The organism is Streptosporangium sp. NPDC048047, from assembly GCF_040653115.1.
In the GTDB taxonomy this organism is placed as follows: domain Bacteria; phylum Actinomycetota; class Actinomycetes; order Streptosporangiales; family Streptosporangiaceae; genus Streptosporangium.
In genome coordinates, this window is record NZ_JBEZNH010000009.1 from 1 (window position 1) to 42,337 (window position 42,337).

Consider the following 42,337-nt stretch of genomic DNA (forward strand, 5'->3'; position numbering starts at 1 on the left):
CAGCCACTACCGCCGACGAGGAGATCCGCTCCCTCAAAATCTACGAATGTAGTACCTGTTCCGGCGGCGATACCGCGACACGGTTTGCACAAACCAGCGGCCGTCATCCCCCGCCATCTCCGGTTACGCCCACCAGCCATTTCATCGCCTGCCGCGAGGGCAATCTAAGCACACGCATTCCCCTTCCGGCAGGAAGGACGGGAAAGCGGATGAGCCCCCTTCGGACAGGAGAGAAATCAGCGATGCCCCATCAGGAAAACAGCATTTCCCATTCCTCTCCCGGCCCCTCGAACGCCCCGGGCCCCGCCGCCGTGGAGCAGCAGACCCGGTTCATCCACCTGGTACGGCTCGGCTGGGACCTGCGTGTCATCGGGGTCCGCACCTCGCTGGTCCTGCCGGTGGCCGGGGATCCCGTACTGGAGGTCCACGCGGCGGCCGGGGTCCTCGCCCGGATCACGGCCGTACGGCGTCGCCGCGGCTGGGTCTTCACCTGGCGGCCCTGGTGGGCGCGTCTGTGGCGCCGGGGCGAATGGGTGTGGGCGGAGGCCGACAACGCGGCCGACATCGTCATGGCCGAGGTCGCCGGGGTGGCCGCGTGAGACCGGACGGGCGGGCCGTACGGTCCCGCGTGTGGAGGCGGGAGTTCCCCGGCCGGGCGTCCTCCGTGCCGGCCGCCCGCGCCTGGGCCCGCGACCTGCTGGCCGTACGGCTCGCCCCCGGCGTCCTCGACGACGTCCTGCTGCTGCTCAGCGAGGTCGTCACCAACGCCGTCACCCACTCCGACTCCGGCCATACGGCCGGCGGCCGGGTGACCGTCCACCTGTCCCACGGCTCCGAGGGCGTCCACGTCGAGGTCACCGACGACGGCTCGGCCACCAGCGCGCCCGCCGTACATGTGCCGCGGACCGACGACGACGGCGGACGGGGGATGTGGCTGGTCGCCCTCCTCGCCACCACCTGGGGCGCCTCCGGGAACGACGACGAGGCGGGCAGATCCGTCTGGTTCGAGATGCTCCGCGATCCGTCCCCGGGGCCGTGAGATCTTCGCGGCGCTGGAAGCGGTGCTTGGGAGACGGCGGCGCTTCGGAGACGGCGGCGCTTTGGAAGAGGAGCTCGACCTCCCGCTCCCTCGAACCCTACAGGTTACGGAAATCCGGGTCCCCGTCACAGGATGTCCCTGCACCAGAAGAACACACGAAGGGGATGACGCGCCGGAACCCGCCGGCGCGGAACGACGGGAGGAAGAGCTTGGACGGCAGACGACGAATCGGTGCGGTGCTGACGGCCCTGGCCGTCAGCGGCGGTCTGTTCACCGCGGCCGGACCGGCCGCGAACGCGCAGGCCCGCTACTACTACAACACGTGGAAGAACGCGTCGGGCTGGGCGGCGCCCACCCCCCACGACGACCTTCCCATCGGCACGCTCTACGCGGGGCGCAACTACTTCTTCTGCCAGAGGCAGAACGCCGTGCACCCCTGGACCGAGGGGAAGTACAAGAACAACTGGTATCTGTACACCGACCTGGACACCCCCAGGGGCGCCAAGGGGTGGATCTCCGCGGTCTACGTGACCGTCGGCGGCAACTGGGAGCCGATCCCCGGCCTGCCGCGCTGCTGAGGGTCGCGGCCGGGCCGTACGGTCCCACCGGACGGGGGCATCGTACGGCCCGGCCGTAAATCGCCGGTTACTCATCCCATTCGCCCGCCTTTTCGAGGAAAGATCAATTTCTTCCTCACGGACCGGGGCCGTCCGACATAATCGAGGAATGGAGCCGGCTGGCTGGGCGGTACGGGTTCCGACGGGATACACGCTGGGGGTGTGGAAGGTCTGCTCCGGCATCGCGACCGGGGGCTGGAGCAGCGTCTACGAGGCGCGGCGGACGGCTCAGGGGCGAGATGACGTCCCGGACCGCGTGGCGCTCAAGTTCATCCCGACCGGAACGCTGAACCGGCGTCAGCTGGGTCATCTCGCGGACATGGCGCACCGCGAGATGAGGCTGTACGAGCGTCTGGAACATCCCCGGCTCATCAGACTCTTCGACACCCTGACCGTCGACGATCCGGCCCATCCCGAGCTGGACGGCGCCGCGGTCCTGGTGATGGAGCTGGCTTCGGGCTCGCTCGCCGACCTGCGCCGCGAACACGACGCGGGACCGGTCCCCGACGCCCCGCGGCTGCTCGCGGAGGTCTGCGAGGGGATCGCGCACCTGCACGCCGAGGGGTGGGTGCACGGCGACCTCAAGCCGAGCAACATCCTGATCATGGCCGACGGCTCCGTACGGCTCGCGGACTTCGGGCTGGCCGCCGAACTGGAGGGCACCCACGGTTACCTCCCGCCCCTCGGCTCGTCCGACTACGTGCCCCCGGAGCGCTGGACCGAGCCCCTCGGACAGCGAGGCATGCCGGTCCGCACGACCGCCGACATCTGGGCCTTCGGCGTCATCGCCCATCAGATGCTCACCGGCTCCTTCCCGTTCGCCGGGACCACCGCGCGCGGCCGGGCCGCCGCGGCGGCGGAGTACGCCGGGGGGAAGGCGACGCCGGCGCTCGACCCCTCGCTTCCGGCGGGGTGGCGGGAGGTGATCGCCGACTGCCTGACGCCGCGGCACGCCGACCGGCGGGAGCACAGCGCCGAACGGTTGCTGGCACGGGTGCGGGAGCTCGCCGCGGACCGGCCCGCCGCGGCGAGCCGTACACCGGCGCCGTCACGGCCGCGCGCGCTCGCCAGGCTCGTCGTTCCCGTGGTGGCGGCCGGTATCGTCCTCCTGCCCGCCCACGGGGACGGCGCGGGCATCCCGCGGCGGGAGCGCCAGGCGTTCACCCACCAGGGGGAACGCCCGGCGTCCGCGTACTCGAAGTGGTTCCGGACCGACGCCGACATCCCCCGGCGGTACTACGACCTGATCGTCCAGGCCGGCACCATGTGCCACGAGGCGGGCGTGTACCCGGCCTCCGTGGCGGCCATCCTCAAGGCGGAGAGCGGCTTCGACGTCCGGCTCAGCGACCCCGTCAAGAACGAGTACGGCATCGCGCGCTGGTCACCGGAGGTGCTGCAGCTCTACCTGCCCCCGGGCAGACGCAGCGTCGTCCCGAAGCCGCCGTTCACCCCGGAGGACTCCATCCCCGCCCTGGGCCGCTACCTCTGCCGCTTCGCCCCGGCCCTGGAGGCGGTGCCGGGCGATCCCGCGCTGAACCTCGCGGCCTCCTACCGGACCGCCGACTACGTCGTACGCCAGGAGAACGGCATCCCCGCGCGGCTGCGGCCCTACACCGAACGCGTCCTGCGGGCCCTGTCCCGCTACCGGCCCGCGGCGCCGTCACCCGTCGCCTCCGCCGGGGAGCGACCCACGGACTGACCGGGCCTCCCCTCCGCGGGGCGCGGTCAGGGCAGGAGGGCGAGGTGCTCCTCACGCACCAGGTCGAACCGGAGGGCCAGCGACACCAGCGCCGCCCGCTGCCAGTCGGCCTTGGCCGGCGCCCCTCCCTCCGACGGCTCCTTGACCCGCAGCTTCGTACGGGCCAGGTAGTCGATGTGGAAGTTCACCGCGGAACGGGTGAGGTCCGGGCACTGGGGAAGCCCGTGGAGGCGCTCCAGGATCTCCGGCACCGTGGGGATCACCACGGTCGAGCTGTCCCGCAGCCGGGGTTCGCAGAGGGCCACGAGGATGAGGAAGTACTTCGTCGTCTCGTCGAGCGAGAACGCGGCCGTGGTGGCCTCGCCGTGACCGGGTTCCGGGATCCCGGGATCGGCGTAGGCGTGCTGCGACGCGAAGACCATGAACGACGCCGAACCCTGCGTCCCCGGAACCACGACGCGGGCGAACTCGAACGGCACCGGCATGTCCAGCCGTCGCGGCGCCACCTTGACGAACTCCCCGCCGCCCTCGGGGTTCTCGACCACGTACGTGGCGGTGGCGCTCAGATTGCTGATCGTCCAGTGGTCCTCGACCGCGCGCACGCGCCCCGCCAGCCGTGACACACCCGGGTTCGGCAGCCGGATGTCCACCGGGTATCCGTCCGCCCCGCGGCCGAAGGTGGCGTCCTGCCCGACGGCGAGCTCGTGGAGCTCCGGGACATCGGCGCCTCGTGGCGCGGGGAGCTGAACGATGACACCTCTCATACGTGCCGCACCGCCTCTTCCACGCGGTGGCTCCCGAACGCGCCACCCGACACAGGCGACATCATGACAAAAAACGGTCGCGGATGTCATGGACGAGTGACTTCGCATACCGCCGGGCCGTCGGCCGTACCCGTGCCGGGCGACGACGGCGGCGCCGGGGCGGGGAACCGGTCGCCCCGGCGGAACCGGTCGCCCGGCGGGCTCGGCGTGGTCAGGGCGCCGAGCCCGCCGGGCGGGGTGTCACGGCCTCACGAGCCGGACGGGGGTCGTGCCGTACGGGCTAGCCGAAGGTCACGTTGAGGCGGCCGTCCGAGGCGAAGGACCAGTGCATGGCGCCCGCGTAGGAGGAGCACCGGGAGCCGTTCGAGCCCGACCAGAACTGGTTGGAGCCGTCGACGTTGCCGACGGTCTTGTCGTTGCTCCCGCTGCCGCTGCGGCAGGAGGTGTTGTTGCGGAACACCGAGGTGCCGGCGTCGAAGGAGAAGTTGCGCTCGGTGTTGTCGATGCTGACGTTGTCCGAGATCGTCATCGAGCCGGGGTTGCTGTTGTAGGTGAACCCGTGCTTGCCGTTCTTGTAGGCGATGCTGCGCCGGACGACGTGGTTGACCGCGATCTTGTCGCCGCCGAGCTTGTAGCCGTTGCGGTCGCCGTTGCCGGCCTGGCCGCCGTTGCTGAGGGTGCCGTTGCTGTAGGCCAGGGAGTCCTCGATGGTGACCGTGCCGATGGGGCCCGTCTCCGTCTTGGTGTAGAGGTCCCAGCCGTCGTCGATGTTGTTGTGCGACACCGCGTAGCGGAAGACGTTGCCGGAGCCGACGGTGAGCTTCGCGGCGAAGCCGTCGGCGTCCTCGCCGTCGGAGTCGGCGTTGTCGTGCGACTCCGCGCTGAGGACGAGGTTGTTGGACGGCCACTGGTCGCGCGGGGTGTCGGAGGCCATCCGCGAGATCTGCAGCCCGGTGTCGCGGTTGAAGCGCGTCACCGTGCGCTCGAAGACGTTGTTGCTGCCGCCGACGAAGATCCCGTTGTCCCCGGCGCGCTCGACGACGATGCCGTAGACGCGCCAGTACGACCCGTTCACCGCGAGGCCGCGGTTGGCCGGGTCCTCGCTCTGGGCCGAGAAGTTCAGGACGGGGGTCTCACCCGGGTAGGCCGACAGGGTCTTGCGGGCGCCGGAGGTGCCGTTGTTGCCCGCCGCGATGGTGACGGTCTGCGAGAAGTCGTACCTCCCGCCGCGCATGTAGATCGTCCCGCCGGAGGCGACACGGGTGAGCGCCGAGGTGAGCGTCGTCGGGTCCGACTGCGTCCCGGCCGCGCCGTCCCTGCCGCCGGGCGCCACGTACAGCGTGCCGCTCGACGGGGGCGGGGTGGTGGGGGTCGACGTGGGAGTCGAGGTCGGAGTGGACGTGGGAGTGGAGGTCGGGGTGGACGTCGGGGTAGCGGTGGGGCCGCCCGCGGGGCGCAGGGTCCACTGCTTGCTGGTCACCGAGTCGCAGGAGTTCTGCTGCAGGAGGGCGCCGGAGGCGGTGGAGCTGTCCTTGACGTTGAGGCACTTGCCGCCGTTGGAGTTGACCAGGCGGTAGTCGGCCCCGGCCGCGGTGAGGTTCCAGATCTGCGAGGCGGAGCCGGTGCACGCCTCCTGCTGCACGGCCTTGCCCGCGCTGGTGGAGGCGTCGCGGACGCCGACGCACTTGCCGCTGTGCGAGGCCCTGATCTGGTAGCCGGAGCCCGAGGCGGTGAGCGTGAAGGTCTGTCCGGCGGACTGGTCGCACCCGTTCTGCACGAGCTGCACGCCGTCGCCGGTGCTCTGTCCGGGAACCGCGGCGCACAGCCCGCTCCCGGCGTTGACCAGCGTGTAGTTTCCGTTCGACGGGGCCGCCGCGGCCGGTGCGCTGAGCGCGGCCAGCAGTCCGCCGGTCGCGACGACGCCTGCGGTCAGCACGACCGCCGTTTTCTTTCCGAGGGGTTCGTTCCTGCGCACGTCCGGCTCCATTCGTACAGGGGGTGACTGAGGATGGGTCGTTTCAGGGCATGGCGAAGCAAGCCGTGGGGCGGGGTGGACCGGCCCGGACCGTCCGTCGCGCGGAGCGTCGTGGCGGGGCTCCGCCGGCGACCGGACGATGAGCGGGCCGTAGGGGGATGGGAGGACGGGGATGACTACGGGTTCGCTGTCACGCGCGCTTCACCTTCTGTGCAACCGACGGCAACCGGTTGTAGGAAACAGTGACGTTACACGGTGGAAACGTCAACAGGTCAGAGTAAACCTGCAAACGCCGCAGGGCGTCCTGCCTGGTTGAGACCGCTATTTCTGCAACAACCGTTTGCAATAACGGTGATCGGACGGCTTCGTGCGGAGCCCCGACGGATCCGATGACGCCACCCTCGGCCGCCCGTGCCGTACCTCGTGCCGCGACGCCCGCCCATCGGCCAACGGTCGCGGTGAAGAGGCCTCGTCGTGTCGCGCGGAGACCGGCGTCCGGGCCCGAGAGCACCGATCAGGATGTCATGGCCGCCGAACCTCACGGGTGGCGGCCATGACGCCCTGATCGACGGCTCAGGGTGGCGCGGGACCGGCGCGGGCGGGCGGTCGATGTACGGACGGTCTGCACCGGCGGCCGGTTCGTCCGGCGGTCAATCCGTCCGGCGGTCAGTTCATCTCATCCGGCGCAGGACCCGGGCGGCGGTGCGGGCGAGCAGTTCCACCTGCCGGTCGTCGTAGTCCGCCCGCGGACCGGTCAGGATCCAGCGGGTCACCAGGCGCGGCTTGAGGAGCGTGATCCCCTCGGCGGTGACCGTACGGCGCAGCCTGCCGCCGTGCACCGCGAGCAGCGGCTCGATCGTCACCTCGATGCCCGACTCGCGAGTGAGCACCCCGGCCAGGGCGTCGGAGACGTCGACGAGCGCCTTCGCCACCTTCGTGCCGTACTTCTCCCCCAGGAACAGGCGGTCGCCGTAGCGGGCGATCTCGGTGTCGGGGTCCCACGCCTCGTTGTCGACGACCCAGACGCCACCGGGGCCGATGACGAGGTGGTCGATGGACGCCTGCCCGGGGACGGCCCGGCCGTCGAGGACGTGGTAGCCGCGCTTGCGGAGCCTGCGGCGCAGCAGCCTGCCGGTGATGGTCTCGCCCCGTCTCCTGCCCCGCCAGACGGCGGTGGAGTTGTAGGAGTACCAGGCCCAGGCGGCGTCGGCGGCGGCGACCAGCAGGGCGGTCACCACCCCGGCGAGCGGGAGGTTGATGCCGAAGCGGTAACCGAGCAGCAGACCCGCGAACAGGCCGCCGACGGCCTTGACCGCCCGTGCCTTCCGGCGCTCGCCCGCCTCCTTGATCCAGAACTGCTCGTACATGACCTGAGGGGACAGGCCGTGAACCTGGTCCTCTGGCGTCACGTAGATTGATCCGCCGGGCACAGCGAACCCCCGGGAGTCGAGAGCCGACAAGGAACGGATCTGCCACGCTGAAGATCCCTGTGCCAGAAAATACCCAACCGGGGGCTCCAGGCAGCCGAAGGTGACGCAAATAACACACCTACGCCATACACCGGCGCTTTAACCGACCAGTCGGTATGCTGAGCCGGCACACCGCGACGGCCGGATCATCCGGGGCCGGACGACCGGGAGCGGGCGGCGGGGGCCGGACGGCGGGGAGGGGCCAGATGACACGCGACAGGGAGTCCGTACGGCAGCGCCTGCTGGGCGAGGCCACGCGCCTGTTCGCCGAGCAGGGCTTCGAGAGCACCTCGGTGCAGGAGGTGGTCTCGGCGGCCGGCGTCACCAAGGGCGCCATGTACCACTACTTCGACTCCAAGGACGACCTGCTCCACGAGATCTACGGGCGCGTGCTGCGCATGCAGATGGAGCGGCTCACCGCCATCGCCGACGGCCCCGGCACGGTGGGCGAGCGCCTGCACGCCGCCGCCGCGGACGTCGTGCGGACCACGGTCGAGAACCTGGACGACTCCAAGATCTTCTTCCGTTCGATGCACCTGCTGGCCCCAGACACCCGCAGGAGCGTGCGCGCCGAGCGCCGCCGCTACCACGAGCGCTTCCGCGACCTGGTGACCGAGGGGCAGCGCGAGGGCGTCTTCAGCACCGCTTCCCCCGCCGAACTCGTGGTGGACTTCTTCTTCGGCTCGGTCCACCACCTGGGCACCTGGTACAGCGCCGAGGGGCCGCTGTCGGGCGCCGAGGTCGGCGGCCACTTCGCCGACCTCCTCCTGGCCTCCCTGCGCCCCTGACCCGGTCCCCCGCCGTACTTCGTGCGTCTCCCGCCGCGGACCCGACCTCACCGCGCCGCGCCGCGACCCCGCCCGCCGAACTTCGTGCGTCTCCCGCCGCGGACCGTCGGCTCCGCGCTCCGCCCCCGCTCGCCCCGTGGCGGAAGAGCCGCCTATCGCGGAAGGAAGCATTCCGCGATGGGCGGCACAATCGGGGGATGCTGGAAACCTCGGCGCGGCTGCTGCGCCTGCTCTCCCTCCTGCAGACCCATCGTGACTGGACCGGCCCCCAGCTCGCCGAACGGCTCAAGGTGACCACCAGGACCATCCGCAACGACGTCGAACGGCTGCGCGAGCTCGGCTACCCCGTGCACGCCACCCCCGGCGTCGCGGGCGGCTACCGCCTCGGCGCGGGCGCGCAGATGCCGCCGCTGCTCCTCGACGACGAGGAGGCCGTCGCGGTCGCCGTGGGACTGCGCACCGCCGCGACCGGCTCCATCTCCGGCATCGAGGAGATCTCGCTACGGGCGCTGGCCAAGCTGGAGCAGGTGCTGCCGTCCCGGCTGCGCCACCGGGTCACCGCCCTGCACACCGCGACGGTGGCGGTCCCGGACCGCTCTCCCACCACCGTGGACGCCGCCGTGCTCAGCGCCATCGCGAGCGCCTGCCGGGACCACGAGCGGCTGCGCTTCGACTACCTCAACCACGACGGCGGAGAGAGCGTCCGGGAGGTGGAGCCGCACCGGCTCGTGCACACCAGGCGGCGGTGGTACCTCGCGGCGTGGGACACCGCGCGGCAGGACTGGCGCAGCTTCCGCGTCGACCGGATCCGGCTGCGCACCCCGAACGGCGGGCGGTTCGTCCCCCGCGAGGCGCCCGGCGGCGACATCGCGGCCTACGTCACCCGGGGCGTGACCTCCGCGATGATCCGGCAGCGGGCCACCGTACGGTTCCACGCGCCGGCCGAGGCGGTCGCCGAGCGGATCTGGCCCGACTGGGGGGAGCTGAAGGCGTCGGACGAGCGGAGCTGCCTGTTCCACGCCGGGGCCTCGTCCCTGGAGGCCCTGGCGATCCATCTCGGGATGACCGGCCTCGACTTCGAGGTCGTCGATCCGCCGGAGCTTGCCGCGCACCTGCGCGAGATCGGCGCCCGCTACACCCGCGCGGCGGGAGGCCGGTCCGGGGACGGGGACGTCCGCACCGGCGCGGCGGGGACGAAGGAGTCCGGCGGCCTTCCCCTCGGCGCTCAACGCGACCGCACCGGCGCGGCGGGAACGGAGGGGCGAACCGGCGATGAGTTTCCTCCCCGCGGTCCGTCATCACCGTCATGACGACTTTCGCATTCATTCACGGCGGCGGCGGGAGCGCCTTCGACTGGCACCTGCTCGAAGCCGAGCTTCGCGGCCGTGGGCATGACACGGTCGCGGTGGACCTGCCCGTGTCCGATCCGCAGGCGGGACTGTGGGACTACGCGGACGCCGTCGTCCGGGCGGTCGGCGAGCGCCGGGACCTCGTCGTGGTGGCCCACTCGGGGGGCGGCTTCGTCGCCCCGCTCGTCTGCGCGCGCACCGGGGCCGCCGCGCTCGTGCTGCTGACCGCGATGATCCCGAGTCCCGGCGAGACTCCGAACGAGTGGTGGGAACGCAGCGGTTACTCCTCGTCCGGCATCGACGACGAGTACGAGCTCTACATGCACGACGTTCCGCGCGAGCTGGCCGAGCGGGTGATGGCCCACGACGGAGCGCTCGCCGCGAACATGAACATGGACCGGGCGAGCCGCGAGCCCTGGCCGCTGGACGCCTGGCCGGACGTCCCGACGAGGTATCTGCTCTGCCGCGACGACCGCTGCTTCGTCCCCGACTTCGTGCGCCGCCACGTGAAGGAACGGCTCGGCATCGTCCTCGACGAGATGCCCGGCGGCCACATGGCGATGCTGTCGCGGCCGGGCGAGCTGGCCGACCGCCTGGTCCGGATCCTGCCCTGACGATCCGCCGGATCCCCCGGGCCGCGGGAGCCGCGCGAAGCGGGCACGGGGGCGTCCCGCGGCGGTGACGTCGGGTGCGTCACGATGACAGCCGTGCGAAACAGGCACGGGTGCGTCCCGCGGCCCGGTCCCGGTGACCGCGCCCATCACCGGCGGGCTTTTCCCGGAGTCCCGCGTTTCCGGGCCGATGCGGAATCATCCTTTCCGCATTGGCTCGTAACGTTCCTCCCGTCCCCCGAAAGACGGCTCTGGAGGAGCGATGACCACTCTCGACACCCGATCGGCCGAGGCGCCGGAGGCCGCCGGGCCCGCGCCGTACCCGCGGCGCCGGCCCGCGCTCTTCGTGATCCTCGCCGGGTCGGTGATGGAGCTCCTCGACGCGACCGTCACCAACATCGCCGGGCCGGCGATGCGGGCCGACCTGGGCGGCGGCACCTCGATGATCCAGTGGCTCGGCGCGGCCTACACCCTCGCCATGACGGCCGGGCTGCTCACCGGCGGCCGGCTGGGCGACATCGTCGGGCGCAGGCGGATGTTCCTCATCGGCGCGACCGGGTTCGTCGTGGGCTCGCTGCTGTGCGCGGTGTCCTTCTCGCCGGAGACCGTCATCGCCGCCCGGATCGTCCAGGGGCTCTTCGGAGCCGCGATGGTCCCCCAGGGTCTCGGCATGATGCGGGAGATGTTCCCGCCCACGGAACTGCGTGCGGCCCTCGGCATGTTCGGCCCGGTCATGGGCCTGTCGGCGATCGGCGGGCCGGTCCTGGCGGGCTGGCTGGTCGACGCCGACCTCCTCGGCACCGGCTGGCGCATGATCTTCCTGATCAACCTGCCGATCGGGCTGGCCACCCTGGCCGCCGCACTGCGCTTCCTGCCCGCCTCCCGCCCGTCGCGGTCGCTCACCCTCGACCTGCCCGGCGCCGCCCTGGCCTCCCTCGGCTCGCTGCTGGTCGTCTTCCCGCTGGTCCAGGGTCGTGAGTACGGCTGGCCGGCCTGGACGTTCGCGATGATGGCCGCCTCGGCGGCGGTGTTCACGCTGTTCGGCCGGTACGAGTCACGCCGTGCCGGCCGGGGCCGCGACCCGCTGGTCGCGCCCAGCCTGTTCCGCAAGCGCTCGTTCGTGGGCGGCATGTTCACCGGCACGGTCTACTTCGCGGCCTTCACCGGCTTCGGCCTGGTCTTCAACCTCTACACCCAGCTCGGCCTCGGCTACAGCCCGCTGAAGGCCGGCCTCGCCGGGATCCCGCTGTCCGCGGGCATGATCGTCGGCATGGGCCTGGTGCAGGCGCTCCGCGCGCACGGCCGCCGGTTGCTGCACACCGGAGCCCTGATCATGACGGCCGGGGTCGTCGCCCTCCTGCTGCTCCTGGGCGCGGAGGCGGGCCCCTGGCAGTTCGCCCCGGCGCTGCTCGTCACCGGCGTCGGCTCGGGCCTGATCATGGGCCCGTACTTCGAGATCGCGCTGGCCGGCGTCGAACCGCACGAGACGGGGTCGGCCTCCGGCACGCTCACCGCCCTGCAGCAGGTCGGCGCGGCGCTCGGTGTGGCGCTGCTCGGCACGGTCTTCTTCGGCGCGACGGGCGGCGACCCCACCGCCGCCGCCCGTCAGACGTTCTGGGTGGTCGCCGGGATGGTCGTCCTGACCTTCCTCGCCGGCTTCCTCCTCCCCCGCCGGGCCGGCGAGACCGCCGAGGCCGTCCACTGACCCGTCGCCGCGGGTACGGCCGGCGCCCAGGCGCCGGCCGTACCCACGCGGGCGGGCTCGTCGGGGTGGTCAGATCTGGTTGAGACCGCCGTCGACGAACAGCTCGCTGCCCGTGACGAAGCTGCTCTGGTCCGAGGCGAGGAAGAGGGCGGCCGCCGCCGCCTCCTCGGGGCGGCCCATCCGGCCGAGGGGCACCGTGCTCGCGAGGAAGTCCTTGAGCTGCGCGGCCGACTCCTGATCGGAGGCCAGTCCGGCGATCCCAGGGGTGTCGATGGGGCCGGGCACGAGGGTGTTCACCCTGATCCCACGGCCTCTGAGCTCGTTGGCCCAGGTGCGGGCGAGGGAGCGGATGGCGGCCTTGGAGGCGGCGTATACGCCGAATGCCTCGGCGCCGCTGGTGGCGGCGGTCGAACCGGTGAAGATCACCGAGGCGTCGTCGTTGAGCAGCGGCAGCGCCTTCTGCACGGTGAACAGCGTCCCCTTGACGTTGCTGCCGAAGGTCTGGTCGAAGTGCCGCTCGGTGACCTGCTCCAATGGGGAGAACTCACCGCCTCCGGCGTTGGCGAACAGCACGTCGATGCGGCGGCCCTGCTCGGCGATGACGGCATAGAGCCGGTCCAGGTCGGCGAGGTCGGAGACGTCTACGCGGACGCCGGTGACGTTCGCGCCGATCTCGGCGACCGCCGCGTCGAGCGCCTCCTGGCGGCGGCCGGTGATGAACACGTACGCGCCCTCGGCCGCGAACCGGCGGGCGGAGGCCAGGCCGATCCCGCTGTTGGCCCCGGTGACGACCGCCGTCTTCCCGTCAAGCTGTCCCACGGTCTTCTCCTGTTCATGATCACTGGCTGAAGAAACAATTTTTGTTACAGCCAAGTCGGCGACTCGACCTTGAGCACGCCTCGACGGCGGCCTCCAGCCACTGAATAATGTAACCATAGTAGTTACATAGGGAAGGCCGGACACCCCCTCTCCAAGGTCAAAAATGTAATATCAGTGGTTACAGCCCGGGAGGGGAGACGGATGAGCGCGAACAGCAGGATGAGCGTCTTCGTGCACGTGCTGACGTGGATGGCCCTCGACCGGCGCGACAACCCGGAGGGCGCCACCTCACAGCGGATCGCCGGCAGCGTCAACACCAACCCCGTGGTGATCCGCCGCTGCCTGGGGGATCTCCGCAAGGCCGGCCTCGTCCAGGCCAGGCGTGGTGCGGGACTCGGGTGGAGCCTCACACGCGAGCCCGAGGCGATCACCCTGCTGGACGTCTACGGCGCGATCGAGGACGAGACCGTGTTCGCGATGCACCACACCCCGCCGAACACCTCCTGCCCCGTGGGCTTCGGCATCCGCCCGACCCTGCGCCGCGTCTACGGCCGGCTGGACGACGTGATGCGGCAGGAGCTCGCCACGACCACGATCGCCGACGTGCTGCGCGACGTCCTGGCGGAGCAACGCTCCCCCTGACCGGACGTCTCCGGCACCGGGCCGACGGCACCGGCACGGCGCCGGTCAGATCGGGCCGGCCAGATCGGACCGGTCAGATCGGGCCGGGGAGGTCGGCGAGGGCGGACAGGGCGTCGCGGTGGGCTCCGGGGGTGCCGAGCACCGTCTCCGACGTCTTGGCCCGCTTGAGGTACAGGTGCAGCGGATGCTCCCAGGTCATCCCGGTGCCGCCGTGGAGCTGGACGCCCTCCTCGGCGACGCGCACCGCCACCTCCGAACACCACGACTTCGCCACCGCCGTCGCGGCCCCGGCCTCCAGGGCGGCCTCGGTGCCCGGCGCCGGGCGGGCGGCCAGCAGGTTCGCGGCGTTCCTGGCCGCCGCGCGGGCCCGCGCCACGTCCAGCCACAGGTCCGCCATCCGGTGCTTGATCGCCTGGAAGGAGCCGATCGGCCGGGCGAACTGGTGACGCTCCCTGATGTGGGCGAGCGTCGTCTCAAAGCACCACTCGGCGACCCCGAGCTGTTCGGAGGCGAGCAGCCCGGCCCCGGACGCCAGCACCCGCCGCGCGTCGAAGGCCCCGACCCGCTCGCCGGGCGCGCCGGAGAGCGTGACGACGGCGATCGGCCGGGTCAGGTCCAGCGAGGGCACGACGTCGATCCGGGCGTCCCCCGCCCGCACCAGGTAGAGCGCCGTGCCGACCGGGACGAGCAGCACGTCGGCCGCGTCCGCCCCGGCCACCGCCCGGACCTCGCCGTCGAGCGTTCCGGCGTCGTTCAGCGTGACCGCCGGCGGCAACGGCCGGTACGGCGAGGCCGCCAGCGAGACGGCCAGCGCCGCCGTGGTCTCGCCCGCGGCCAGCTCGGCGAGCAGGTCGCGCCCGCCCGCGGAGAGCCCCTCACCGGATCCCGCCGGAGTCTCCTCCTGGAGTCCCGCCGGGATTCCCTCCCGGAGCCCCGCCGGGGTTCCTCCCGAGGGGCTCGCCGGGTTCCCCGCACCGGGTCCCGCCGCGGCCCCCTCCCGGAGCGCCGGGGTCCCCGCCTGGACCAGGGCCTCGGTCGCGAGCACCGCGCTGGTCAGGAACGGCACCGGCGCCACGGCCCGTCCCAGCTCCTCCAGCACCACCGCGGCCTCGCGGGCCGACGCGCCGGCCCCGCCGTACTCCTCGGGCACCAGCAGGCCCGCCACCCCGATGTCCCGCGCCAGGGTCCTCCACAGGCCGGCGAGCTCCGCGTCGTACGGCGAGGCCGACTCGGCGCGCCTCAGCACGGCGTCGGGCCGGCAGCGGTCGGCCAGCAGGTCGCGGACGGAGGCGCGCAGCTCCTCCTCGACCTCGGTGTACAGCAGCGTCATCGGTTCCTCACCACTCCTCGCCCGCCGCCCGCCGCGACGCCGCACGGGCCGTACGGGCCGCTCATCGGGGCAGGTCCTTCCAGGGCACGTCCTTGTCCACGCGGGGCTCCGGCGGCAGGCCCAGCACGCGTTCGGCGACGATGTTGCGCAGGATCTCCGAGGTGCCGCCCTCGATCGAGTTGCCCTTGGCCCGCAGGTAGCGGTAGCCGGGGCCGCGGCCGAAGAAGTCGACGCTCTCGGAGCGGCGGAAGGTCCAGTCGTCGTACTCCAGGCCCTCCTCGCCGCGCAGCTCCACGTCCAGCGCGCTGAGCGCCTGGTTGAGGGAGGCGAACGAGAGCTTCATGGCCGAGCCCTCCGGGCCGGGCTGGCCCGCCGCGAGCTGTTCGCGCAGTCGTGCCCCGGCCAGCCGGGTGACCTCCGCCTCCACCCACAGTGCGAGCAGCCGCCGGTGCAGGTCGTGGGTGCGCAGCTCGGGGCGGGACCGCCAGGTGTCGGCGACCAGGCCGATCATGCCGCCGCCCCGCCGTACCGGGCCGCCGCCGATCGCCACCCGCTCGTTCATGAGCGTGGTGGTCGCGACCCGCCAGCCGTCGCCGACGGCGCCGAGCCGCAGGGAGTCGGGGAGCCGCACACCGGTCAGGAAGACCTCGTTGAACTCCGCCTCGCCGGTGATCTGCCGCAGCGGCCTGACCTCGACGCCGGGGGCGTGCATGTCGCAGACGAAGTAGGTGAGCCCGCGGTGTTTGGGAACGTGGGGGTCGGTCCGGGCGACGAGGATCGCCCACCGGGAGTGGTGCGCCCCGGAGGTCCACACCTTCTGGCCGTCCACGACCCACTCGTCGCCGTCGCGGACCGCCCGCGTGGCGAGCGTCGCCAGGTCGGAGCCAGCGCCGGGTTCGCTGAACAGCTGGCACCAGATCTCCTCGCCCGTCCACAGCGGACGCAGGAACCGCTCCTGCTGCTCGCGGGTGCCGAACGCCAGGATCGTCGGCGCCGCCATGCCCAGACCGATGGCCTGCGTGCCCGGGTCGGGCTGCGGGGTGCCGGCGAGCTCCCGATCGACGACGTTCTGCAGCTCCCGGGACGCGCCGAGCCCGCCGAGCCCCTCGGGGAAGTGGACCCACGCCAGCCCGGCGTCGAACCGCGCCCGCAGGAACCGCTTGCGGTCCCCGGGGTCGTGCCCCCCGGCCAGGAACGCGACGGCGCGTTCCCTGACCGCCTCCTCGTCCATCGTCACGACGCTCCCTTCGCAGTCACGCGATCACTCGGCCATGCGATCGTCCGGCCCGCTCACGACGCCCCGGAGCCCTGCCCCGGCCCGGGGCGGCCCCGCGGTGACCCGGTGCCGGGGGGCGCCTCCGGCACCGGGTCAGTTCATGTGCTTCTTCAGCTCGCGGTAGGCCAGCGAGCGCTTGTGGACCTCGTCCGGGCCGTCGGCCAGGCGCAGCGACCGGGCGCCCGCCCACAGCCCGGCCAGCGGGAAGTCCTGGCTGACGCCGCCGGCGCCGTGGGCCTGGATGGCCTTGTCCAGGATCCACTCGACCTCGCGCGGGGTGGCGATCTTGATGGCCTGGATCTCGGTGTGCGCGCCGCGGTTGCCGACGGTGTCCATCAGCCAGGCCGTCTTGAGCACCAGCAGGCGGAGCTGCTCGATCTTGACCCGCGACTCGGCGATCCAGTCCTGGACGACCCCCTGCTGGGCGATCGGCTTGCCGAACGCCGTACGCGACAGGGTCCGCCGGCACATCAGCTCGACCGCGCGCTCGGCCATCCCGATCAGCCGCATGCAGTGGTGGATGCGGCCCGGCCCGAGGCGGGCCTGGGCGATGGCGAAGCCGCCGCCCTCCTCGCCGATGAGGTTCTCCACCGGCACCCTGACGTCGGTGAAGTCGATCTCGGCGTGCCCGCCGTGGTCGGCGTCGGAGTAGCCGAACACGTGCATGCCGCGCCTGATCTCAAGGCCCGGGGTGTCGCGCGGCACCAGGACCATCGACTGCTGACGGTGGGTGTCGGCCTCCGGGTCGGTCTTGCCCATCACGATGAGGATCCGGCAGTTCGGGTTCATCGCGCCGGAGGCGAACCACTTGCGGCCGTTGATGACGTACTCGGAGCCGTCGCGGACGATGGACAGCGAGATGTTCGTGGCGTCGGAGGAGGCGGTGTCCGGTTCGGTCATGGCGAACGCCGACCGGATCTCCCCGCGCAGCAGCGGCTCCAGCCACTCCTCGCGCTGCCGCTCGTCGCCGAACATCGACAGCACTTCCATGTTGCCGGTGTCGGGGGCGGCGCAGTTGGTGGCGGTGGGGGCGATCCTCGGCGAGCGGCCCATGATCTCCGCCAGCGGGGCGTACTGGAGGTTGGTCAGACCGGCGCCGTGCTCGCCGGGCAGGAACAGGTTCCACAGGCCGCGTTTGCGCGCCTCCTGCTTGAGGTCCTCCATCAGCGGCGGGCTTGACCACCCGCTCTCGGCGGCCTGGGCCTCGAACGCCTCCTCGGCGGGGTGGACGCACTCGTCCATGAAGGCGAGCAGCCTCTCCCGAAGCTCCTCGGTCCTGGCGTCGAACGCGAAATCCATGGCCCTCCTCACGGTCTCCCCGGAGGGTACCGACCGGACGGTATGACTGTCGACAGGGGACGCCGGGGTGTCGGCCGTCCGGCCTCCGGAGCGGCCGCCCGATCACGAGGTCCCCCGGTCGCCGGAACGGTCACCGATCGAAAGACCCCGGTCGCAAGGTCCCGGTCGCAAGGTCCCGGTCGCAAGGTCCCGGTCGCCGAAGTGGTCGCCCGGCAACCGCGCCGAGTGGACCTTCCGGGCCGCGCGCCGACGGCCGTAGGGTCGCCGCCATGACCGCGAAGATGCCCGACCCGCTCGTCCTCGAAGGCTCCGCCGTACGGCTGGAGCCGCTGACCGCCGGCCACGTCCCGGACCTGTTCGTGGCGGGTGGCGGCGACGAGGAGGTGTGGCGCTGGCTCCCGGTCGCCGCGCCGCACACCGAGGCCGAGCTGGCCCGCGTCGCGGACACGGTGGCCCGCGATCCGAAGCACGTGCCGTTCGCGGTGATCAGCCGGGAGACCGGCCGCGCGGTCGGCTGGACCTGCTACGCCGACGTCCCCGGCTTCGACTCCAGCATCGAGATCGGCTGGACCTGGTACGGCAGGTCCGTGTGGCGCTCGGCGGTGAACACCTCCTGCAAGATCCTGCTGATCGACCACGCCTTCGACCATCTCGGCGTGAACCGCGTCCTGCTCAAGACCGACATCATGAACACCCGCTCCCAGGACGCGATCAGGCGCATCGGCGGCGTGCCCGAGGGCGTCCTGCGGCGCCACCGCCGCCGGCCGGACGGCACCTGGCGCGACACCGCCTACTTCGGCATCCTCGACGACGAGTGGCCCGCCCACCGCGCCCGCCTGCTGGCACGCTGAGCCCCGGACCGCCCGGACCGGCGTGCGGGCCCGGGGTGGTTCATCGGCCTCCACCCGTCGATCCGGCCGAGTTCAACCGCCCACCCGTGCGTCATGGCTTCGGCCGCGGGCGGCGTGAGGACGAAACGGCATGCAGCACAACGAGGAGCCCGATCACAACGGCCCGAGCGTGAGAACGCATTCGCAGGTGGTCACGGGGATGTGACCCCTCGTGGAGCGGAGGTCGGCTGCTCGGGACGCGGGCCGCCCTTGGGCCAGAAGCCGGAGCCCGGCTTGCGGGCCTCGCGGCGGATCCTCGACACCCCGAGTCTGCAGGTCGCCTCCTTGATAGCCGCGGCCATGCGCCCCGCGACGTAGAGATTCACCGCGGTGTCGTCTTTGCGGGAGAGCTGTCGTATGCCGCCCCGGCGGCCGAGGCTGACGCACGACCCCGTGAAGGCCTGGTCGATCACCGCCGGTTCGGTTCCCGCGATGCGGCTCAGCACGGTGTCGGCGGCCTGTGCTCCAAGCGGTTGCGCGGCCTGGCAGCTCATCCGCAACGGCCGGCCCGAGGGCGCGGCGGCGTCGCCTGCCGCGATGACGCGATCGTCGTCGAGGCTGGTCAGCGTCTCGTCGGTGAGCAGCCGGCCGAGCCGATCGGTGCGCAGCCCGCTCGCGGCCGCGAGTTCCGGTACGCCGAAACCGGCCGCCCAGATGGTGAGAGCGCTCGCACGCACCGCAGCGCCGGCGAAGACTACCGCGTGCGGCCGGACCTCGGTCACCACCTCGGCCTCAAGCACCGCGACACCGTGCCGGGACAGCCACGTGGCCACGGATCGGCGAGCGGGAGCACTCAGTGACGGTGCGAGGGTCCGGCCGCACACCAGTGTGACCGTACGTCCCTGTTCGGCCAGTTCGGCGGCCGTCTCGATGCCGGTCAATCCGCCGCCGACCACGGTGATCGGGGCATCGAACGGCAATTTCCCCAGCGATCACGTGTTCCGCCGCGGGTGCTCGACGACGACCCGCGTACCTGCCGGGGGCGGTTTCCCGCGTGCTCGATGGTGTCCCGCTGGTTCGACAACGCGGCACTGTGGAATGTGAGGCGACGCGTCGACCTCACAGTTCGCCACGCTGTCTTGTCGAACCGGTGAGAGCGGACCCGAACCGAAGGAGTCGGTGCACGATGGCCAGGACACCATGACCACCCCGTCCGAGCCGGGAGGCGGCCGGCTCGATCCGGGCCTGGCCGTGATCACGCGCGAGCGGCGCCAACTGATCAATCTCGCGTACCGGCTCCTCGGCTCCCTGGCCGACGCCGAGGATGTCGTCCAGGAGGCCTGCGCCCGCTGGTGCGCCATGTCCCGGGAGCAGCGGGACGCCATCGCATCCCCCGGCGCCTGGCTGACCACGGTCGTCGGCCGTCTCTGTCTCAACGTGCTCTCCTCGGCACGGGCCCGGCGCGAGACCTACGTGGGCGAGTGGATCCCCGAGCCGCTGCCCGGACCCGCGGAGTGGATCAGTGGGCGGCCGGACGGCATCGCCGTGGATCCGGCCGATCGGGTCACCCTGGACGAATCGGTCAACATGGCCTTCCTCGTCGTGCTCGAGTCGATGACCCCCGCCGAACGCGTCGCGTTCGTCCTGCACGATGTCTTCCGGTACCCCTTCGCCGAAGTGGCCGAGATCGTCGGCCGCACCCCGGGGGCCTGTCGCCAGCTGGCCTCCTCGGCCCGCCGCCGCATCCGTGCCGCGCAGGCGCCCACGACTCCGGCGGCCCGGCAGGCCCGGATCGTCAGGGACTTCAAGCAGGCTTGGGAGGCCATGGACATCGACGCCCTCATCGCCCTGCTCGACCCCGACGCCACGGCGATCGCCGACGGCGGCGGCGTCGTCGGCGCCGTGCTCCGCCCGGTCGAGGGCGTTGAGCAGATCGTGCGTTCACTGCTCAGTCTCGATGGCAGGCTCCGCGGCCTGACGTTCCTGGAGAATACGGTCAACGGCCGGCCCGGCCTGATCGCCCAGCAGGACGGCGTCACCGTGTCGGTGTACGCGTTCGACATCGCAGGCGACCGGATCAAGCACATCTGGGCGGTACGTAACCCCGACAAGCTCCGGCCGTGGACGGCGGGACGCGGCGCCTCGAACGCGCCGCCGGTGACCCGGTGAGCGGACCGTCGCCCGCCCGACAGCCCTTCCACCCCTCGGACGCCGTTACTGAACGGGGATCCGCAGGTCGCGGAACGGGCCGATCTCGACCTTGAGGGCGCCGGCGGTGCCGGGCAGGGCGAAGAGGTTCCAGAACTCGCGGGTCTGGCCCGGTGCGAACTTCTCTGTGCCGATGCGGACGCCGGAGACGTCCGTGCATGCGCAGTAGGAGTCCACGCCGTCATCGGTGGGTACCTCCAGGCGGCCGGGCAGGTACCGGCGGCCGGCGGCGACGTCGGTCACGCGGACGTTGCTCGCGGCCCGGTACTTGTACGCCTCCCAGTCCTGGGCGCGGTGAAGGTCGGTGAACCAGGTCTCCTCCGAACCCTCGTTGGTGATCTTGTAGGTGAGCAGGCCGAGGCCGCCGGGCAGCCGGCGGAGACCCGTGACCTCCATGGTGATGGGCCGGCTGCCCGCCTTGGCGGCGCCGGTCAGGCCGGTCTCGCCGGGGGATGTCGTGGCCACCGGCTCCCGGGCGACGGGCCGGGGTTTGGGGAAGGTCACGGTGACGCGGCGGTTACGGCGCCTGCCCTCGTCGCTGTCGTTGTCGTACAGCGGGCGGCGCGAGCCGTACCCCTCGGCCTGAAAGCGGATCCCGTCCCGGGACAGCAGCGCCGACAGGGTGCGCCGCACCGCCTGGGCGCGGCGCAGTGACAGTGGGTCGTTGATGGCGTCGTCTCCGGAGGAGTCCGCGTGGCCCGCCACCGTCACCACCGTGGCGGGGGAGGCGTCGATGAGCTTGGCCGTGCGAGCCATGATCGACTTGGCATCGGGGGTGAGAGTGGCCTCGTCCACGGCGAACAGCACGTCGGAGGAGAGGTTGACCTGCAACTCCTTGCCGTCGTCGGCGGTCTCCTCTGATTCGTCCAGGGACTCGGACGTGAGGACGAGGCGGCGGGCGACCGGCGTGACAGGCTCGGCGTCGGGGTCGGGAAAGTCGCCGGCCGGAGCCTCGTCACTGATGGGCACGTCGAGCATCGGCGGGCCCACGGGGGTGACGACGGTGGTCGTCGCGGGGTTGCCCGACGGTGCGGGCAGCACCGCGTAGACGGTGATCGATCGGCCGGGGCCGATGAAGCGGCTGAGGCCGTCGCGGTCCAGGTCGCTGCACAGACACGGGGAGCCCGCGGGTTCGTACGGAAGGATCCAGGCGCGGGCCCGCGTGTCGAGGACGCCGATTCCGGAGGCCCACCTGATCGCGCCGAGGGGGCGGGTACGGTCGGCCATCTCGCCGGGCCAGGGCAGGTGCCTGTCAGTGCCGGTGTTGGACAGGCGGATCTGAGCGATGAGGTGCTTGCCTTTGACGCGGTTGAGGCCCACGACCTCGACTTTGAGGTTCTCGGTCATGGTGCTGCGGGTTGCGGCCAGGGCCGGTCGGAAGGCTTGATCCGATGCCGCGGGCGTGGCGGGCGGAGTGCCGGTGGCCGGGGCACTCGCCGTCGGCGCGGTGGCGGCGGGCGCGGGCTCCTTCATCGGCGGCACCCCGCACCCGGCCGTGGCGAGCGTGAGTACGGCGGTCAGGGCCAGGATCCGATGAGACGTGAGGCAGGATGCATCGGTTCCGGAACGAGCGAAGCCTGCGACGACTCCTGCGGCCCGTGGTTTTCTTTGCATGAGAGACCCTTTTCAGATGGCCTTGGGCAATACGTGCACACCGAGGACAAGATCGCCCATACCGGTTCCGGCAAGGTCGGGCCGCCCTTAAGAACGTACCATACGGTATAGTATGGAAACTGATTCGCAGCGATCGATCCACTGACCGAGGACTTCGGCCGAAACCTCTCTGAATTCCGTCCTGAATCGAGGGATGACATGACCGACGTAGAGGTGCTCATCGTCGGAGGCGGACCGACCGGGCTGACGCTGGCCTGCGAACTGGCCCGGCGCGGCGTCACCTTCCGAGTGATCGATAAATCTCCCCGATTCCACCGTCAGTCCCGGGGCAAGGGCATACAGCCACGCAGTCTGGAGGTGTTCGACGATCTCGGTGTGGTCCAGGACTTCCTGGACGCGGGGACGTCCGAGATGCCGGCGCGGATTCACATGGACCGCCGGTTCGTCGCGGAGCTGCACCTCCTGGCCGATGTCCGCCCGCGACCGGATGTGCCGTACCCGACGCTCGTCCTGCTGCCGCAGTGGCGCACCGAGCAGATACTCCGCGCCCGCCTGGCCGAGCTGGGCGGGCACGTGGAGTGCGGCCTGCGACTGACCGGCCTCAAACAGTCCGGCAGCCAGGTCGTCGCGCACCTCGCCACGGGCGAGGTGATCCACGCCTCCTACCTCGTGGGCTGCGACGGCGGTGGTAGCGCCGTGCGCGAAGCCGCCGGGATCGCCTTCCCCGGGCTGGTGTCGGAGACCGAGCACTACCTGCTCGGTGACGTGGAGGTGGACGGCCTGCCCCGCGACGGCTCCTATGTCTGGTACTCAGCGGATGAGTCCTCCGTCGGCCTCGCGCTGCTGCCCGGTACGCGGTCGTGGCAGTTCGGCCTCACCGTACGCCCCGGTGAGGAGGGTGCCGGCCAGGAGCCCTCACTCGAGCTTTTCCAGCGTCTGTTCGCGCAGCGCACCGGCCGGACGGATGTGCGCCTGCACAATGCGACCTGGCTGTCACGCTTCAGCTACAAGGTACGGCTCGCCGACCGCTACCGGTCCGGCCGCGTCTTCCTCGCCGGAGACGCCGCCCACGTCCACCCGATCGCGGGCGGTCTCGGCATGAACACCGGCATCCAGGACGCCTACAACCTGGGCTGGAAGCTGGCCCTCGCGGTACGCGGTCAGGCCTCCGACAGCCTGCTCGACACGTATGAGCGAGAGCGCCGCCCGGTGGCCGAATCCGTGCTCAAGACCAGCGGCGCCGGCATGACCGCGCTGTTCTCCACCAGGCCTCTGATGACCTTCTTACGCGACCGGATCATCCTGCCGCTGATGCGCAGCACCGCGGTGACCAAGGCGATCATCAGCAGGACCTCCCAGCTCAACGTGAACTACCGAGACTCCGAGTTGTCGGTCGGCGACAAGGGCAAGGTCCGCCCCGGCGACCGGGCGCCCGATTCGCCGTGCCGGCACCCGGTGACCGGCGAGCAGTCGCGGCTGTTCGACCTCTTCCGCGGTCCTCACTTCACGCTGCTCCGGTTCGGCGCGGTGGTGCCGGGTCTGGCCGAGCGCCTGGACGCGCTCTGCGGTGACGACATCCGTGTCCACCATCTGGAGCCAGGGCCCCCGAGCAAGCGCTATGGCGCCGGCGAGGGCACGTTCGTCCTCGTCCGGCCGGACGGCTATGTGGCCGTCCGGACCCGGTCAGGCGACGCGGTGGTCGACTACCTGAGGACGTTCTCGGTCGCCTGAGTCACAGAGCGCCATCGACCGGCCCATCACTCTCACGGACAAGGAACCATCGTGTTCGTCGCCTACCTCGTGATCACCCTCCTCGCCTCGGCCGTCGTCGGCCTGGCCGCCGTCGCCAACCTCATCGGCCATGAATACCCCAGGAAGCAGGCGGACCAGCTTCGTGTGCCCCGTTCCTGGATGCTGCCGCTGGGCGTGATGCTGGCGGCGGGCTCGCTGGGACTGCTGGCCGGGTTCGCCGTTCCGGTGCTGGGCCTGCTCGCCGCCGCCGGCCTCGTGTCGTACTTCCTCGGCGCGTTCTGCGTTCACCTGCGGGCCCGTGACCACCACTTCGGCGCGTGGTCCGCGTTCTTCACGCTGGCGGCGGCCGCCCTGGCCGTGAACGTGGCCTACCACTGAGTTCGAGGACGAGTCCGCCCATCGCGCCCACCTGCCGGCACGCCGAGACCAGGGGCGCGCCGGGTCAGGGGCGGGTGAATTCGGCATCGGCCGGGGCGGAGCCCAGCATGCCCGCCAGCACCTCCCCGACGCCCAGACGCAGGTCGTCGAGGGTGGGTTCGGCTCCCGCGCCGGCGATGGCGTCGAAGATCACTCCTTCGCCGTAGGCGACCATCTGGCGGCCGTGCCGTACCGGGTCGGGGGATCCGGCCGCGGTGAGGACCGCGACGGCCAGCGTGCGGAAGCGAGCCCCCGCCGCGTCGTAGATCCTGCGCAACTCGGGGCGGCGGGTGGCCTCCAGCGCCAACTCGTAGCGGGCGACCGTACGGCGGCGGTCGACGGTGAGCTGCGCCCACAGGGCCTGCGCGGTCATCTCGGCGAGCGCACCGGGGGTGACCGGCCCGAGGCTCTCTTCGTGCCCCGACTCCGGCTCTGAATCCGGCCCCCGGTCGGGCACCGGGCCCGGGGCGATGTGCCCGCCGGGCGGCGCGTGCTCCGGGCCCGGGGCGGCGTGCCCGCCGGGCGGCGCATGTCCCGCGGTCCCGGGCCCCGGACCCGGGGCGACGGGTTCGACCCCGGTCGCGGCGCGTTCGGTGGTGCCGAGGAGCGGCTCGAAGACCGCGCCCTCGATCTCGGCCAGCCGTTCCAGGGCCAGCTCCAGCAGAGCAGAGCGGGTCCGGGCGAGGTTGGAGGTCGAGCCGGGCGGCAGCCCCGCCTCCTCGTCCACCGCCCGGTGGGTCAGGCCGCGCATGCCCCGCTCGGCCAGCAGGGTGATGGCGGCCTCCGCGACGACCAGGGCGCGTTCCGACTTCATGCGTCGAGACTACACCTGTAGTGAATCCGCGCTCACCTACCGTGAGTCCCGCGACCAGGTCATGAGCGTATCGGCGCCGGGCGCACCTCGTTCACGCCGCCGGGGCCAGGCCAAGGCTGGGGCCGGAGCCGGGGCCGGGGTCGCAGCCGGAGCCGGAGCCGAGGCCGGGCTCAGGGCCGGGCTCAGGGCCGGGCTCAGGGCCGGAGCCGGAGGACGGCGGGCCTCGGCACACCGTGGTGCGCCGGGGCCCGCCGCCGTCTCAGACGGTCACTCCCCGTTCCTCAGGCCGGCCGTGACCGGCTGTCCCAGCCGGTCTCCCACCGTTCCTCGGGTCGGCCGGGATCAGCCACCGCCGAACACGCGGATGAGGTGGACGAGGAGACTGTCCAGCTCACCCTGGTCGATGAACCGGGTCGTCCTGAACACCGTCTCGGCGGTGATGCCCTTCCCCGTCAACGGCGGCTCCAGCTCCGCCGGTTTGTAGTCCTGCCGGAGGTTCTGCCCCGACCCCGAGGGCCGTCCCAGGCCCGCCGGCGGCTGTCCTTCCGGATACAGCTTCCCGTTGCGGTAGACGCTGACGGATTTGGTCGGTTGCCTGCTCCCGGAGATGTCGTAGGTATGGCTGTCCCTGACGGGCGCGCGGCGCGCCTTGGGCGGGGACTGCCGTTGGACCGCCCGGCGACTGGTCGGCCGGTGGGCGGGCCGGTGCCGCGCGGCCTTGGCGGGGGCCCTGCTCACCCGCCTGCTCCGCGCCCTGGCCGCGGCCTCCTTGGCCCGCCTGGCCGCCGCCCGGCGCGCGGCCGCCGCCGCTCTCCTCTTGGCCGCCGCGGCGGCCGCCTTCCTGGCCTTCTCGGCCGCTCGTTTCTTCGCCGCCTGCGCGGCCTTCTTCCTGGCCAGCTGCGCGGCCTTCTTCCTCGCCGCCTCCAACGCCTTCTTCCTGGCCAGGGCGGCGGCCCGCCGCTTGGCCAGCGCGATGGCCGCCCGCCGGGCCGCCGCCTGAGCCGCCCGCCTGGCGGCCGCCTGGGCGAGCCTCCTGGCCAGGGCCCGCGCCGCGATCCTGGCCGCGATGCCGACGACGATCCAGACGAGCTGCCCGTCGGGGTCGCTCATCGTGACGGGGCTGTTGTTGGCGTAGGCGTAGGCGTTGAGCTGCTGCGGATCCTCCTCGTCGATGACGGGGTCGACGGACAGGAACCGGCCGTTCCTCGGGTCGTACTCGCGGGCGCCGAGCTCGACGAGCCCGGTCGACGTGTCGCGCACGCCTCCCACGAATCCCCGCTGGCCTGGCCACCACGCCGGTTGCGGGCCGCGGTCCTCGCCGAACGGGGTCGTCCGGCGGACGGCCACGTCCCCCGTGCCGCCGTTGACCGCCGCCTGCGCGGTGCCCTGGTGGTCGGACGCCAGGAAGTACACCCTGTTGTCCGGGGTCCGTACGGCGATCGTCTCGTCGCCGATGGTGTAGTAGCGGGTGCACTCGACGACGTCCTTGGCGATGTCGAGCCGCAGCTCCATGTCGTCGATGTAGAGCGTCGCGTCGGTGGGCGTCCTGCGGAGCAGCCGCTCACCGTCGGCGTCGTAGACGTACGAGGTGGTCCTGCCCGCCTCGGTCACCGATTCGAGGTTGCCCTCGGCGTCCCAGACCAGGGTCTGGTCGGCCGCCCCGACCTTGCGCCGGGTGGTGTTGCCGGTCTCGTCGTAGGCGAAGACGTCCGTTCCCGCCGTCAGCGCGGCGTGCGGACGCGCCGCGCCCGCGGCGGGGTAGGTGTAGGAGCGGGCGGACTCCGTGCGCCCGCCGAACGCGTGCTGCGTCTCCTTCGTCCTGTTGCCGGTGGAGTCGTAGGCGTAGCTGGTCGCGTACGGCGCCGCACCGCCGATCACGTCCGCCCGCGGGCTGCCGCTCGCGCAGTCGTCGGTGGCCGTCCACGCCGAGGTCAGGCGGCGCAGGTGGTCGTAGGTGAAGCACTGGGTGTCCTTCGACCGGCCGCCGTCCATGTCAGCGATCTTGGTGATGTTCCCGGCCGGGTCGTAGGTGTAGTTGAGGTCCAGGTCGGGAGCCGAGGCCGACTCGCGGTCCAGCCGGGTCCGGGCCAGCCGCCGGGTGCCCTCGTCGTGGGTGTAGGTGAGCCAGCTCTTCTTCCCGCCGCTGTTCAGCTCGTACTGCAGGGTCTCGCCCAGCTTGGAGTAGCGGGTGGCCGTGACGTACGACGACAGACCGGTCACGGTGACCGGCTGGCTGAGCCCGTCGTAGGTGTAGACGACCGACTCCTCCGCCAGCCCGCCCGCGGCGGGGAAGCTGACGGACTGCACCTGGTCGTCGAGGGTGTAGCGGCTGTTCAGCACGTACGAACCGGCCAGTTTCCCTTCCCTGGCGGGCACGGTGACGGTCTGCCGCAGGGTGCGGTAGTCGGAGTCGATCGCGTTGATCTCCGCCTTGTACGCCTGGCCGCCGAGGTAGCGGACACTGGCGTTCAGGTGTCCCTTGGCCAGCGCGTCGTACTTCCACTCCGCGAGCAGCGGGCCGGTCGTGGAGCCCTCGTGCAGCTCGCGCTTGCGCCCCAGCTCGTCGTAGACGTACGCCAGGGTCTTCCCCCGGGCGTCGGTGGAGGTGACGACCTCGTCGGCGTCGTTGTAGGTGAACGTCGTGACGCCCTTGTCGGGGTCCTCGGTCCTGGTCTCCCTGCCGCGCAGGTCGTAGACGTGCTTCCACACGTTGCCCGCGTGGTCGGTCACGGTGAGCAGCCGGTCGGAGGCGTCGTAGGTGTACTTGGTCGACTCGTAGTCGCCGGTGGGCGTGGCTCCCTTGTACTGCCGCAGTTCGACGAGCCGGCCCTCGGTGTCGCCGATACGGGTGACGGCGTGGCCTCCGGCGGGGGCGGTGATGTGCATCCGGTCGCCGTGGTGGGTGGCGGTGGCCCGCCACTTCTCCACGCCCTTGACCCGGAACGCCTGGGCGGCCACCTCTCCGGCGCCGTCGTAGGAGGTGGTGATCTGGCTGGGAACGGCCGTGTCGGCCACCCCCAGCAGCTCGGTGGACGGCTCTCCGGGGCTGAAGTAACCGCCGTTGGACTTGGACACCTCGCCGAGCGAGTTGTGGAAGGTGTCGGTGACCGTGCGCCCGTCACGCAGCGCGGGATCCTTCGCCTGGTCGTCCCGGGGCGCCGGCTCCTGGGTCTGCCGGGGGCGCAGCAACCCGTCGAGCAGCTCGTGGCTGACGGTGTAGCCGCCGTCCGCCCGCAGGGTCTTCGTGGTGACGACGCTGGGGCCGTCGTTGCGCATCAGGTAGGAGTACTCGGTGCTGGGCGACTGGCCTGCCGCCTTGCTGCGGTCGCCCTGCCACACCTTGACGAGGCGGCCGAGCGCGTCGTGCTCCATGTCGACGCGCCGGTTGTTGGCGTCGATCTCGGTGACGGCCTCGCCCCAGGCCGGTTCCATGAGGGTGCGTTCCACGTGGCCTAGCGGGTTGGTCTCGATGACCTCGGTCGCCGGGGCTCCCGAGGCCGGCGCGTAGGTGGTGGTCAGCTTCGTGCCGGCCGCGTCGGTCTCGCTGGTCATGCGTCCGTAGGCGTCGTAGGTCTTGACGGAGTCGGTGACGGCCGAGCCGTCGCCGGCCACGGTCTGGACGGCGGTGATGTCGCCCTTGACGGGCGCCTGGCCGTACGGCCCGCCGTCGAACTGCATCCGCTCGTCGGAGATCACCTCGTCGGCGGCGAGTTTCGCGACGCCGGCGCCGCAGCCCGCGGCGACCTTGTGGATCCTGCTGGTGTAGTCCAGCAGCCACGCCGTGGTGTTGCGGGCGTAGGTGTAGCGGGTGCACTGGTCGTCGTCACCGGTGGCCAGGTCGCCCTTCTCGTCGACCTGGGTGAGCATGCCCTGGGTGTCGTAGGAGCGCTCCTCCCCGGTCCGCCGCCACGTGCCGTTCTCCAGCAGGGTGCGGGTGGCCATGGATTTCGGCTCGACGATGTGGGCGAGCTTGGTGACGCCGCCCTGGGAGGACTCGGCGGTCTTCAGCGACCACGGCTCCTCCAGCGTGGAGGTCGTGATCTTCCCGCCGTCGCCGTCGTAGAGGGTCTCCTCACGTTCGAACCCGGCGTACTGGTCGAGGTCGTCCAGCTTGCCGCCCTCGGAGTCGGCGACCTGGGCCCGGCGCTTGGAGCCGTCGGACTGGCGGTCGCCGTCCATGCCGCGGAAGTACCGGAACTCGGTGAGCGTGCGCTCGGTGTCCTGCCCGTCGCCGCCGCGGACCCGGACCCTGCCGAACCCGCGCCAGTCCGACCAGGTGCGGTGCTCGGGCTTGACGAGGATGTTGTCGGCGTAGTGCCAGGCGGCGCCGTCGAGGTACTCGTAGTCGGTGACGACCGGAGGCGACTGGGCGACCCGGTCGATCTCCAGCGTCTGCGCCACGACGTACTTGTGGAACCAGTCGGTGACCTCGCCCTCGTTCGGCGGAGCCCACCGCTGGGGGAAGCAGAGCCTGGCGTTGCGGTCGGCGGTCGGCACGTCCCCGGGCTTGCAGTCGGCCGGGGCGTAGCCGACCCGGAGCTCCCCACCGCTCTCGTTGTTCACCGTCTGGACGCGCCACTTGACGAGCGGGGCGCGTCCCTCGTTCGCGTCGACCCTGTTGGGCAGCTGGGTACCGCCGAAGGTGATCTTCGGCAGGGTGATGGTGCCGCCCACGTGGCCGCTCTGCTGGATGGAGGCCAGCCACAGCGACGGGCTGAGGCCGTCACCCGTCGCGGGGAAGGAGTGCGTCAGCGTCCAGGAGTCGACGTCGCAGTACGGCCGGCCCGAGCACTTCGCCGTGTCGGTGTTGAGCACCTGAGTGGTGACCTTCGCCAGGCGCAGCCGGGTGAAGAACGTCGGCGACAGCCGGTCGGTGCACTTCTCCCCCGAGCCGCAGATCTGGTCGAAGGGGATGTCGGGCCAGTGGCTCGCCGTCTCCTTCTTGAGCTGGTCGGCGGCGCAGGTGACCGTTCCGCCCGGCACGCACCGCTCGGCGACGTCGAAGACGACGCGGGACGCGGGCGACCTGGTGAACAGCTCGTTCCGCAGGTAGCCGTAGTCGATCCGCTTGAGGTATCCGCCGCGCACGTACTCGGTGCCCTGCTCGGGCTTCATGTTCCGCCCGTAGAAGTTCTTCTCGGCCCCGTACCAGTAGGTGGTGGCGTTGCCGTGCGTGTCGACGGCGAGGTCGAGGTTCCAGCGGTACGCCTGCCGGCACCAGGAGGACGCCGCGTCGCTCGTGTGGCAGGGCTCGCCGCTGTTGTTGCCGAACACCGGAACCGTCCACGCCGACCCGGTCTCCGGCTTGCCCGACGCCCAGCCGGGCAGGCGGTTCAGGCCGAAGGTGTACTGGGTGCCGTCGTCGGTGGTGACGCGCCAGTACTCGCCGTTGTCGTCGCCGTTGACGGCGCCGGTGAGGTGCTCGACGCGGGTGCCGTCGTCGCGCCTGGGCCGCCACTGCTTGGTCGTGGCGTCCTTGACCAGCTCGACGGAGGAGTCGCCGAGCGACATGACGGCGTTCTCCTGGTCCCAGCACAGGTCCCCGGTCTTCTTGCCGTCGATCATGCACGACTTGTAGCGGCGTTCGATGTAGCCGCTGGGGTTGAGCTCGAAGCCCTCTCCTGCCCACGACGGCTGGTTGTTCGTCGAGACGGTACGGCCGTCCACGCTCTGCGAGGAGTAGGCGAGGGACATCTCCGGCTCGTCGCCGCCCAGCGCGGGGGGTGCCCGCAGATCGTAGCCCCAGCTGAAGTCACCCGACTGGGTGCCGACGCTCCACTCGGCAGAGGGGGCGAGCGAGGTGGCCGTGTGGTCGCCCGACGGTCCGGACGGCGCGGCCTGCAGCGCGTACAGCGCCGGCATGTCGACGTCGGCGGACAGCGTGCCGTTCTTCGCGTCGTTGTCGGACGGCATCGGTTCGGGCTGCGGGCAGGCGGTCACGGCTGCGGGCGCGGCCGCCGGGGCCGCGGCGGTCAGGGCGCACTCGCCCAGTTTCACCAGTCGCAGCCTGGCGCCGTAGTCGCCGCCGAAGGCGTACCGGAAGCCGGAGTAGTCGATCTCCAGCCGGGTCCTCCCCTTCGCGGCCGCCAGACTCTGGCCCTGGCTCTGCCCCGCCGTCACCCGCAGGGCGAGGCCGAGCAGCCCGGACGACGCGGTGTCGAGCAGTTCGACGCGGACCTTGTCGGGGGTCGCCGCCGCGACCTCCTCACCCGCCTTGCCGTCCTCGGCCTTGGCGGTCTCCGTCGTCTTGGTCTCCGCCGCCTTGGCGGATTCCGCCGCCTTGGCGGGCTCCGCGGCCTTTGCGGGCTTCTTCGGTGGGACGATCCGTACCGGGAAGTCGGCGGACAGGGTGCGCGCGCCGGTGCCGCCGGTCGCGTCCAGCTCTACCGCCTGCGGTTTCGGCCAGACGACGCCCGGTGGCGTCTTCCACGCCTGTCTCTCCGCCGGATCGGCCGTCCTGGGCAGTACGGGGACCCGTTTCCCGAGGACCGGGGTCTCCCGCTGGACGGCGGGGGCGGAGCGGGGCGCGGCGCTCGCGGGCATCGCGTGCACCAGCGGCGCCACCACGACGACGGCCAGCGTGGCCGCCAGCCGCCGGGGCCACGGCGACCGGCGTACGGGATGCGTCAGACGGTTCCAGTAGGACTCCGGAGGATCCGGATCATGTGCCAGGTTCACTGACTTCACCCAATCTGTGGGGGGGGTCGAACAGGGGTGACGGGTTGGACGAGGCGGGTCGAGGCGGACCGGGCCAGGCCGGGTCGAGGCGGGTCGGGGAGGTGGACGGCCGGTCCGGAGGCATGGGAGAGAACCGGCCGGTGGACGGTCGGAAGCCGAGGAAACGGTCGGAAGCCGGGGAAACGGTCGAAGAGCCGGTGGGTCAACCGGTGGGTCGGTGGGTCAGCCGGTGGGTCGGTGGGTCAGCCGGTGGGTCGGCGGGTCGGAAGCCCGGGGCCGGGGCCGCCCGGTGGAGCGCCGGGCGGCCGGGAGATCCGTTCGGTGGGTCGCTCCGGTGGGTTACTGGGCGGCCAGCTGGGCGATCTGTTCGGCGCTCAGCACGCCGTCATAGGCACGGACGTCGTCCACGATCCCCGGCCAGTGGCCGGTGAAGACGCCCGCGGACTTGGCGCGGCCCAGTTGCAGCGGGCCGGTGGCGTTCCACGCGCTCACGTGGGCGGTGACCGTGCTCACGGACAGCCGGCCGTTCACGTAGACGCGCAGCTCGCCCTGGAGGGGGTCGTAGACCCCCGCCACGTGGGTCCACTCGAACGGGGCGGGCACGTCGTCGGAGCGCGTCCGCACCACCGCGGCGGTGTCGGTGTCGGCGGCGGCCATGCCGAGGGTCCAGCGTCCCTTCTCCTTGTCATAGCCGAGCTGGAACCCGCTGGCCCTGTTCCCGGCCTGGGAGACGACGGCCGCGTCGCGGGTGGGCAGGTAGTCGAGCTGGGTCCAGGCGGCGACGGTGAACCCCGACGCGGTGTTGACGGCCGGACGGGCGGTCTGCGCGTGGCCGGCCGTACCGTCGAGGGCGAGCGCGCCGTCCAGCCAGCCCTCGGACCATGACGCGCCGCCGCCCAGCGTCGCCGCCGACGCCCGGCCGGAGGAGTCGGCGGCGACGCCGCCGGTCCCCTCGTCCAGCTTCCAGTGCCCGACCAGCGTCGCGGCGCTGTTCACCAGGTCGGCGATCTCGTCGCCGAACATGGCGCGCCCGTGGACGCGGACCTCGTCGACGTCGCCCGGCCAGAACTCCGTCTCCGCCCCGCCGGCCTTCGCCCTGCCGATCGTCAGGGGTCCGGTCGCGTCCCACGGCCGGGTGAACGGGACCGTCGACTCCAGGCGGCCGTTGACGTAGAGGGACAGCTCCCCCACCGCCGTGTCGTAGACGCCGGTCAGGTGGGTCCACTCGCCGGGTCTCGGCGCGGACGCCGACAGCGCCCGCACGACCGCCGCCCCGTCGGTGTCGGCGACGGTACGGCTCAGCGCCCACCGGTCGTCGGCCTTCGAGTAGCCCAGGGAGAAGCCTCCGTTCCGCGTGCCGTCCTGGCCGACCGCGGTCGCGGCGGCGCCGGTGCCGGTCAGCCGCACCCACGCGGCGACCGTGAAGTTGCCCAGGGTGGGCACGACGGGGCCGGTGGTCCGCGCGTGGCCGCCGGCACCGTCGAACCGCAGCCCCGTGCCCGTCCTGCCGGAGGTCCAGGCGGCCGAGCCGTACAGGGTGGCCGGGTGGGCTCCGGCGCGGTCGGCGGCCACCCCGCCCTGCCCGTCGTCCAGGGTCCAGTGCCCGTCGGGGCCGGCGCCCGGGTCGACGTTGAACACGTAGGTGCGGATCGGGCTCTGGTGTCCCGCGCGGTCCTTGCTGCGCACCGCGAGCACGTTGGGGCCGTCGTGGCGGGGGGTGAGCCGGATCGTCGCCGGCCCGCCCGTCTGGCCGGCCGCGACCTCCGTCTTGGGAGCGGTGTCCAGCCCGTAGACGTAGGCGACGACGTCGGTGACGTCCGCCGGGGTGAACGTGAAGGAGCCGGTCCGGCCGACGCCGTCGCTCCAGCCGGTCTCGGGGTAGTCCTGCGAGGTCACCCCCGGCTCCCGGCCGGGCGCGGAGGCGTCGACGGCCATCTCGCACCAGGGGCTCCACGCGCTGTCGATCCTGCCGTCCTCCGCGCGGACCCGCCAGCGGATCACGGCGCCGTCACCGAAGGCGCCCTGCGGGACGGTCGCGGAGAAGGCGCTGCCCGTTCCCTGCGAGTCGGTGAGCCGCTCCCCGACCTTCGTGCCGGAGTCGGTCCACCACTCGAACCGTCCCCTGACCGCGTTGTCGGCGTCCCGCAGCTTGGCCCACAGCTTCGGCGTGGTGGTGCCGATCATCGGCCGCCCGTCGCCGGTGACGCAGTCGCCTCCCGGGTCCGACCAGGTGTCGGCGGCCACGGGCGCGGCGGGCGGCGAGTTGTACTCGATCACCAGGCTGGGGTTGTTCTTGAACTTCTTCCAGGCGTAGACGTCCGTCTCGCTCGTGGCCCTGATCCCGATGGTGATGTTGGGCCAGCTCTTCGCCGCGGCGTCGGCGGCCTGGCCGGTGACGTCGAACTCGACGCCGCCGGGCAGGCAGGACGGTCCCCAGCCCTTCGCGACGTTCACGGTGTCGAGGAGCTTCACCCAGGCGGGCTGCTTGCTCCAGGTGGTGCTCTTGCTGATCGTGTTCGTGGCCCAGGCCTCGACCTTCCGCGCCCCGCACGAGTAGGACCAGGTCTCGTACGTGCGCAGCGTCGCCTTGATGATCTGCTTGCCGTGGATGGCCGTACCGGTGTTCATCTGGAAGAACGACCTGTTGGTCTGCCCGGAGACGTGTCCCGCCCTGGCGACGTCGCTCGCGTTCAGGAAGTTGGACGAGGGGTGGTTGCTCCAGACGGCCGTCCAGGCCCCGCGGGCCGCGGAGAAGAACGGGTCGAGGTAGACGGGGAACCTGGTCCCCGGGTCCTCGATCATGCCGCGGTGCGGTCTGAGCACCAGCTTCCCGCCGGTGAGTTCGAGGCCCATCACCTCCTGCCGGGCACCCGGGGGGACGCCCTCCCTCGCCGCCGCCGCGGTCTCCGCTGCTCCCTCCCCCGCCGCACGCGCGGCCTCCGCCTCCGGCTCGCCCGTGGCCGCGGGTCCCGAGGAGTCCCACATCAGCGGCGGCGAGGCCGTGAAGACCGATCCGCCGTTCCCGTCGACCGCCTCCAGGTTGCCGCCCCCGATGGATCTCAGCGACAGCCCGTCGGCCGAGATCGGGAAGTTCAGCTCGGCGAGGGCCTTGTTCCGGGCGGCGGCCCGCGACTTGACCACGAGAAGGTGGGAGAAGCCGTCGACGTCCGCCCTGACCTGGAGGTCCACCCCGGGGAGCACCTCGGGATAGGTCGCGGTGTCGTCCTTCAGCACGGGCTTCGGCAGCGTGCCGGGCCAGCCCAGCTTCAGTGTCCTGTCACCGCGCGCCATCCGGGCGAGCGGCGCGTCGCCCCCGCCCGAGAACGTCAGGCCGACCGCCGTGGCGACGGGGGCGATCGTGCCGTCGGGACGGGCCCGGAGCGTCGGGTCCACGTCCACCCACCGGCCGTCCTGCCGCACCCGCACCGGGCGCGCGTACTGCTCCAGGGTGAAGGCGCCGTTGGGCCTGGCGAAGACCTGCCGCGTCTCCGTGCGCATCGCGGTGACCTCGACCGGCTTCCCCGTCCGGCGGGCGAGCGCCGCCGCCGGTTCCTCCCCCGGCTGTCCCGTCCGGCGGGCGAGCGGCCCGGCCGGTTCCTCGCCCGGCTGTCCCGTACGGCCGGCGAGCGCCCCTGCCGGTTTCTCCGCAGGACCCTCGTCCCGCTGCCCCGCGACGGCGTCCGTGGGCTGTCTCCACGCGCCGGCGACGGCCTCCGAAAGGTTGAGAGGCGTCGCGGCCACGCCCGCCAACATCACCACGACCAGTCCACGAGCTAAGCGCATCGGCCCTCGCCGTCGTCGAGCTGGGACGTCGCGCGGCCGATGGCCGCCCGGCGTCTCCATGATCTTCAATTGCCAAGCGGATTGTCACCCGCGCGAAGGGGGCCGTCCAGATCTTGTGACACATTTCTTCAGAATCTTCTTCTTCCTGAAGAAAACTGCCATCGAGCGGCCCGGCCCGCCCGCCGTGACCCCTCTCCCCTGGAACTACATTTGTAGTAAAACTACAGACGTAGTACCGTCACTACATCCGTAGTGACGAAGGAGGAACCGTGGCGCACGCGGTGGTGGTCGGAGCGGGGATCGGCGGGCTGACGGCGGCGGTGGCGCTGCGGCGACGCGGCTGGGAGGTCACGGTGTTCGAGCGGACGCCGTCCCTGGAACCGGTCGGCTCGGGGCTGGCCATCGCCGCCAACGCGCTCCGGGCCCTCGACACGATCGGGGCCGGAGACGACGTCCGGCGGCTGTCGGCGGTCCAGGGCGAGGCCGGCGTCCGGCGCGCGGACGGCCGGTGGCTGATGCGGACCACCGAGGAGGCCACCTCCGCCCGGCACGGCGACTCCATCGTGCTGCTGCGCCGCGCGGAGCTGGCCGACGCGATCGCGGCCCGGCTGGAGCCCGGCGTGATCAGGCTGAACTCCACGGTCACGGCGGTGGACCCGTACACCGGCCGGGTGACCGTCCGGACCGGCGACGGCGAGGTGACCGAGGTGACGGCCGACCTCGTCGTGGCGGCCGACGGCATCCGCTCCCCGATCCGGGCCGCGCTGTTCCCCGGCCACCCCGGCCCGGTCTACTCCGGGGTGACGAGCTGGCGGCTGCTCGTCCCCGGCGGGGGCAGGCCCGGCCGGACGTTCGAGAGCTGGGGCGAGGGCAAGGTCTTCGGCGTCATGCCGCTGGCCGGCGGCACGGCCTACTGCTACGCCACCGACACCGTCCCGGCGGGCGGGGACCCCGGGGACGGCGAGAGCCGCCGGGCCGAGCTGCTCCGCCTGTTCGGCGGGTGGCACGACCCGATCCCGGCGCTGCTGGAGGCGGCCCCGCCGGAGCTCGTCCTGCGCAACGACGTCCACCACCTGGCCACCCCGCTGCCCGCGATGCACCTCGGCAGGGTGGCGCTGCTGGGCGACGCGGCCCACGCCATGACGCCCAACATGGGCCAGGGCGCATGCCAGGCGATCGAGGACGCGGTGGTCCTCGCCCACGTCGCGGGCGACGGCGACGGCCCGGCCCGCACGGCGGGCGCGGCAGGCACGGCGGACGGAGCGGGGACGGCGGGCGCGGCGGGCGTGGACCTGGCCCCGTACACCGCCGCCCGGCTGGAGCGGACCACCCGGGTCACCGCCAGGTCGGCGTCGATCTGCCGGACGACGCGGATCCGCAACCCGCTGGCCGTACGGCTGCGCGACACGATGATGGCGCTCGCCTGGCGTCTCGGCGGTGAGCGGATGACCGCCGCGATGGACGAGGTGCTCGGCTGGACCCCGCCCGAGCCCGCCGGAGCGCGAAACGGGTCCTGAGATCGGCCGGCCTTCCGGTTCCGCCCGTACGGCGCCCCGCCATGCAACAGTTTCCGCGCCTGGTCTCTCTCGGAAATGAGGGAACGACGAAAGGCAAGGACAAGGACTGTTGGAACCTGACCCCCGTTTCGCGGAGTTCGTCACCGAACGTGGTGACGCGTTACTGCGCTACGGCTACATGCTGACCGGTAACCCGCATGACGCGGCCGACCTTGTCCAGGAGGCGCTGCTGAAGCTGCGCGGCGCCTGGCATCGGCTGCGTCTGAAGGAGAACCCGGAGAGTTACGCGCGCACCACGATGGCCAGGCTGCACATCGCCGCCTGGCGGTTGCGCAGACGCGAGCAACTCGCCTGGGATCCGCCGGACCGCGAGCACCACGATCCGCTGCCCAGCGGAGACGAGCGAAGGATGTGGCAGGCGCTGGCCGGCCTGCCGCGCTGGTCGCGGGCGGGGCCTTCGTCGTCACCGAGCCCGGGGGCGACATCATGACGGCGATGACCGCTTCGGAGACACGCTCCGCGACCCCGGCCGAGCACGTGGAGAAGGTCTGGCCGGAGGCGGTGCGGAAGGTCCCGGCGAAGGGACCCGACGGGGCGTCGTGGCGACCGGAGACGTTCGTCGACGACCGCACGCTGCTCGTGACGGCTCCGGCGGGGCTCGACCAGCCGACCGCCGTCTACGCCTACGGTCTCGACGACGGATCACGGCGTAAGATCGCCGATCTGCCGTCGTCCGCGGACGCGGCGGGTGGCGCCAATGGTTTCGCCGTGGGCGACGGACACGTGGTGTGGTGGACCGCGACGAAGGATCGCATCGCGCACCTGTGGGCCGTTCCGGTGAGCGGCGGGACGGCGAAGCGCGTCGCCGACCAGAGCATCGAGGAGGGTGACGGCAGCGGGATCGACGCCGTCACCGTGGCCGACGGAAAGATCGTCTTCTCGCTCTACGTCGGCGGGGTCTTCACCGTTCCCCTTGAGGGCGGCGCGGTGGAACCGGTCGAGGGAGGCACCGGGATGCACCTGCTGGCCTGGCCGTGGATCGGCACGCCGGGGCGGGGAGGCGAGCCCCACGGCACCGTGTTCGCCCGGATCCTGAACGTGCGGACCGGTGAGACCAGAAGCGTCGTCACCCACCCCGGCGAGACGATCCGTTCCTGCGGCGTGACGATCTGCCTGGGAAGCACCTCGAACTTCCAGACCTTCTTCCGGCACCGGGACGGTTCCTCGCAGAAGACGGTGCCCTCCGGGGTGTCCGGTGCGGTGCCGCCGACTCAGGATCGCTTCTACGTCTCGGCCTACGGTGAAAAGAAGCTTGAGGGCGTGGGGCTGTACGACTTGAAAACCGGCAAATCCGGATATCTAGGCATTAAAAAGGACGCAGGCTCCCAAGGAATGGGTTCCTTCATCCTCATGCCGTCCGAGGACTCCACCGGCAGGCTCCTCAGCTACACGCTCGGGGACGACCTCTACCTGATCGATCTGGCCGGGATCCGGTGATCCGGCGCCCCGGGGAACGCCCGAGGGGCACCCGGGGGGCGCTGCCGGGTCCCGGCGCTAAGCCGCCCTTGAGGGCGACGGAGAGGTGACCGGCGCGACCTCGGGGACAGGGGTGCGGCCGTGGTCCGGGGAGAGCCGTCCCAGGGTCACGGTCCCCCAGATCAGCAGCGCCGAAGCCAGCAGGGCGGGGATCGCGTCGGCGGCCCCGCTCGGCAGCGCCTCGTCGAGCAGCAGCGCCCCGGCGAGGACCGAGGTGATGGGGTCGACCACCTGGACCGCCGCGTAGGCGATCCCGAAATAGCCCATCGCGTAGGACTTCTGCAGCAGCACCACCGCGCAGACCAGCAGCACCGGGATGGCGAGCGTGAACCAGGTCAGCAGCCTGCTCAGGTCGCCCTGGAGGTCGCCGCCCACCACCCGGACGAAGGTGGACACGCTGGCCGTCACCGCGCCCGCGCCGACGGACATCAGCAGCGCCTTCGCCGGGCCGCGCGCCCTGCGGGCGGCGAGGTGGGAGATCAGCACGACCACCCCGACGCAGCCCAGGAAGCCCAGTGCCTCGGTGTTCGTCATGTGCGGGACGCTGGAGTGGACCGGGACCAGCAGCATCAGCCCCAGCAGGCCGACGGCCACCGCGATCGACCCCAGGATCTCCGCCCGGTGCGGCCGCCTGCCGTGCAGCATCGCCGCCAGCGGCACGGCGAACACCAGGGTCGCCACACTGATCGGCTGCACGATGACCAGGGGGGCGAGGCTCAGCGCGACGGCGTGGAGGCTGGCCCCAGTGAACCCGATGACGCCGCCGATCCACCAGCGGGGGCGCCGCATCAGTTTGAGCGAGGCGCCCTCGGAGACCGCCTCGAACTGCTGGAGGGCGGCGCCGAGCGCGTAACCCAGCGCGCCGACCAGGGCGATCGACACGCCGACCCAGATCATCGCCACTCCCCGAGGCCGAGCGGGACGGGGGAAGGCGATGGCAATCGGGTCATTACTTCAGCTTAGGGGGCCCGGCGGGGAAGTAAGCGCCAGGTCATGTCCCGACAGATACCTCTTGGCGGTGGAAACCTCCTCGTCCCCCGGGCCCCCGCACCGCGGGACGTCCCTCCGCCCGGCGGCGCGGCCCTGCCCGCCCTCCGGGATCGTGTCCGGCCTTTCAGGGTCATGCCGGGCCGGCCGGGGTCGTGCCGGCCCCGCCGGGCGGCGTGAGGGTCAGTCCCGCTGCGGGCAGACGCAGAAGAGGTGCCCCTCGGGGTCCGCAAGGACGACCCACTGACCCTCACCGGGCTGGAAGTCCGGCTTGGAGGCGCCGAGCTTCAGGTAGTCCTCGACCGCCTGCGCCACATCCGGAACCCGGACGTCCAGGTGGAACTGCTTGCCGGGCCCCGGCCACGCGGCCGGCCTGCGGTCGAGGTTCTGCTGGAAGTAGATGGTCATCGTGCCGTCGCCGATCCCGGCGTAGGTGTCGTCGGCGTACTGCACCTCGTAGCCGAAGACCTTCGAGTAGAACCCGGCGAGCCCACGGGGATCGGCGCAGTCGATGTTCACGGCGAGGAATTTCGCGGTCATGGTCATGTGTCTCATCGTGCCGCCCGTACCTGCCATGTGCTGTCAGGTACGGGAAAGGGCCGGGCCTTCCTGACCGCCGTGGCCGCGACGCGACGTCCGGAACCCGCCGGAAGCGGAGGCCGGACCGGCGTTATACAGGGAAAAGGACGTGTTCCGCCGCCCGTGCGCCCCGGTCCCGAACCGGGTGCTCCGGTGCTCACCGACCCGACACCGAGGAGTGACCATGCCGACACCGATGACGACCACCCCGTACGACCGCGTGGCGGGCCCCGGCCGGGCCGGCCCGGCCGGGGCGACGGACGCCTGCGGCCGGTACCGCCGTTTCGACGGCCCGCGGCACACCCTCGGCCTGGTCTTCCATGGCGCGGCCTGACCTCCTCCCCCGCCGCCCGCGACGGACCGGCCGACCGGCCCACGCGGGAACCGGGGGGCGGCACGCCCTGGGAACGGCCTCGCCGCTGCTTCACGGGATGCGGGCCACCGAGACGATCACGCCTCCGCACACGGCCGCCGAACTGGCCGCGCTGCTCGGCCTGCTGCGTGCCCGGCGCCCCGGGATCGGGACCGTCACGGTCGGCCACAGCCGTGACGCCGTCTCGACGGCCGCCGCGGCGGCGTTCGCCGACGCCTGGGACGGGGAGGTCCTCGCGGTGGTCGACTGGCCGGAGGAGGCCGCCTCCTGGCTGCGCCCGGCCCGGCGTTTCACCGAGGGCGCCCCGGACGCCTGGGTGGTGGCCGGCATCCCCCTCGGCTGGGCCCAGATGAGCCGCCGCCTGCGGCACAGCACCGACTGGCGGCCGGAACGGACCTTCGGCTTCGCCTCCGTCACGCGAAGCGCGGCGCTCGCCGGTCCCGGAACGCTGCGGGGCCTGCGCGGTGCCGCGTTCGACGGCGGCACCTGGGAGATCGGTCTCGGCCTGATCACCTTCTTCCCTCCGGAGACCGCGCGGTGACCGTGACACGACGGCCGCGCGGTCACCGTCACACGACACCCACTCGGTGACCGTGACACGGCACCCGCGCGGTGACCGTCGTACGGACCGCGCGGTGACCGGTTCCACGGCGCCGGAGCCATAAATGCCCGGGTTCCCGGCCAGGGACGGCGTTAGGATCCTTCCGTGCGCATGCTGATCGTTTCTCCGCCGACCGCCCGCTGACGCGGGCGGTTCCCTCTCCTGACGACTGGATCCGAGTGATCCGGTGGGTGGCTGCCGCCCGCACACGTGCGGCCTGACGACCACCTTTCTCATTGGAGAGAACTCCATGACGCACGTCTCCGTACGGCGGGGCCTGCTGTACGTCTCCATCGCGGCGACCGCCTGGGGCACCGGCGGTGCGGCCGGTGCGCTGCTCCGCCTCTCGGGCGGGCTCGACCCCGTATCGATCTCTTTCTGGCGGTTCGCCGCCGGGGCGGCGACGCTCCTTCCGATCCTCCGTCTCCTCGGCCGGGACCGAAACCGGGATCAGGGCCGGGACCAGATCCGGGACCGAATCCGAAGCCGGAGCCGCAGCCGCAGCCGCAGCCGGGATCGCGGGGCCCGGCGGTACGGCCGGATCGCGGCCACCGGCGTGGCGATGGCCGTCTGTCAGACGGCCTACTTCGCGGCCGTCGCCTCCACCGGCCTGGCCGTCGCCACCGTGGTGACGATAGGCGCGACCCCGGTGTTCGTGGCCGCCGCCGCGCGGCTGCTGCTGGGCGAACGGCTGGGCGTGGCCGGGCTGGGCTCCGCCGTGGTCGCCCTGGCGGGCCTGGTCATGCTGGTCCTCGACGGCGGCCCGGCGGCCTTCTCGGTGGCGGGCACCGGCTGGGCGCTGCTGTCCGCGGCCGCCTACGCGGCGGTGACCCTGCTCAACCGGGCCTTCTCCGCCGAGCCGTACGCCGCGACCTTCGGCGGCTTCGCCGTCGGCGGCCTGTGCCTGCTGCCCCTGGCGCTGTACGGCGGGCTGCTCCCGGCCGGTGACCCGCTCGTCTTCTGGGCGGCCGTCGCCTACCTGGGCGTCGTCCCGACGGCCCTGGCCTACGTCCTGTTCTTCACCGGACTGGGATCCGTGCGGGCCACGACGGCCTCGGTGATCTCGCTCGTGGAGCCGGTCGGGGCGGCGGCCCTCGGGATCCTCGTGTTCGGCGAACGGTTCACCGCGCAGGGCGTGGCGGGCGCGGCCCTGCTGCTCGCCGCGGTGGCCCTCCTCGCCCTGCGGGAGAGGAGGGAGTCGGCGCCGGTGACCGGCTGATCCCCGGCGCGGTCCGGCGCCCGCCGCCCGGCGGGGCGCCGGACCGC

32 protein-coding genes and 1 pseudogene are annotated in these 42,337 nt (G+C 72.1%); 19 read left to right on the plus strand and 14 right to left on the minus strand.

All coding sequences use genetic code 11. From position 1 onward, the window contains the following. Positions 1-242: 242 nt before the first annotated feature. From AB0D67_RS10435 to AB0D67_RS10450, 4 genes are all read left to right on the plus strand, one after another. Positions 243-599, plus strand: coding sequence for a hypothetical protein (locus AB0D67_RS10435; protein ID WP_362932137.1), 357 nt, complete (start codon positions 243-245; stop codon positions 597-599). Next, positions 596-1,039 carry an ATP-binding protein gene (locus tag AB0D67_RS10440; RefSeq protein WP_362932139.1) on the plus strand — a complete coding sequence of 148 codons (444 nt, stop codon included), beginning with the start codon at positions 596-598 and terminating at the stop codon, positions 1,037-1,039. The genes AB0D67_RS10435 and AB0D67_RS10440 overlap by 4 nt, the downstream gene beginning before the upstream one ends. A gap of 209 nt (positions 1,040-1,248) precedes the next feature. Continuing rightward, positions 1,249-1,617 (plus strand): hypothetical protein, encoded by a 369-nt coding sequence (locus AB0D67_RS10445; protein WP_362932141.1) that lies wholly within the window; start codon positions 1,249-1,251, stop codon positions 1,615-1,617. A 148-nt stretch (positions 1,618-1,765) separates the two neighbouring features. Beyond that, a complete protein-coding gene (locus AB0D67_RS10450) occupies positions 1,766-3,355 on the plus strand; it encodes a serine/threonine-protein kinase (protein ID WP_362932143.1) in 1,590 nt (529 codons plus the stop codon). A gap of 26 nt (positions 3,356-3,381) precedes the next feature. Here the strand turns inward: AB0D67_RS10450 and AB0D67_RS10455 are convergent, their stop codons facing one another. The 3 genes from AB0D67_RS10455 to AB0D67_RS10465 all read right to left on the minus strand — a co-directional run bounded on the left by AB0D67_RS10455 (position 3,382) and on the right by AB0D67_RS10465 (position 7,461). Continuing rightward, positions 3,382-4,119, minus strand: a complete 738-nt coding sequence (locus AB0D67_RS10455) for an FHA domain-containing protein (RefSeq protein WP_362932145.1) — start codon at positions 4,117-4,119, stop codon at positions 3,382-3,384. 280 nt (positions 4,120-4,399) lie between these two features. Further along, the gene (locus AB0D67_RS10460; protein ID WP_362932147.1) at positions 4,400-6,094 is read right to left on the minus strand and encodes an RICIN domain-containing protein; all 1,695 of its coding nucleotides are present in this window, start codon (positions 6,092-6,094) and stop codon (positions 4,400-4,402) included. A 671-nt stretch (positions 6,095-6,765) separates the two neighbouring features. Further along, positions 6,766-7,461: a nuclease-related domain-containing protein gene (locus tag AB0D67_RS10465; protein WP_362932149.1), complete on the minus strand. Its 696-nt coding sequence runs from the start codon at positions 7,459-7,461 to the stop codon at positions 6,766-6,768. Between the two features lie 308 nt (positions 7,462-7,769). Between AB0D67_RS10465 and AB0D67_RS10470 the strand changes: the two genes are divergently transcribed. The 4 genes and pseudogenes from AB0D67_RS10470 to AB0D67_RS10485 all read left to right on the plus strand — a co-directional run bounded on the left by AB0D67_RS10470 (position 7,770) and on the right by AB0D67_RS10485 (position 12,016). Next, positions 7,770-8,351 carry a TetR/AcrR family transcriptional regulator gene (locus AB0D67_RS10470; RefSeq protein WP_362932151.1) on the plus strand — a complete coding sequence of 194 codons (582 nt, stop codon included), beginning with the start codon at positions 7,770-7,772 and terminating at the stop codon, positions 8,349-8,351. 197 nt (positions 8,352-8,548) lie between these two features. Next, positions 8,549-9,487: pseudogene (locus AB0D67_RS10475) on the plus strand (YafY family protein); the annotation flags it as partial. Positions 9,488-9,657: 170 nt separating this feature from the next. Further along, entirely contained in the window at positions 9,658-10,314 is a 657-nt protein-coding gene (locus AB0D67_RS10480; RefSeq protein ID WP_362932153.1) for an alpha/beta hydrolase, read from the plus strand. A 259-nt stretch (positions 10,315-10,573) separates the two neighbouring features. Further along, complete coding sequence (locus AB0D67_RS10485) at positions 10,574-12,016, plus strand: MFS transporter (RefSeq protein WP_362932155.1); 1,443 nt, start codon at positions 10,574-10,576, stop codon at positions 12,014-12,016. Between the two features lie 69 nt (positions 12,017-12,085). Here the strand turns inward: AB0D67_RS10485 and AB0D67_RS10490 are convergent, their stop codons facing one another. After that, complete coding sequence (locus AB0D67_RS10490; RefSeq protein WP_362932157.1) at positions 12,086-12,835, minus strand: SDR family oxidoreductase; 750 nt, start codon at positions 12,833-12,835, stop codon at positions 12,086-12,088. Between the two features lie 201 nt (positions 12,836-13,036). On the opposite strand from AB0D67_RS10490, the gene AB0D67_RS10495 reads away from it, so the two are divergent. Continuing rightward, positions 13,037-13,477, plus strand: a complete 441-nt coding sequence (locus tag AB0D67_RS10495) for an Rrf2 family transcriptional regulator (RefSeq protein WP_362932159.1) — start codon at positions 13,037-13,039, stop codon at positions 13,475-13,477. Between the two features lie 73 nt (positions 13,478-13,550). On the opposite strand, the gene AB0D67_RS10500 is transcribed toward AB0D67_RS10495, so the two are convergent. The 3 genes from AB0D67_RS10500 to AB0D67_RS10510 form a co-directional block, all read right to left on the minus strand. Next, positions 13,551-14,807, minus strand: a complete 1,257-nt coding sequence (locus AB0D67_RS10500; protein WP_362932161.1) for an acyl-CoA dehydrogenase family protein — start codon at positions 14,805-14,807, stop codon at positions 13,551-13,553. 61 nt (positions 14,808-14,868) lie between these two features. Continuing rightward, complete coding sequence (locus tag AB0D67_RS10505) at positions 14,869-16,038, minus strand: acyl-CoA dehydrogenase family protein (protein ID WP_362932451.1); 1,170 nt, start codon at positions 16,036-16,038, stop codon at positions 14,869-14,871. A gap of 138 nt (positions 16,039-16,176) precedes the next feature. Next, entirely contained in the window at positions 16,177-17,382 is a 1,206-nt protein-coding gene (locus tag AB0D67_RS10510) for an acyl-CoA dehydrogenase family protein (RefSeq protein WP_362932163.1), read from the minus strand. Between the two features lie 269 nt (positions 17,383-17,651). On the opposite strand from AB0D67_RS10510, the gene AB0D67_RS10515 reads away from it, so the two are divergent. Then, entirely contained in the window at positions 17,652-18,233 is a 582-nt protein-coding gene (locus AB0D67_RS10515; protein WP_362932165.1) for a GNAT family protein, read from the plus strand. 191 nt (positions 18,234-18,424) lie between these two features. On the opposite strand, the gene AB0D67_RS10520 is transcribed toward AB0D67_RS10515, so the two are convergent. Beyond that, the gene (locus AB0D67_RS10520; protein WP_362932453.1) at positions 18,425-19,168 is read right to left on the minus strand and encodes an FAD-dependent oxidoreductase; all 744 of its coding nucleotides are present in this window, start codon (positions 19,166-19,168) and stop codon (positions 18,425-18,427) included. Positions 19,169-19,391: 223 nt separating this feature from the next. On the opposite strand from AB0D67_RS10520, the gene sigJ reads away from it, so the two are divergent. After that, complete coding sequence (gene sigJ, locus AB0D67_RS10525; protein ID WP_362932167.1) at positions 19,392-20,381, plus strand: RNA polymerase sigma factor SigJ; 990 nt, start codon at positions 19,392-19,394, stop codon at positions 20,379-20,381. A 45-nt stretch (positions 20,382-20,426) separates the two neighbouring features. Here sigJ and AB0D67_RS10530 read toward each other — a convergent pair whose 3' ends face one another. Beyond that, positions 20,427-21,767: an OmpA family protein gene (locus AB0D67_RS10530; protein ID WP_362932169.1), complete on the minus strand. Its 1,341-nt coding sequence runs from the start codon at positions 21,765-21,767 to the stop codon at positions 20,427-20,429. Between the two features lie 465 nt (positions 21,768-22,232). Here AB0D67_RS10530 and AB0D67_RS10535 point away from each other — a divergent pair, with 465 nt between their 5' ends. Then, on the plus strand, positions 22,233-23,765 hold the full coding sequence (locus AB0D67_RS10535) for an FAD-dependent monooxygenase (protein WP_362932171.1): 1,533 nt from the start codon (positions 22,233-22,235) through the stop codon (positions 23,763-23,765). Between the two features lie 51 nt (positions 23,766-23,816). Further along, positions 23,817-24,164: a DoxX family protein gene (locus AB0D67_RS10540; protein ID WP_362932173.1), complete on the plus strand. Its 348-nt coding sequence runs from the start codon at positions 23,817-23,819 to the stop codon at positions 24,162-24,164. A gap of 64 nt (positions 24,165-24,228) precedes the next feature. On the opposite strand, the gene AB0D67_RS10545 is transcribed toward AB0D67_RS10540, so the two are convergent. From AB0D67_RS10545 to AB0D67_RS10555, 3 genes are all read right to left on the minus strand, one after another. After that, entirely contained in the window at positions 24,229-25,017 is a 789-nt protein-coding gene (locus AB0D67_RS10545; protein ID WP_362932175.1) for a TetR/AcrR family transcriptional regulator, read from the minus strand. A gap of 342 nt (positions 25,018-25,359) precedes the next feature. After that, positions 25,360-31,695 (minus strand): RHS repeat-associated core domain-containing protein, encoded by a 6,336-nt coding sequence (locus tag AB0D67_RS10550; RefSeq protein ID WP_362932177.1) that lies wholly within the window; start codon positions 31,693-31,695, stop codon positions 25,360-25,362. A 339-nt stretch (positions 31,696-32,034) separates the two neighbouring features. Further along, positions 32,035-35,436, minus strand: coding sequence for a LamG-like jellyroll fold domain-containing protein (locus AB0D67_RS10555; protein ID WP_362932179.1), 3,402 nt, complete (start codon positions 35,434-35,436; stop codon positions 32,035-32,037). Positions 35,437-35,747: 311 nt separating this feature from the next. Between AB0D67_RS10555 and AB0D67_RS10560 the strand changes: the two genes are divergently transcribed. From AB0D67_RS10560 to AB0D67_RS10570, 3 genes are all read left to right on the plus strand, one after another. After that, the gene (locus tag AB0D67_RS10560; RefSeq protein ID WP_362932181.1) at positions 35,748-36,995 is read left to right on the plus strand and encodes an FAD-dependent oxidoreductase; all 1,248 of its coding nucleotides are present in this window, start codon (positions 35,748-35,750) and stop codon (positions 36,993-36,995) included. Between the two features lie 109 nt (positions 36,996-37,104). Next, positions 37,105-37,485: a sigma factor gene (locus tag AB0D67_RS10565; RefSeq protein WP_362932183.1), complete on the plus strand. Its 381-nt coding sequence runs from the start codon at positions 37,105-37,107 to the stop codon at positions 37,483-37,485. A 5-nt stretch (positions 37,486-37,490) separates the two neighbouring features. Then, a complete protein-coding gene (locus AB0D67_RS10570) occupies positions 37,491-38,492 on the plus strand; it encodes a hypothetical protein (protein ID WP_362932185.1) in 1,002 nt (333 codons plus the stop codon). Positions 38,493-38,549: 57 nt separating this feature from the next. On the opposite strand, the gene AB0D67_RS10575 is transcribed toward AB0D67_RS10570, so the two are convergent. Both AB0D67_RS10575 and AB0D67_RS10580 read right to left on the minus strand, forming a co-directional pair. Continuing rightward, positions 38,550-39,428 (minus strand): DMT family transporter, encoded by an 879-nt coding sequence (locus tag AB0D67_RS10575; RefSeq protein ID WP_362932187.1) that lies wholly within the window; start codon positions 39,426-39,428, stop codon positions 38,550-38,552. A 273-nt stretch (positions 39,429-39,701) separates the two neighbouring features. After that, entirely contained in the window at positions 39,702-40,064 is a 363-nt protein-coding gene (locus AB0D67_RS10580; protein WP_362932189.1) for a VOC family protein, read from the minus strand. A 217-nt stretch (positions 40,065-40,281) separates the two neighbouring features. Here AB0D67_RS10580 and AB0D67_RS10585 point away from each other — a divergent pair, with 217 nt between their 5' ends. The 3 genes from AB0D67_RS10585 to AB0D67_RS10595 all read left to right on the plus strand — a co-directional run bounded on the left by AB0D67_RS10585 (position 40,282) and on the right by AB0D67_RS10595 (position 42,290). Next, positions 40,282-40,431, plus strand: a complete 150-nt coding sequence (locus AB0D67_RS10585) for a hypothetical protein (RefSeq protein ID WP_362932191.1) — start codon at positions 40,282-40,284, stop codon at positions 40,429-40,431. 97 nt (positions 40,432-40,528) lie between these two features. After that, the gene (locus tag AB0D67_RS10590; RefSeq protein WP_362932193.1) at positions 40,529-41,011 is read left to right on the plus strand and encodes a hypothetical protein; all 483 of its coding nucleotides are present in this window, start codon (positions 40,529-40,531) and stop codon (positions 41,009-41,011) included. 310 nt (positions 41,012-41,321) lie between these two features. After that, positions 41,322-42,290 carry an EamA family transporter gene (locus AB0D67_RS10595; protein ID WP_362932195.1) on the plus strand — a complete coding sequence of 323 codons (969 nt, stop codon included), beginning with the start codon at positions 41,322-41,324 and terminating at the stop codon, positions 42,288-42,290. The last annotated feature ends 47 nt before the right edge of the window (positions 42,291-42,337 follow it).

What these genes read in the sequence shown, in the direction of transcription:
- AB0D67_RS10535 (WP_362932171.1), top strand. Translation starts at nt 22,233, where the DNA reads ATGACCGACGTAGAGGTGCTCATCGTCGGAGGCGGACCGACCGGGCTG.
- AB0D67_RS10580 (WP_362932189.1), bottom strand. Translation starts at nt 40,064, where the DNA reads ATGACCATGACCGCGAAATTCCTCGCCGTGAACATCGACTGCGCCGAT.
- AB0D67_RS10515 (WP_362932165.1), top strand. Translation starts at nt 17,652, where the DNA reads ATGACCGCGAAGATGCCCGACCCGCTCGTCCTCGAAGGCTCCGCCGTA.
- AB0D67_RS10480 (WP_362932153.1), top strand. Translation starts at nt 9,658, where the DNA reads ATGACGACTTTCGCATTCATTCACGGCGGCGGCGGGAGCGCCTTCGAC.
- AB0D67_RS10465 (WP_362932149.1), bottom strand. Translation starts at nt 7,461, where the DNA reads ATGTACGAGCAGTTCTGGATCAAGGAGGCGGGCGAGCGCCGGAAGGCA.
- AB0D67_RS10505 (WP_362932451.1), bottom strand. Translation starts at nt 16,038, where the DNA reads ATGGACGAGGAGGCGGTCAGGGAACGCGCCGTCGCGTTCCTGGCCGGG.
- AB0D67_RS10470 (WP_362932151.1), top strand. Translation starts at nt 7,770, where the DNA reads ATGACACGCGACAGGGAGTCCGTACGGCAGCGCCTGCTGGGCGAGGCC.
- AB0D67_RS10510 (WP_362932163.1), bottom strand. Translation starts at nt 17,382, where the DNA reads ATGGATTTCGCGTTCGACGCCAGGACCGAGGAGCTTCGGGAGAGGCTG.
- AB0D67_RS10575 (WP_362932187.1), bottom strand. Translation starts at nt 39,428, where the DNA reads ATGATCTGGGTCGGCGTGTCGATCGCCCTGGTCGGCGCGCTGGGTTAC.
- AB0D67_RS10495 (WP_362932159.1), top strand. Translation starts at nt 13,037, where the DNA reads ATGAGCGCGAACAGCAGGATGAGCGTCTTCGTGCACGTGCTGACGTGG.
- AB0D67_RS10590 (WP_362932193.1), top strand. Translation starts at nt 40,529, where the DNA reads ATGCGGGCCACCGAGACGATCACGCCTCCGCACACGGCCGCCGAACTG.
- AB0D67_RS10485 (WP_362932155.1), top strand. Translation starts at nt 10,574, where the DNA reads ATGACCACTCTCGACACCCGATCGGCCGAGGCGCCGGAGGCCGCCGGG.
- AB0D67_RS10435 (WP_362932137.1), top strand. Translation starts at nt 243, where the DNA reads ATGCCCCATCAGGAAAACAGCATTTCCCATTCCTCTCCCGGCCCCTCG.
- AB0D67_RS10450 (WP_362932143.1), top strand. Translation starts at nt 1,766, where the DNA reads ATGGAGCCGGCTGGCTGGGCGGTACGGGTTCCGACGGGATACACGCTG.
- AB0D67_RS10455 (WP_362932145.1), bottom strand. Translation starts at nt 4,119, where the DNA reads ATGAGAGGTGTCATCGTTCAGCTCCCCGCGCCACGAGGCGCCGATGTC.
- AB0D67_RS10570 (WP_362932185.1), top strand. Translation starts at nt 37,491, where the DNA reads ATGACCGCTTCGGAGACACGCTCCGCGACCCCGGCCGAGCACGTGGAG.
- AB0D67_RS10500 (WP_362932161.1), bottom strand. Translation starts at nt 14,807, where the DNA reads ATGACGCTGCTGTACACCGAGGTCGAGGAGGAGCTGCGCGCCTCCGTC.
- AB0D67_RS10595 (WP_362932195.1), top strand. Translation starts at nt 41,322, where the DNA reads ATGACGCACGTCTCCGTACGGCGGGGCCTGCTGTACGTCTCCATCGCG.
- AB0D67_RS10545 (WP_362932175.1), bottom strand. Translation starts at nt 25,017, where the DNA reads ATGAAGTCGGAACGCGCCCTGGTCGTCGCGGAGGCCGCCATCACCCTG.
- AB0D67_RS10530 (WP_362932169.1), bottom strand. Translation starts at nt 21,767, where the DNA reads ATGACCGAGAACCTCAAAGTCGAGGTCGTGGGCCTCAACCGCGTCAAA.
- AB0D67_RS10585 (WP_362932191.1), top strand. Translation starts at nt 40,282, where the DNA reads ATGCCGACACCGATGACGACCACCCCGTACGACCGCGTGGCGGGCCCC.